The sequence below is a fragment of the Microbacterium sp. 05N427 genome (assembly GCF_056397105.1).
Genome location: NZ_JBFTMT010000006.1, coordinates 169872 through 227083, shown reverse-complemented (window position 1 = coordinate 227083; position 57212 = coordinate 169872). Strand labels below are relative to the sequence as shown.

Sequence of the window (57212 nt, the reverse complement as noted above, 5' to 3'; positions counted from 1 at the left end):
CCCGAAGAATCGGGTGTCGCGATCCCCGTGCGTGCGGGCTTCCTGTGCGGTGCTCATCATTCCAGCGTAAGCCGCGCGGGTGCCGGATGGGGAGCGGGGCGGGGTCAGCTCCGGGGAGGCAGCACGAACGCGCCGGTGTCGTCGGGGTTCATCGCGATCTCCCAGCGGAACCCGTCGGGGTCGGCGAAGTAACCGGAATAACCGCCCCAGTCGCGGCGTACGGCCGGCGTGACGGGGGCGCCCAGCGCGGCCGCCTCGGCGAGGACCGCGTCGACCTCGGCGTCGGTCGCCACGTTGTGCGCCAGCGTGAGCGGGGCGATGCCGGGGGCGGGCGGTGCGCCGATCTCCGCGGTGAACCCTGCCACGCTCCACAGCGACAGGATCATCCGTTCCGCGACGGGGAGCATCAGGACCTCGTCCGCCTCGAAGATCGGCTGCCAGCCGAGACCGTCGACGTAGAAGGTCCTGCTGCGTGCGACGTCCGCGACGGCCAGGGTGATGAAGCTCACTCGTTGTTCCATGGCAGTCATGGTGTCACCGGCCTCCGACGTCGGCGCCAGCCCGGCCGGATCATCGAAGGTACGCGTCGAGCCGGTGTGACTCGATGAAGAGATGAGTGCAGCGCAGTACCCGGCGGAAAGCCCGTATCACGCACGTCTTCCGATCGGCGAGCGGCTCGATGCCACGCCCCTCACGGAGGGGCTGCCGTGGGCGTTCGAGCAGATAACGATGCGCCCGCTCGAGCCCATGCTCGTGCCGGAAGCTCCGCGCAGTGGCGAGAACGATCCGGAGAACTGCGGACCGTGCGAACCCAGTGAGCACACGATCTGGCGGGATGACCTCTGGCAGGTGCGTTCCGGGTGGGAGGTCGGTGGGCTCCCGTTCGTCGGCGCGATCTCGCCACGTGAACACTGGCTCCTCGAGGATGCACCGGTCGACGTGCTCGCAGCCTTCGGCCCTCTGATGCAGCGCGTCTCTGCGGCAGTCAAGAGCATCCCCGGGGTCGCGCGCTGTCACTTCGCCCGATGGAACGACGGATCCGCGCACCTGCATCTGTGGGCGCTGGCTCGTCCGGCGGGGATGATGCAGGGCCGCGGCGCCGGCCTCGCATTCTGGGACGAGATCCTCCCGGCGATGCCGTCGGAGATGGCGGAAGAGAATCTGCGCACGGTGGCCGAATCGCTGGCCTCCGGGGGTGGCGCGGCGTTCCCCGGGCGCTGAACTCGATTCCCGGCGGGTGGGCCGCCAGATCCGCGCCGGTAGGATTGATCCGCGCCTCATCGTGCGCATTCCCCGCATCTCGCGACCATTGGAGCCACCGTGGCCGAACAGTCCCGTCTTGACAAGGTCATCGCCCTCGCCCGCCACCGCGGGTTCGTGTTCCAAGCGGGTGAGATCTACGGCGGTTCCCGCTCGGCCTGGGACTACGGCCCCCTCGGCACCGAGCTCAAGGAGAACATCCGGCGGCAGTGGTGGCAGACCTTCGTGCGCGGCCGTGGCGACATGGTGGGCCTGGACTCGTCGATCATCCTGCCCAAGCGCGTGTGGGAGGCATCCGGTCACGTCGCGACCTTCACGGATCCGCTCGTCGAGTGCCTGCAGTGCCACAAGCGGTTCCGCGCAGACACCCTCATCGAGGACTTCGAGGCCCGAAAGGGCCGCCCGGCCGAGAACGGTCTCGCCGACGTGCCCTGCCCGAACTGCGGCACGAAGGGGCAGTACACCGAGCCCAAGGCGTTCTCCGGCCTGGTGAAGACCTACCTCGGCGTTGTCGATGACGAGTCGGGCGTGTACTTCCTGCGTCCCGAGACCGCGCAGGGCATCTTCGTGAACTTCTCGAACGTGCTCACCGCGAGCCGCAAGAAGCCGCCGTTCGGCATCGGCCAGATCGGCAAGGCGTTCCGCAACGAGATCACGCCCGGCAACTTCATCTTCCGCACGCGCGAGTTCGAGCAGATGGAGATCGAGTACTTCGTGCCCCCCGCTGAGGCGCAGGAGTGGTTCGAGCACTGGGTGCAGGAGTGCTGGGACTGGTTCATCGACCTCGGGATCAACCCGGAGAACATCCGTCAGTTCGACGTGCCAGAGGAGGACCGCGCGCACTACTCCGCCGGCACGATCGACGTCGAGTACCGCTTCGGCTTCGCGGGCAAGGAGTGGGGCGAGCTCATGGGCGTCGCCAACCGCACCGACTTCGACTTGTCCAACCACAGCGAAGCCTCCGGATCCTCGCTCAGCTACTTCGACCAGGCATCGGGCGAGAAGTACACCCCCTATGTGATCGAGCCCTCGTTCGGCCTCACCCGTTCGATGATGGCGTTCCTCGTGGACGCCTACGTCGAGGAGGAGGTGCCGAACGCCAAGGGCGGCACCGACGTGCGCACCGTGCTGAAGCTCGACCCCCGCCTCGCCCCGGTCAAGGTCGCGGTGCTGCCGCTCTCGCGCAATGAGCGCCTCTCGCCGCTCGCCCGCGAGGTCGCCGACAAGCTTCGCGGTCACTGGGCGATCGACTTCGACGACGCCGGCGCGATCGGGCGACGCTACCGCCGCCAGGACGAGATCGGCACCCCGTTCTGCGTCACGATCGACTTCGACTCGCTCGATGACGACGCCGTGACCGTCCGTGACCGCGACACCATGGCGCAGGAGCGCGTGCCGCTCGCCGAGCTCGACGCCTACCTCTCGGAGCGCCTGAAGGGCGCCTGAGTCCACTGTCGGTTTGGGGCGCGCCTCGCCGGTTTGGGGCGCGCTAGGTCGGGAAATCCCGGCAGGCTGCGCCCCAAAACGAGAGAGTGCGCCCCGAAACGAGGGCGCGGCACGGGGCAGGGAAGACGACCGCGCGGCAACCGGCACCGCGGATCCGACGAGTAGCCCGACGGGTCAGCGCCCGACGGGTCAGCGGGCGGCGGGTCAGCGCGCGAGTGACGCCTCGGCGTCGAGCCCCGAGAGCTTGTCCGGATTGGCGACAGAGAACACCCGCGTGATGCGGCCGTCCTCGACGGCGAAGCTCACCGCCGCGAGCAGCTCGCCGCCGACCTGGATGCCGGCGCCGAGCATGCCGTTGACGCGCAGCGGCACCACCGCGAAGGCCGTGTCGAGCTTCGTGATGCTGCCCCGCAGGAACGCCACGACGCGTTCGGCGCCGTGCAGCGGACGCCGTGCGGCGTGCCGGACGAGCCCGCCGCTGTCGGTCACAGACACGACGTCGGGCGCGAGCACGTCCATGAGCGACTGCACGTCGCCCGAGTTCATCACAGCGATGAAGCGCTCCACGACGCGATCGTGCTCGGAGGCGTCGACCGCGACGCGCGGACGGCGGGCGGCGACGTGGTCGCGGGCGCGGTGCGCGATCTGCCGCACCGCGGCGGGCGTCTTGCCCACCGCCTCCGCGATCTCGTCGAACGGGACGTCGAACACCTCGCGCAGCACGAACACGGCGCGCTCGGTCGGCCCGAGCGTCTCGAGCACGGTCAGCATCGCGAGCGAGACGCTCTCGGCGAGCACCACGTCGTCCGCGACGTCCGGCGTGGTGCGCAGGGGTTCCGGCAGCCACGGGCCGACGTACTCCTCGCGCCGGCGCGAGGCCGTCCGCAGCTGATTGAGCGCCTGCCGCGTGACGATCCGCACGAGGTAGGCGCGCGGGTCGAGCACGTCGCCGCGGTCGTCCGCGGACCAGCGCAGCCACGACTCCTGCAGCACGTCCTCGGCGTCTGCCGCGGATCCGAGCATCTCGTACGCGACCGTGAACAACAGGCCGCGGTGCATGACGAACGGATCCTCGGGCGCCGGTCGGCTCACGTCGCTCATGCCGGCGACGTTACGCGGGTCTCGCCCCGCGTCGCCAGGGGCACGAGCCCGCAGGCGTCCGCGAAGCCGTCGGAGTGGATCCCGAGCGCGATGTTGGACCGGGCGGTCGCGTTGAGATAGCCGACCTTCGCGGCGAGCTCGAGCAGCGCAGGGGCGCCCAGCTCGGCGAGCAGCTCATCGGAGAGCTCGTCGGTGACCGTGGGCGGCGTCAGGCTCATCGCCTCGGCATACTCCATCACGAGCCGCTCCCGGTGCGTGAACCGGGTGGATTCGCGCCAGATCGGCACCTCGCGGGCCTTCTCCTCGTCGAGTCCGTGGTCGTGGGCCATGAAGTAGTGCAGGTCGAGGCAGAAGCTGCAGCCGACGGTCGCCGCCGCCGTCATGGTGGCCAGCGTCGACAGGCTCTTGTCGAGCTCGTGCCACTTCTCGGTCTTGCGGCCGAAGTTCATCATGTCGGTGAAGACCGGCCGGTGATGCCAGAGCACCCCGATCGAGTCGGGCACCCGGCCGAACATCTTCTTCGTGGCGAACTTCACCACCGCGCCGTAGAGTCCGGTCACCTCGGTCGCGGGGATGCGGGCCTGAGTCGTCATGATCTGCTCCTTCTGCGGCACGCTTCTCGCGCCTTCGCACATGGAGACACCGGCCGGAGCAGATGTGTGACATCCGGATCCGAATTCCGTCCCGTGGGACGATGGATCCCGTGGAGACGACGACCTTCGCCGCGACTGACGGCTTTCCCCATCCGGCCCTGGTCGGAGTCACCGGCCCCGATGAGACACGCGCGGTGCAGGGGGATCCGCAGGCCGTTCTGCCCCTCGCCTCGGTGACGAAGCCGCTGACCGCGTGGGGCGCACTCGTCGCCGTCGATCGCGGGCTGGTCGATCTGGATGAGCCTGCCGGACCCGCGGGCTCGACCGTGCTGAACCTGCTCGATCACACGAGCGGGCTGCCGATGGAGGGATCCGAGCCGCAGAAGGCCCCTGGCGAGCGTCGCATCTACTCGAACGCGGGATTCGACGCCCTGGCCGCCCACGTCGCCGAAGCCACGGGGATGGACTTCGCGGACTGGATGCTGCGCGAAGTCACGCTTCCGCTCGGCATGGCGCACACCGACGTGACGGGCCGCCCTTCCGCCGGGGCGTTGTCGTCGATTGCGGACCTGCTGATCTTCGGCCGCGAGGTGCTGCGGCCCACCCTCATCCCTGCCGCGCTGCGCGATCTCGCGCTCACCGTCTCCCACCCCGGGCTGCGTGGCATCGTGCCCGGCTACGGCTCGTACCCCGACAACCAGTGGGGACTCGGCTTCGAGCTCAAGGGTGCCAAGAGTCCGCACTGGCTCAGCGACACGTTCCCACCCGAGACGGCCGGCCACTTCGGCGCGCTCGGCAGTTTCCTGTTCGTCGACCGATCGCGCGATGTCGCCGCCGCGTTCCTCTCCGGCGTCCCGTTCAGTGAGGAGCACAAGCGGATCTGGCCCCCGCTCACCGAGGAGATCGTCGCGCGCTACGGCAGCGATTGAGCAGGATCCGGATCCGTCAGGATCCCGCGACGGCGCGGGCGTAGCGCTCGGACAGGAGTTGCAGCCGGGGAACCRGCTCCGGCGGAGACTCCACCGTGAAGTCCATCATCAGCATCCCGATGTACGCGGCGACGGTGTCGAGGCTGTCCGCGCCCGTCACCAGGATGCAATGGTCGGCGTCGAGCGGCTCGACCACGCCGACGGTGGGGTTGATGCGATCGAGCACGCTCTGCGCCGAGGCGTCGACGCGCAGCCGCGCGTGCACCTTCCAGCCGCTCGCCGCGATCGTCCGCATCGCGAAGGCCGTGTAGTCGCCGCCCGGGAGCGGCTCAGGGCGGAACGGTCGTCGCGTCGGCAGCCGCAGCGTCATCCAATCCACCCGGTAGGTGCCCCAGGATCCCTCCTGCGGATCGCGGGCCACGAGATGCCAGCGCCGCTGCCAGCTCAGCAGCCGGTACGGCTCGACCAGCACGGGTGCGCCTTCGTAGTCGAAGCGCAACCATTCGGCGTCGCGGATCGCGGCGGCGACGGTCCTCAGCACGGCAGGATCGACCTCGGGGTCCGGGGCGTCGGTGCCGACGTTCTCCTGTCCGCGGTCGACCGTCGACCCGAGCGCCTCCACGGTGGGCCTCAGATGGGCGGGGAGCACCTGCTCGATCTTCGCGAGCGCCCGTGCGCGCACGTCTTCGATGCCGGCGATGCCCGCGGCGGCCTGCAGGCCGACCGTGACCGCGACGGCCTCCTCGTCGTCGAGCAGCAGGGGAGGAAGGGATCCGCCGGCGCCCAGGCGGTAGCCRCCGACCGCGCCGCGCGTCGCATCCACCGGATACCCGAGCTCGCGCAACCGCTCGATGTCGGCTCTTACCGTGCGACCGCTCACGCCGAGGCGCTCGGCGAGCTCTGTGCCCGTGCGCGCAGATCCGGTCTGCAGCAGCGAGAGCAGTGCGAGCAGTCGCGCGGAAGGGCCGGTCATGAGAGCTCCGATCAGAATGAATCATTAGGAACGAATCCAGCCTAATGGCCACCTAGCGTAGGAGACATGAACACGACCGCAGCCCTCTCCTTCCGCCCGTTCACCGTCTCCGTCACCGACGCCGAGGTCGCCGATCTGCAGGATCGTCTGGCGCGCACCCGCCTCCCGCAGCCGGCCCCCGCCGACGACTGGGCCACCGGCACCCCCAACGCCTATCTCCGCGAGGCGCTCGCCGCCTGGCGTGCTTTCGACTGGCGTGCCGCCGAGGCGCGCATCAACGCCTTTCCGCACTTCGTCGCCGAGATCGACGACCAGGACATCCACTTCATCCACGTGCGCTCGGTGCACGAAGGGGCGACGCCGCTGCTGCTGACGCACACCTACCCCGGATCCTCCGTCGACTACCTCGACGTGATCGACCGCCTGGTCGACCCGGTCGCGTACGGCGGCCGCGCGGAGGATGCCTTCGACGTCGTCGTGCCCGATGCGCCCGGCTACGGCTTCTCGCAGCCGGTGGTCGACTCCGGGTGGACGATGGCGCGAGTCGCCCGGGCCTACGACGCCCTCATGCGGGGCCTCGGCTACGAGAGCTACGGCGTGCACGGATCCGACAATGGCGCGATGGTCGCGCGCGAGCTCGGCCTGTTGAATCCGGAGGGCTTCCTCGGCCTGCACGTGCTGCAGCTGTTCTCGTTCCCCTCGGGCGACCCGTCGGAGTTCGAGCGCCTCGAGCCGGCCGACTACGCCGGCCTCGAGCACATGCAGTGGTTCCAGTCGGTCGGCGGCTACAACACGATGAACGCCTCGCGTCCGCAGACGGTCGCGGTCGGGCTCAGCGACTCCCCGATCGGTCTGCTGGCGTACAGCGAGCTGTTCAACAGCTTCGGCAACGGGACCTCCCTCGTTCCGCTGGAGAAGATCCTGCTCGAGGTCAGCGTGAACTGGTTCGCGAACGCCGCGGCGGGCATGAGCCGCAGCTACTTCGAGAACGCGCAGGCGCAGGCGGAGTCGCAGGTGAACCACGCGCGCACCGGCGTCGCCGTCTTCAAGGACGACTTCCAGACGATCCGCGTCTTCGCCGAGCGCGACAACGACAACATCGTGCACTGGAGCCGCTTCGACGAGGGCGGACACTTCGCCGCCCTGGAGCGCCCCGACCTGCTCGCCGGAGACATCCGGGCGTTCTTCGCGGAGGTGCGCGAGGGCTGAGCGTCCGGTCGCCGCCCGCATCCGTCATCGTGTTGCGGGCGGCGGCCCTCGTACGAGGTGAGCGGGGTAGCCTCGGATCCGGGCCGGATCCCGCCCACCACCCGTCCGTCACCCGAAGGAGATCCGTCATGGCCGAGGTCGAGAGCTTCACCCTGAACCACACCGCCGTCAAGGCGCCCTACGTGCGCCTGATCGGCGTCGAGCAGGGGCCGCGCGGCGACGAGATCTCCAACTTCGATGTGCGATTCGTGCAGCCCAATGAGGGTGAGATCCCGACGGCGGCGCTGCACACGATCGAGCACACCCTCGCCTCGCTGCTGCGCGACCGCGTGGAGGGCGTGATCGACATCTCGCCGTTCGGCTGCCGCACGGGGTTCCACCTGATCACCTGGGGTCGCCCCGAGGTCCCGGCGCTCGTCGAGGCCATCACCGACAGCCTGCGCTTCATCGCGGAGAAGGCCGAGTGGAGCGACGTCCCCGGCGTCAGCGCGATCGAGTGCGGCAATTACCGCGACCACAGCCTGCACGGGGCGCGCGAGTGGTCCGCACGGATCCTGGAGCAGGGCATCAGCCGCGACGCGTTCACCCGCGTCCTGGTCTGAGGAACCCTGCGCTCCCGGACTCCCGGACTCCCGGACTCCCGGACTCCCGGACTCCCGCGCTCGCCGACGCCCCCTCTGCGCACCGACGCCCCCTCCAGGGTGCGTCAGCAGGAGGGGGCGTCGGTGTTGCGAGGGGGCCTCGAGGCGAGGCGGGGGGCGCGTCAGGCCAGGGCGATGCGGAGCGTGCGCACCTCGAAGGGGCGCAACGACAGCGTTTCGCCGGTGCGGGGCGACTCCAGCTCGTCCTCGATGAGTGAGACCTCGCGGATCCCGCCGTGCGCGAAGCCGACCGACAAGGATCCGGATGTGCGTCGACCGAGCGACTCGTAGACGCGCACGATCACATCGCCGGAGCGGTCGTCGGCGAGCTTCACGCTCGAGACGACGATGCCCTCACCGGAGACGGTCACCAGCGGCTCGACCTCGTTCGCACCGCGGACGACGGTCGCCGGGGCGTTCAGCGCGATGCCCTCCGCGGTCGCGATCGCGGCGTCGGCGCCGATCACCAGGCCCACCTGGATCTCGTGACGGCCGTGGTCGGTGTCGGGGTCGGGGAAGCGCGGGGCGCGCAGCAGCGAGAGGCGCACGGTGGTGGTGACGTCGTCGCCGTCCACGTCGCGGGTGGTGTCGAAGCCGTAGATCGAGTCGTTCACGAGCGCGGCGCCGAAGCCGCCGTCCTCCTGCACCAGCACGAAGCGGTGCATCGAGGTCTCGAACTTCGCGGCCTCCCAGCTCGTGTTCACGTGCGTGACACGGCGCTGGAACCCGAACTGCGTCTCGGCGGCGGTCTCGCGGGCGAAGACATCCAGCGGGAAGGCGAGCTTCAGCAGCTTCTCGGTCTCGTGCCAGTCGATCTCGTTGCGCAGCAGGACCGTGCGGGATCCGGGACGCAGGGTGATCGTCTGCCGCAGGTGGGAATCGGAGAACGGCCGCTCGACGATGATCGTCGCGACGCCGTCTTCGACCGACGTCGAGATCGAGGACACCGCGGTGAGGTCGTCCACGCGGTTGCGGTAGTACTTGTCGATGTCCCACGCGTCCCACATGTTCGGGAAGTCCTGGTGCAGCTGGAACAGGTTCGCCGGCTTGCCCGCGGGGATCGTCTCCCGTCCCGACGCCTTGTCCACGGCGGAGACGAGGAGGCCCTCGGGCGAGATCACGATCGTGACGAGGTCGTTCTCGAGGCGGAAGCCGTCCGAGGACTCCGTGAGGGAGACGCCCTTCGTCTCGTCGCTGCGCTCCTCGCTCAGGGACCGGTCTGTGGCGTCGTCCTCGCTCAGGGACCGGTTCATATCCGGTTCCTGAGCGAGCGAAGCGAGACGAAGGACGCTCGGCGACCTGTGCACGGCGGCGCCGAGCCCCTGGGCACCGGTCCCGACGCCGACCGAGGTCGGCGTGAAGACGAGCTCCACATCTCCCGAACCGGCGAGCGCGGCGCGCGCCGCCGCGGACAGCGCGCGGGCCTCGTCGAGCACGCCGGAGAGTACGGAGACCGCCTCGCGGTGCACCCACGCGATCGAGGTGCCGGGGAGGATGTCGTGGAACTCGTGCAGCAGCACGGTCTGCCAGAGCCGGTCGAGCTCGTCGTACGGATACGCCGCGCCGAGGCGCACGGCGGCGGTCGAGGCCCACAGCTCGGCCTCGACGAGCGCCTGCTCGGCCCAGCGGTGCAGCGCCTTCGTGGCGTGCTGGCTGGTGAGCGTTCCGCGGTGCAGTTCGAGGTACAGTTCGCCGACCCACACGGCCGGATCCGGAAGCTCCGCCTTGGCGGCGTCGAAGAACTCGTCGGGGTGGATCCACTCCACCTGGGCGGATCCCTCCAGCGAAGCGAGGCGGGAGGCCTTGCCGGTCATCTCACGGGTCGTGCCGCCGCCGCCGTCGCCCCAGCCCACCGGGGCGATCGAGCGCGTCGCGACGCGGTTCTCCTTGAACTGGCGCGAGGCCTTGGCGACCTCCATGCCGCTCAGCTGCGAGTTGTAGGTGTCCATCGGAGGGAAGTGCGTGAAGATCCGCGATCCGTCGATGCCCTCCCAGTCGAAGCTGTGGTGCGGGAAGACGTTGCGCTGGTTCCACGAGATCTTCTGCGTGAAGAACCACTCGAAGCCGGCCCGGCGCATGAGCTGAGGCAGGGCGGGGGAGTAGCCGAAGCTGTCGGGCAGCCACACGCCCTTCGACCGGATCCCGAACTCGCGCTCGAAGAAGCGCTGCCCGTGCGAGAACTGCCGCACGAGCGACTCGCCGCTCGGCATGACGGTGTCGGATTCGACCCACATGCCGCCGAGCGGCAGGAAGCGACCCTCGGCGACGGCGGACTTGATCCGGGCGTAGACCTCGGGACGGTGCTCCTTCATCCAGGCGTACTGCTGCGCGCTGGACATGCCGTAGCGGAACTGCGGCTGCTCCTCGAGCAGGGTCGTCATCGACGACGTGGTGCGGGCGACCTTGCGCACGGTCTCGCGCAGCGGCCACAGCCAGGCCGAGTCGATGTGGGCATGCCCGATCGCGGCGATGCGGTGCGCGCTCGCGTCGGCGGGCGCCGCCAGCACCTCGGCCAGCTGCGCCCTGGCGTCGCCTGCGGTCTGCACGATTCGCTGCAGGTCGAGCACGTCGAGCGCGTCGTCGAGCGCCTGCAGGATGCGCATGCGCCGCGGGCTGGTCTCGGGGAGCTCGGCCTGCAGGTCGAGCAGCACCTCGAGGTCGAGGGAGAGCTCGAACACCTCGGTCTCGAACACCGCGAGGTCCATGTGCCGCACGCGGTAGAGCGGATCCGGCGCGGAGGTGAGGATGTCGCCCTCCTGCGTCGGCAGGAAGGGGTGGTAGTCCAGCAGCACCGGGTTGGAGGCCCCCTCGAGGTAGAACTCCACTGCGCCGCCGGCCGCGACGTCGACCGGCAGCCACTGGTTGCGCGGGTTCAGACTCTTCACCGGGACCGGCTCGCCGTCGGCGCCGGCGCGGTAGGCGAGCGCCTCGCACTGGAAGCCGGTCATGTTGATGTCGAAGCCGAGGTCGACGAGCGCCTCGACGCGCCGGCCGGCCCATTCAGCCGGCACGGTCCCGCGGACGCGGAACCAGGTGGTGCCCCACGCGGGGCCCCACTGCTGACCGGCCGAGAACGGCGCGTACTCGAGCGCCAGGCCCTCGGCGGCGGGGATCGGCTCGCCCGGTAGGACGTGTGCGGCGATCTCCAGCGGGATGCGGGCGGAGTGGACGGCGGGGCGCACGCGCTCGCCGAGCACGCGGGTCACGCGGCCGACGGTGAGCGAGGTCTCTTCGTGCACGGGGTGCTCCTTCGCGGTGCGAGAATGTGAGGACGCCTGGGGAGTCCGGTTCCACGGGGTCAACTAAAACGATCTAGTACGGTGAGTCTATGTCACAGGCGAAGCGCACCACCATCGCCGATATCGCCCGGCTCGCGGGAGTGTCCCCTGGTGCGGTCTCGTTCGCGCTGAACGGGCGCCCCGGCGTCAGTGAGCAGACGCGTCAGCGCATCCTCGACATCGCGGAGGAGCACCAATGGCAGCCGAGCTCGGCGGCCAGGGCCCTGGTCGGATCCCGCGCCGGCGTCGTCGGCTTCGCGGTCAATCGCCCGGCGCGCACCCTGGGCACGGAGGCGTTCTTCACCGACCTCATCGCCGGTGTGCAGTCGGCGCTCGCGCAGCACGGCGTCGCGCTGCAGCTGGTCGTGGTCTCCTCGATCGAGGAGGAGATGGCGACCTACCGGCGCTGGCGCAGCGCGAATCAGGTCGACGGCGTGATCGTGATCGACCCGCGCGACGACGACCCTCGTCTGGCGCTGCTGCCCTCCCTGCCACTGCCGGCCGTGGTGATCGGCAGCAGGGACGCCGTGGGCGATCCTCCCGCGATCTGGCTCGATGACGAGGCCGCCGCGCATGCGCTGTTCGACTACCTCGCCGCGCTCGGGCACCGCGAGATCGCCTACGTCTCCGGGCCCGCCGAGTTCCAGCACACCCGCATCCGCGCCGACGTGCTCGCAGCCCTCGCGGCCAGGGACGTCACGGGTGAGACCTTCGTCACCGACTTCTCCCCGGCGGCCGCGACCGCCGCCACCCGCACCCTGCTCAGTCGCGCGACGAGGCCGACCGCCGTCGTCTACGACAACGACGTGATGGCGATCGCGGGGCTCAGGGTCGCGCAGGAGATGGGCGTCGGGGTGCCGCAGGCGCTGTCGGTGGCGTCCTTCGACGACTCCGTGGTGACGGGGCTCGTGCATCCGTCGATCACGTGCCTCACGCGCGACACCTTCGCCCTCGGCGAGCAGGCCGCGGCCTTCCTGCTGGAGCGGATCGGATCCGAGGATCCGCTCCCGTCGCGCCGCGGCACCGCCCCGGCGCTGACGATCCGCGAGAGCACCGCCGCCCCCGCGCGCTGAGCGCGGTGACCGCGGGGGGCGCGTCGCGACGGGCGTCGGACACGGCGCCGTGCCGGAAGGCGCGCCCAGGGACTGCTCCGACCCGTTCGATAGAGTGCTCTGGGCCGACGAGAGGAAATTCGATGATGACGCCGGACGCCGTGAACGTGAAGAAGCACCAGGACTACAACCCGGGGCCGCGCGTGGGGATCACCTTCTCCACCTTCGACCTGCTGCACGCCGGTCACATCATGATGCTCGCCGAGGCCAAACGGCAGTGCGACTACCTCATCTGCGGTCTGCAGATGGATCCGACTCTGGACCGCCCGGAGAAGAACGCACCGACGCAGACCGTGGTCGAGCGCTACATCCAGCTGCGCGGCTGCGAGTACGTCGACGAGATCGTCCCGTACTCGACCGAGCAGGACCTCGAGGACATCCTCCGCTCCTTCAAACTCGATGTGCGCATCGTCGGCGACGAATACGAAGACCGCGACTTCACCGGCCGCGCGTACTGCGAGGAGGCCGGCATCGAGCTGTACTTCAACAGCCGCGACCACCGCTTCTCCAGCTCCGGCCTGCGCAAGATCGTCGCGGCCAAGGAGGCCGAGCGGGTCAACGGCCAGGGCTGAGCCGCTCGCCGCTCACTGCGGCGTCGCACCGGTCACGCGAGGATCTCCGCGGCCGGGCCGTCGACGACGGTGTTGTTGGAGGAGTAGGTCCCGGATCCGGTGCGCAGATCGGGACGGAGCAGGTCGGTGATCCCGCGAGACGCGAGATCGACCGGATCCGCCGCCGTGCGCGAGGTGACGAAGGTCACGTCCAGATCGGCGTCGCACGCGTCGACCCACGCCTGGAAGATGGCGCCGCCCGGGCTCATCGCAGCACGGCTGACGGGGATCTCGTGCGCATCGACCTCGATCACGATCGCCGTCGTGCGGACCGGCGCCTGCGGCCGCGCGCGCAGCTCGGGGATGATCTCCGCGAAGCGGCGCCCGATGGGCTTGGCCGCGCCCGTCTGGTCGATCAGGCCGAGGGAGTACTCCAGCTCGGGGTAGTCGGCGAGCCCGCGGCCCACGTCGTGGGAGCACCACCAGGTGACGCCCCAGAGGTTTTCGGTGCGCACCGCGGCGCGCACCGTCGCCTCGAGGAAGTCGGGGGTCTGCTCGGGCGTCAGGCAGTTCGACGGAGCGCCGACCTCCTGCAGCCAGATCGAGCGCTGCGGGTCCGTGGCGAAGGCGCGGGACAGCTCGATCATGTACTCGGCGTGCCGGTCGCTCGCTGCGCTCCGCCCGCCGTAGCGCTGGGCGGTGCCGTTGAAGATCCACGAGTGCACCGTCGTCATGGCGCCGATCCTGCTGGCATGCGTCGGGACGAAGCCGTGGCCGTCCATGTACCAGGCGGCGTCGTACTCGCTGTGCACATGCGGCAGCCCGGGAGCGGAGCGCTCGGCCGCGTCCAGCAACGCGGTCAGCCAGGCCGCCGCCTCATCGGGTGAGACGGGCCACGGGTGCGGGTGCACAGCTGCGGAGAACTGGTTCACCTCGTTGCCGAGCGTGAAGCCGAGGAAGTTCGGGGCGTCGCGCAGCGCGGCGCCGAGGCGCTCCACGAGTGCGACCTGGCCGCTCAGCGCGAGGGGGTGCGTGAACATGTTCTTGTCGTGCCAGGTGAACAGCCACGACGGGATGAAGTCGAAGCTGGAAAGATGCCCCTGGATCACGTCGACGCTCGCGTCCATCCCGAACTCGGCGGCGACATCGACCACCGCCCGCACATCGGCGATCGCCTTCTCCCGGATGAGGGTCCTGTTCGGCTGCAGCACCGGCCAGAGCGGGAAGATCCGCACGTGGTCGAGCCCGAGCGCGGCGAGCCCCGCGAAGTCGCGCCGCACATCGTCGAGGTCGAGGTCGAGCCAGGAGTGCATCCACTCCTTCGACGGGGTGTAGTTCGCGCCGAACCGCAGCGGGGCGGCTCCGTTCGCAGCGGTGGGGTGTGCGGCGTCGGTGCCGAAGGTCATCGAGTACGTCCTTCCGGGACGGGCTGGCGCGGGTGGGGGGAGTCGCCGAGCTCCTGTTGGAGATCCCACAGCTTCAGGGTCAGTTCACGCCGGATGCCGGCGTACGCGGGATCGAGATGCACGCTGGTGAGCTCGTGCGGATCCTTCTCGAGGTCGAAGAGCTCCCACTCCGGAGGATAGGACGAGTCGCCCGTATTGGGCAGCCCCATTCCATCGGCGTAGTAGTAGATCAGCTTGTAGCGGTCGGTGCGCACGCCGTAGTGCGCCCAGACGCGATGCATGTGGTCGTCGTGCTCGTAGAACCGGTAGTAGTGGGCGTCGCGCACGGGTGCCGGATCCTCGGCGGTCAGGATGTCAACGAGACTGTGCCCCTGCATGCCCTCCGGCGCGGCGGCGCCGGCGAAGTCGAGCAGGGTCTGGGCGATGTCGACGTTCGACACGAGCGCCTCGGTGCTCCCTCCTGCCGCGACGCGGGCGGGATAGCGGATGACGAGCGGCATCCGCAGCGACTCCTCGTACATGAACCTCTTGTCGAACCATCCGTGCTCGCCGAGATAGAACCCCTGGTCCGAGGCGTAGATCGTGATCGTGTCGTCGAACCGGTCCCGCTCCTGCAGGAACGCGGTGAGCGCCTGCACGCCCTCGTCGACCGCGGCCACGCAGCGCAGATAGTCCTGCATGTAGCGCTGGTACTTCCACATCGCGCGCTCGTCGTACCCCAGCTCGGCGGGCGGATCCTCCTTGAGGTCGATGTCGGTGAGGTCGTCCGCGATCCGCATCGTGGCGTGATGCGCGGGCGTGCCGCGGCCGTCGTAGTCGTCCTCGAACGTGGGCGGGAGCGGGATGGGGTCCGTGAACAGGCCGGCGTGCCGGGGGTGCGGCTGCCACGGCCGGTGCGGCGCCTTGTGCCAGACCAGCACGCAGTAGGGCTCGTCTCCCTGCGCGGCCATCCACGCCAGCGCATGCTCGGTGATGAGGTCGGTGACGTAGCCCTCGTACCGTACGGGGCCGTCGGGCGTGAAGAACTCCGGGTCGAAGTACTCGCCCTGATCCGGAAGCACCTCCCAGTGGTCGAAGCCCGCCGGGTCGTGCTCCGGTCCGTGGCCGAGGTGCCACTTGCCGAACATCGCGGTGCGGTAGCCCGCGTCCTTGAGTGCCGTGATGAACGTCTCGTGGTCGTTCCTGAGGTGCGTCGCCAGGGTGGTCACGGAGCTGGTGTGGCTGTAGGCGCCGGTGAGGAACGCCGCGCGGCTCGGCGTGCACAGCGCGTTCTCCACCAGGGCGCGGTCGAAGCGCATCCCGGCCGCCGCGATCGCGTCGATGCCGGGTGTGGTGTTCACCACCGATCCGTAGCAGCCGATCGCGTTCGAGGCGTGGTCGTCGGTCAGCACGAACACGATGTTCGGGCGACGGGGACTGCTCATCGCGTTCCTCCTTGAGTCGCTGAAGGGATTTGGTCCACCGGATCGGCGTTGTGCAGTGCTGTTGGACGACGCCCGGTCCTTATGGCATGCTAGGCACACTATATCGTTTTAGTGATGGGATGCCAGCGCCGGCCGGCGATGCACCCGGGACACTTCGAAGGAGAACACGTCCATGAAGATCCGATCGACTATCGCCGTCGGCATCGCCGCGGTCGCGGCGCTCGCTCTCACCTCGTGCACCGGGGGAGGGGCGGCCACCGGAGGAGGATCCGCCGACGGCGAGATCACCGGGACGGTCACGTTCCAGACCTGGTCACTGAAGAACGACAAGTTCTCGCCGTACTTCCAGGACATCGTGAAGGGCTTCGAGAAGGCGCACCCCGGCACCACCGTCAAGTGGATCGATCAGCCCGCGGACGGCTACGAGGACAAGGTGCTGCAGCAGGCCGAGTCCGGAGAACTCCCGGACGTCGTGAACCTGCCGCCCGAGTTCGCCTACCAGCTCGCTCAGGCGGGCCAGCTCGTCGACCTGAAGAAGTCCTCGAAGGTCATCGACGACTACGTCTCCGGCGGCGTGGGCGCCTACACATACGACGGCCTGAGCGGCGCGTACGGCTTCCCGTGGTACCTCGGCACCGAGCTGAACTACTGGAACAAGGATCTGCTCGCGAAGGGCGGCGTGACGGCTCCGCCGAAGAACATCGACGAGACGCTGGATGCGGCGGGCAAGCTCGCCCAGGCAGGGGTGCAGACCCTCTCCGACGTGCCGAGCCCCAAGTCGCTGCAGATCATGGTCTCGGACGAGGGCGGGAAGCTCGACGTCTACAAGGACGGCAAGTTCACCTTCAACACCCCCGAGGCGCAGGCGATCGTGCAGCGCTACGCCGACCTGTACAAGGCCGGCGCCGTCACCCCGGAGGCGCTGCAGAACGCGGGCACCGCGAACGCCAACGTGAACAACTTCAACAAGGGCACGGTGGCGTGGACCACGGCCGGCCCGAACTACATCGACAAGGACGTCGCGGTCAACGCGCCGACCCTGCTCCCGAGCGTCGTGCCGACCGCCGGCTTCGGCACCCCGCCGCTTTTCGTGCAGGGCATCAGCGTGTCCTCGAAGTCGAAGAACTCCGCGACCGCGCTCGCCTTCGCCGAGTACGTCACGAACACCGAGAACCAGATCGCGTTCGTGAAGCTCGCCGCCGGCTTCTTCCCCGGCACGAAGAAGGCCAACGAGGATCCCGCGAAGTTCGCCGACACCGCGCAGAACGAGCAGCAGGCCGTCGCGACCACCCTCGCGGCCGCGCAGATGGACAAGGCGAAGCAGACCGGTGCGCCCGCGTACACCGAGGCGATGGAGAACTACGCGAAGCAGCAGATCGCGCTCGCCGTGAAGGGGGACATCACCCCGAAGGAAGCGCTGGACAAGGCCGTGAAGTTCTGCGAGCAGAACGTCGCCAAGTGATCCGATGACGCGGAGACGGAGGGGATGAAATCATGAGACGACAGCGCTGGTACACGCCGTACCTGCTCGTGCTGCCCGGCGTGATCTGGGTGTTCGTGTTCGCGCTCTGGCCGTTCCTGAACACGGTCGTGCTCGCGTTCACGGACGCCCGCCCCCTCCGTCCCGTGTCGTTCGTGGGGCTGGAGAACTTCGGCAGGCTGTTCCAGGACGAGCGGTTCGGATACGCGCTCACGACGTCGCTCGTCTACGTCGTGGTGTGCGTGCCGCTGCTCACCTTCCTGCCGCTGCTGCTGGCGATGCTGGTGCACCGGAAGATCCCGGCGATCGGCTTCTTCCGCACCACGTTCTACTTCCCGGTGATCGCCTCGGCCGTGGTCGTCGCGATCGTGTGGGAGTTCCTCTTCTCCGGCAACGGCACGATCAACACGGCGCTGAAGTTCTTCGGGCTCGCGGACCGTCCGATCGAGTTCCTCTCCGATCGCTGGCTGCTGATCGGCTGCGCGATCGGGCTGACCGTGTGGAAGGGACTCGGCTACTACATGGTCGTCTACCTCGCCGCGCTCGGGAACGTCGGGCGCGAGTTGCACGAGGCCGCCGCGATGGACGGGGCAGGGGCCTGGCGCCGGTTCTGGGCCGTGACGGTGCCCGGCGTGCGCGGGCCGATGATGCTCGTCTCCGTGCTCATCTGCGTCGGCGCGATGCGGGTGTTCACCGAGCTGTTCATCCTCTCCAGCGGCACCGGCGGACCCGGCGGCCAGGCCATGAGCATGGTCATGCTGATCCAGTCGATGGGCAAGGGCTTGAACGGCCAGATCGGCTACGCCTCGGCGATCTCGCTGATCCTGTTCCTGCTCACGCTGATCCCGCTCACCGTGGTCGGGATCGCCAACAACGGCGAGATGATCCGCGAGGCACTGAGCACCCGTCGCCTGCGCCGCGACCTCAAGGCGCAACAGCGCGCCGAGCGCGCCGAGGCCCTGATGCGCACGGAGGCCACCGCATGACGTACAGCGAGACTCCAGGGACCGCCGGGCTGATCGAGCAGACCGAGGAATCGGTCGGCGGGCGCGTCGGGCGCGTGGGGCGCAGCCTGCGCCCGTCGGAGCCGCGGCGGGAGCGCGCCTATCGCACCCGCGGATCGGCCGACATCATGAAGCCGTCGCTGGCCGGGCTGATCGGCAAGTACGCGCTGCTCGTCGTGATCTTCGGGATCATGGTCTTCCCGTTCCTGTGGCAGCTGTCCACGTCGTTCAAGGGATCCGCGGAGGACATCTACGGCTTCCCGCCGAACCTCATCCCGAGCGCGCCGACGCTCGACCACTACGCCGAGGTGTTCCGCACCATCCCGGTGCTCGACTACGCGCGCAACTCGCTGCTCGTCGGCGTCGGCACGGTGCTCACCAACATCGTCTTCGCCACTCTCGGCGGCTATGCGCTGGGCTGCCTGAGGTTCCGGGGCAAGGGGATCGTGATGGTGATCTTCTTCTCGACGCTGCTGCTGCCGGGCGAGGTCACCCTGACCAGCCAGTACCTGACCGTGAAGTCGCTGGGGCTCGCGAACACCCTGTGGGGCGTGTTCCTGCCCGGTGCGATCGCGGCGATCAACGTGCTCCTGATGGCCGCCGCCTGCCGGATGATCCCCGCCGACACCCTGGATGCCGCCACGATCGACGGTGCCAACACGATGCAGCGCCTGCGTCACATCGTGTGGCCGAACATCCGCGGCATGGTGTCGGTGGTCGCGCTGTTCGCCTTCATCGGCGCCTGGGACGACTTCCTCTGGCCGCTCGTGGTGCTCTCGGATCCGGCGAACTACACGCTCACGGTGGGCATGAACTACCTCAGCTCCAACTTCGGATCGAACCCCCGTGTGATCGCGGCCGGCACGATGATCGCACTCGTGCCGATCATCATCCTCTTCGCCGTCCTGCAGAAGCAGTTCTTCAAGGGCGTCGAGGAGGGGAGCGTCAAGGGATGAGTCTCTCCGGCCGCCCGGTCCCTGAGGCGTTCAGCCCGGGCCCTGAGGCTGTCAGACCGGTCCCTGAGCTTGTCGGCCCGGTCCCTGAGGTTGTCGAAGGGCACTGGGCCGCGATCCCGCAGCCGACGGCGTTCGAGCCGGCGGCCGGGGCGTGGGCGCCGACGCGGGTGCGGGTGATCGCGGCGAGCCGGGGGCTGCGCCGGGAGGCCGAACGGCTCGAGTCGGAGCTGCGGGCGTGCGGGATCTCGGCGGCGGGCAGCGTCTCGGATCCGGTGATCCGGCTGCGGCTGAGTCCCCTCGCGACCCGGGACCCCACCGACGAGTCGTTCACGATCGACGTGGCCGAGGACATCGTGGTGTCCGCGGCCTCCGCGGCCGGGGTGTTCCGCGCCACCCGGCAGCTGCTGCACAACCTGCGCGCGCACGGCGCCGTCCCCCGGGGCAGCGCGCGGTCCGCGCCGGCGGTCGTCGAGCGCGGCCTTCACCTCGATGCGGGGCGCAAGCACTATCCGGCGGAGTGGATCCTGGGTCAGTTGCACGCGGCGGCGGACGTCGGGATCAACGTCGTGCAGTGGCACTTCTCGGAGAACGAGGGATTCCGCCTCGAGTCCGCGGCCTTTCCGGAGATCGTCTCGGAGGAGCGGATCACCCGCGGCGAGGCCGCCGAGATCGTCGCGACGGCGCACGATCTGCACATCGATCTGATCCCGTCTCTCGACATGCCGGGGCATCTGCGGCACGTGCTGGCGGCGCACCCCGAGCTGCGGCTGCCAGGGATCCCTGGGCTCGCGACCGATCACGCGCTCGACATCACCCGCGAGGACCCCGTCCGCTTCGCCCTCGCCCTGATCGACGACATGATCCCGGTGTTCCCGCACAGCACGCGCTGGAATCTCGGCGGCGACGAGTTCGTCGACTTCGACCGCATCGCCGAGTTCCCCGCGCTCGCGACGGCGGCCGTGCAGCGCTACGGCGCGCAGGGAACCGGTTTCGATCTGCTCACCGGGTTCGTGAACCGCGTCGCCGCGCATCTGCGGGAGCGGGGTATCGAGGCGCGCGCCTGGAACGACGGCCTGCTGCGCAGCGCGAGGGAGCACCTGGATCCCGACGTGGTGCTGACCTGGTGGACGAACTGGAACGCCGGGATGCGCCCGGTCGCCGCCGCCCTCGCCGCCGGGCACCGGCTGGTCAACGTCAACGACGCGATGTTCTACTACGTGCTCGGCGAGAACGCGGGTTACCGCTATCCGACCGCGGAGCGGATCTGGGGGGCCGACTGGCATCCGGGGCTGTTCCCCGCTCTGTGGGGGCCCGAGGGGCAGAGCACCGTGCGGCAGGAGCTGATGCGGCCCTACCCGGCGCTCCTGCTCGGGGCGTCTTTCGCGGTGTGGTCGGACCGGCCGGAGGCGCAGACGCCGGCCGAGGTCGCGGAGGGCATCCGCAGACCGCTGCGCGCGATGGCGGAGCGGGCCTGGAACGCCGGATCCGCCCTGTCGCTTGCGGACTTCGCGGCGCTAGACGCCGCAATCGGGGAAGTCGCCGGCTGACGCGCCGCACCGTTCTCAGGATGAATTCGCCGAAAGGGCCAGGAAACGCCGATTTCGTGCGGATCGTCGAATTCGATCCTGAGTTGCGTACTCCCAGGCCGTCCGCCCCGCCCTCGCTGCGCCGCGGTGCGCCGTATATCCTCGATCCCCGTGACCACCATCTCCGCGCAGACCGCCGCTCTGCACCCCACACCCGCCCAGCTGAAGTGGCAGCGGGACGGCGTCGGCGTGTTCCTGCACTTCGGTCTCAACACGTTCTTCGGCGTGGAGTGGAGCGACGGATCGCTGCCCGCGTCCGGATTCGACCCGGCGAAGCTCGACGCCCGGCAGTGGGTGGCCACCGCACGCACGGCCGGAGCGGCGTACGTGGTGCTCACGGCGAAGCACCACGACGGGTTCTGCCTGTGGCCGACGGCGACGACGGACTACTCGGTCGCGTCGAGCCCCTGGCGGGGAGGCCGCGGCGACGTCGTCCGCGAACTCGCCGATGCCTGCGTCGAGGCGGGGATGGGTCTTGGGCTGTACCTCTCGCCCTGGGACCGCCATGAGTCCCGCTACCCTGATCCGGCCGCGTACGACGACGTCTACTGCGCGCAGCTCACCGAGCTCTGCACGCAGTACGGCGACCTCGTCGAGGTGTGGTTCGACGGTGCCGGATCCGCGGGCCGTGTCTACGACTGGGTGCGGATCACCGGTATCGTGCGGGAGCATCAGCCGGGCGCCGTGATCTTCAACATGGGCGATCCCGACATCCGGTGGRTCGGCAACGAGGACGGCCTCGCGGCAGACCCTGTGGAGTACGTCGTCGATGTCACCCCGAATGATGTGCACACCGATGCGATGCTCGGTCTCGGCGGGCCCCGCTACCTGCCCCCGGAGTGCGATGTGTCGCTGCGGCACGGCTGGTTCTGGCAGCCGGGGGACGAGCCCAAGAACCTCGAGCACCTGCTCGGGATCCATTACCGCTCGCTCGGGCTCGGCGCGAACCTGCTGCTCAACGTGCCGCCGAACAGGGACGGGCTCATCGACGCCGCTGACCTCGCGCGACTTGCCGAGTACGCGGCCGAGGTCCGGCGACGGTTCGGCGCTCCGCGCGAAGCGGAGCTCACCGCGCTCGGTGACGGGCGCTGGCGCGCCGACTTCGGCGCGGACGTCGCGATCGATCACCTCGAGCTCGTGGAGGAGCTCGTCGGCGGGCAGCGCATCGCGGGACACCGCGTGACGGATGGACGGGAGTCTGTCTGTGTCGGAGGGACCGTCGGGGTGCGCCGGCTGCATGCGTTTCCCGACCGCACGGCGCGGTCCCTGGAGATCGCTCTCGATGGGCCGTCGCCCGTGCTCGCCGCCGTGCGCGGCTATCGCACCGGCGTCGAGTCGGAACCCGTCGTGCTGTCGACCGAGGACTACCGTGCGGGTGACGCCGACATGATCATGATGTGAGTCACCGCTCCCCGAGCGGGCGGGGCGAGACGAAGGGTTCGGTCAGCTCTTCGCGGCGGCCTTCATGGCGCGCTTGTGCTCGCGGACCCTGGTGAGCGACTCGGGCGAGACGATATCCGCGACCGAGCGGAAGGATCCGTCCTCGCCATAGGGGGCCGAGGCCTCCCGCCAGCCGTCGCCGGTGAAGCCGTACTGCTTGCCGAGCAGCGCCAGGAAGATCTTCGCCTTCTGCTCGCCGAATCCGGGAAGGGTCTTCAGCCGCCGCAGCACCTCGGCGCCATCCGGTCTGGTCCCTGAGCCTGTCGAAGGGCGTGTCCACAGGTTGGCCGCGTCGCCGTCCCAGTCGTCGACGAGCTTCTGGCACAGCGTCTGCACGCGCGCGGCCATGGATCCGGGGAAGCGGTGCACCGACGGCGACTGCTTGAACGCGGCGAGGAACTCGTCGGGATCGTAGGCGGCGATCGTGGCGGCATCGGTCGCGCCCGTGCGCTGCTCGATCTTGAGGGGGCCGGCGAAGGCGATCTCCATCGCGACCTGCTGATCCAGCAGCATGCCCACGAGCAGGGCGAGCGGGTTTTCGCTGAGGAGGGTATCGGCGGCGGTGTCTCCGGTGATGTGAAGGGCCATGGAACCAGTCTCGCACCGCGTCGGGACTCTCATCGAGGAAACCCTTGACATATTCGTCTAGACGAATGCATCATGAATCCATGACCGAGATCATCGAACGAACCGTATCCGCCTCGCCCCGCCGCGTCTGGGAGCTCTGGACCACTCCGACGGGCATCTCGCGGTGGTGGGCGCCGGATGGCTTCCGCACCGACGTGACCGCTCTCGATCTTCGACCCGGGGGCGCGCTCGAGTACACGATGACGGCTGTCGCGCCGGAGCAGGTCGCGTTCATGGAGCAGAACGGGATGCCGCTGACCACGGCGTCGCGCAAACGCTTCACCGAGATCGACGAGCCAGCGCGCCTTGCGTACGTCTCGATCATCGACTTCGTACCGGGGCACGACGAGTACGAGCAGCTCACCGAGGTCGAGCTGCACCCTGCCGCGGACGGCGGCACCCGGGTCGTCATGCGCGTCGCGCCTCTGCATGACGAGGTCTGGACAGAGCGCCTGCTCGCCGGACGGGCGAACGAGCTGGACAACCTGGCCGCGCTCGTCGCCGCCGGATGAGCGACGACCGGGAAGGGCCGGCGCCCGCCGACCGCACGGGCGAGCGGGCCGGATCCCCCGACCCTCAGCGCGCCTTCGCCGCGATGGGCGAGCCCACGAGGTTCCGGATCCTGGAACTGCTCGCCGCGTCGGCCCGCACCGTCGGCGGCGTGGCGGAGGCGATCGGCGCCCTGCAGCCGCAGACCACGAAGCACCTGCAGGTCCTCGAAGCGGCCGGGCTGATCACGATCCACAAGCTGGGCCGCCGCCGGGTCGCCAGCCTCGACCGGGCCGCGTTCGCGAACCTGGCGACGTGGCTGGAAAACCGGGCGCAGCCGGACCGGGACGACGAGACGCTGCAGGCGTACGGACGAGCGATCGCGCAGGAGGAGGCGAGCGCCGGCGGTGCGCGCGCGTTCTCGCTCCGCGCCCAGGTCGATGCATCCGTCGAAGCGGTGTGGCGCGCGTGGACGGACCCGCAGCTCGCCGCGCGGTGGTGGGCTCCGCCGCACTTCGACGTGCGCGAGTTCGAGATCCGCCCGACAGCCGGTGCTGTCATCCGTTTCGCGCTCGGCGAGCCCGGTGGGGCGACGTACCGCTCGGAGGGGCGCGTGATCGAGGCGGATCAGGGGCGGCGGCTGGTGTTCGCGCTCGCACCGCTCGACGCGACCGGGGAAGCGCTGTTCGACGCGGTGCACACGGTCGAGTTGCGGGCGGTCGGCGACGCCACGATCGTCGAGTTGCGGATCGAGGCGGACGGCGTGCGGCCGGGTGGCGTCGAGGCGGTCGCGGGGCTCGAACCGGGATGGAACCAGCTGTTGCAGGGGCTCGCCGCGTTGTGGGGCGGCGCAGCAGGTGAGGTATCGCCGGGGCCGGGATCGCCTAGTTGATGATCTCGCCGCGCTCGTCGGCGAGGAGCGACGCCAGGCGGTCCCGCCAGTCCTGCAGCGCCTCCGGGGCCAGCCGCGTCCAGTCCTCGAGCTCGGCGACCACGCGGAGCGGATCCGTGCTGCGATACGAGCGGGTCGGGTTGCCGGGAAACTTCTTGTCGGTGACGTTCGGATCGTCCTCGAAGGCGCCGGTCGGCTCGACGAGGTACACCCGGGGCTCGCCGTCGCCCGCCGCGAGCTCGGCGGCCAGGCCCGCCCCGTCGCGCAGAGCGGTGAAGTAGATGTGGTTCATCACGACCTCCGGCCGGTAGTTCGACCGGAACCCCGCCGTGAGGAGGTCGCCGGGCTGCAGGTCCGCCTTGGTGCCGTGGAAGAACGGTCCTTCGTCTGTCACGTCGCTCACCCTGACAGGCTAATCGCGGAGCGTCCGGGAGGGCATGGCCGGACGTGGCGCGGCGGGTGGTGGGGCGGTCTTGTCCGTTCGCGTTGCCGAATGCAGGACCGCGCCCCCGTGTGCAGGACTGACCGGGCGGACGAGCGCGTGCTTGTCCGAAGACCTGCGGAAACCCGAGCCCTTGCCGACAGCGCGCGGCCACCTCGTCCTGCAGATGGAGCCAGGATCCTGCATTCGGTCGCGGATCGGGACAGCACCGTTCCAGGCCTGCCCAGGGCGGGGTCAGGCCGTGGCAGCGTCGTCCTGTCGCGCCTCGGCCTCGGCGCTGAGTCCGTACAGCGTCTCGACCGCGGCGATGAACTCGGATCCGCGTCCCTGCGCGGCGAGTTCGTGCGCGCGGCTGGTCGGGGTGTGCAGCAGTACGCCCGCGAGGTGGCGCATGGCCTGCTCGACCTGTCCGCCGTCGTCGCCGCGCTTCCTGGCGCGGTCGATCTCGGCCTCGAGCAGCCCGAAGATGTGCGCGCGCAGGGCGACGACCGCCGGAGTCACGCTCTCACGAGCACCGACCTCGTGGAAGGTCGCGGCGGCGGCGCGCACGATCGAGCGTGCCGCATCGGTCGCCTGCAGTTCCTCGAGCGGTGCGTGCAAGCGGATCGTCTCGAGGTCCAGAAGCGCGACGCCCTCGATCTCGGCGACGTCGGGCGCCACGTTGCGCGGCATGCCCAGGTCGACGATCAGCTGCGACGGGGTCGCCCCCGCGGAGAAGCCATGACCGGGGATCGGGCAGTCGACGGCCGCGCCGTCCGGCGACGGCAGCGCGGACAGCGCCGGTCCCCGTCCCTGGCGCAGGATCGCGGCGTCGAGCACGGGCTGCTCGGCGCTCGTGCAGGTGATCACGATCGAGGCGTGCGCGGCGGCGCGGGCGTACTCCGACTTGGGCAGCGCGCGGATGCCGTGCTTCGCGGCGAATGCGGCGCCGCGGCCGGAGGGCGAGTGCACGCTGATGTCGTGGGCGCCGCGCTCGCGCAGCGTCGCCAGAGTCACCGCGGCGTAGGCGCCGGTACCGACGAGCAGCACGCGGGCGGTGCCCCAGTCGGCGATGCGGCTGTCGGCCAGCTCGAGGGCGAGGCGCACGAGCGAGCGGCCGGCGCGCCCCAGGGCGGTGTCGTTCTTGACCTTGCGCTGCGCCTCGCTCGCGCGCTGGAAGAGGCGCTCCAGCTCGGGAGAGGTCGTGCCGTGCGTGCGGGCCATGGTGAGCGCGCGTCGCACCTGGCCGGCGATCTCGCCCTCACCGGAGACCACGGACTCGAGTCCGGATGCGACGGCGAAGAGGTGCTCCACGACCCTGGCGCCGGAGTGCACGGCGGAGGAGGCGTTGAGGGTGTCGGCGGGGATGCCGCTGCGCTCCGAGACGGTGCTCAGGATCCTGGCGACGTCGCTCTCATCGGCCGCGCCGTCGACGTCGACATAGGCCTCGAAGCGGTTGCAGGTCGCGAGCACGACGGCGCCCTTGGATCCTTCGGAGAGGGATCCGGCCAGGTCATCCGGGGTGCGACTGAGTCGTTCGAGGAGGTCGAAGGGGGCGGTCTTGTGATTCGCCGTGACGCAGAGCAGCACCCTGAGAGTTTACGCCCCGCGCCCTTTGCGGATCCTGGAAGGCGTCGCGGGGCGACACGGATCCGGCCGGTCTCGGTCTGTTCGTGTCGCTGATTCGGGGCGTGCCGCGTCGTTTTGGGGCGCGCCACGGCCGGGAAACTCGGCGTGCTGCGCCCCAAAACGGGAGAGCGCGCCCCGAATCGGCTGGCCGACGGATCGGTGCCGGGCACCGGATCCTCACTCACCGCAAAGCAGAGGTCGGGGAGAATGGTTCCATGCCCCTCAACGACGCCCCCCTGCTGCGCGCCCTCGCCGGCGACCGCCCCGAGACCACACCCGTGTGGTTCATGCGCCAGGCCGGCCGCTCGCTGCCCGAGTACCGCGACCTGCGGGTCGGCACCCGGATGCTCGACGCGTGCCTCACCCCCGACCTCGCGGCGGAGATCACGCTGCAGCCGGTGCGCCGGCACAAGGTCGACGCAGGCATCTTCTTCAGCGACATCGTCGTGCCTCTGCGCCTCGCCAGCGTCGAGGTCGAGATCGAGCCCGGTCGCGGCCCGGTCTTCGCCGACCCCGTGCGGACGGCCGCCGACGTCGACCGCATCACGGCGATCGATCCGGCCTCCCTCGACACGACCCAGATCGCCGAGGCGGTGCGGCTCGTCGTCGCCGAGCTCGGCGACACCATCCCGCTGATCGGCTTCGCGGGAGCGCCGTTCACGCTCGCCGCCTACCTCGTCGAGGGCGGGCCCTCGAAGGAGCACCTGCGCGCCAGGGCGATGATGCACACGGATCCGGACTCGTGGAATCGGCTCGCGGGCTGGCTGGCGCGGATCTCGCGCACCTTCCTCGACGCGCAGCGCGCGGCCGGGGCGAGCGCCGTGCAGCTCTTCGACTCCTGGGCGGGATCCCTCAGCTCCTCCGACTACCGGGCTTTCGTCGCCCCGCACTCGGCCGCCGCGGTCGACGGCATCGACGCCCCCGTCATCCACTTCGGCGTCGGCACGGGGCCGTTCCTCTCGGACATGCGCCTGGGCGGGCGCGCCGACGCGGTCGGGGTCGACTGGCGCCTGCCGCTCGACGAGGCCGTCGCCGTGCTCGGCGACGACGTGACCGTGCAGGGCAATATCGACCCCGCCCTGCTCACCGCGCCCTGGCCCGTGCTCGAGGCGCACGTCCGCGACGTGCTGCACCGCGGCCGGGCCGCCCGTGCGCACATCCTGAACCTCGGCCACGGCGTGCCGCCCGAGACCGACCCCTCGGTGCTGACCCGCATCGTCGAGCTCGTGCACGAGGTCAGTGCAGAGTCGGCCGCCTCCGGGGCGTCGCGATGAGCATGCCGGATCCGGGGCACGCCCCCGACCCGGCCCCCACCTCCGACCCGGCGCGCACGCCTGAACTCGCCGCGAAGGCGGCGCACCTGCGCGTCGCAGTGATCGGCGGCGGCGTCGCGGGGCTCGTCGCGGCGGAGTCGATCGCCGCGATCGGCGCGCACGCGACCGTATTCGAGGCGCAGGAGCGGGCTGGCGGTGCCGTGCAGCAGGGCGAGGCCGACGGACTCGCCTTCGACGCCGGAGCCGAGAGCTTCGCCGTGCGCGGCGGACATGTGCGGGCGCTTCTGTCCGACCTCGGCCTCGACGACCGCGTCGTCTCGCCGGAGCCGGGCGGAGCCTGGGTGGCGGGGATCCCCGGCGGCGCGGCTCCGCTGCCGAAGGGCGGGCTGCTCGGCATCCCGGCGAATCCCTTCGCTGAGGACGTGCGTCGTGTGATCGGCTGGAACGGCACCTGGCGCGCCTGGCTGGATCGCCTGCTGCCCCCGCTCACGATCGGCCAGGACCACAGCCTGGGCCGTCTCGTGCGCAAGCGCATGGGCGCCCGTGTGCTCGACCGCCTCGTGGCCCCGGTCAGCACGGGCGTGTACTCCGCGCATCCCGACGACATCGACGTCGACGTCGCCGCGCCCACCCTGAATGCGGCCCTGACCCGCGCCGGATCGCTCTCCGGCGCCGTCGCCGAGATCACCGGCGGATCCGGACGCGCTCCCGGCGCAGCGGTGCAGGGACTCGAGGGCGGCATGTCGGGCCTGGTCGATGCGCTGGTCGCCCGCATCGAGCTGCTCGGATCCGAGGTACGCACCGGCGCTCCGGTCGAAGGGCTCTCGCGCGACGACGACGGCTGGACCGTCCGGGTCGCGGAACAGGAACAGGAGCCGGGCCCGGATCCGGCTCCGGAGTCCGAACGTCCCGAGGACGGGGGCACGGATCCCGCCGAGCCGGCGGTGCGTTTCGACGCCGTGATCGTCGCCGCCGATGAGGCGACGGCGCGGCGACTGCTCGCTCCGCACGTGCCGGAGCTCGCCGCGGTCGCCGCCGGGTCCTCCCCGCGCATCGAGATCGTCACGCTCGTCCTCGACGCCCCCGAGCTGGACGCGGCCCCTCGGGGCTCCGGCGTACTCACCGTGCCCGGATCGCACATCGCGAAGGCCCTCACGCACAGCAGCGCGAAGTGGGCCTGGCTGCGCGAGCGGGCGGGATCCCGGCACGTCGTGCGGGTGTCCTTCGGCTCAGCGGGTGAAGATCCGGCGACCGGGGCCCTCGACGACGAGGCCGCCGCAGCCCTCGCGCTGACCGAGGCCTCGGCGCTCCTCGGCGTCGCACTGCGCCCAGCGCAGTTGCGCGGCAGCCACAGGGCGCGGTTCGTGCAGGCGCAGCCCTCCGCGGTGCGCGGCGCGGCCGAGCGCCGCAGCGCTGCGGCAGCCGCGATCGCCGCCGTGCCCCGCGTCGCGGCGACCGGGGCGTGGCTGAGCGGCACGGGGCTGGCGCAGGTCGTCCCGCACGCCAAGGCTGAGGCGGAGCGCGTCCGGCACGCACTTCTCTGGGACTGACGACTCCGAGATCGCCGTCGTTCCGCGGCCCTCCGGCCGATAGATGCCGAAATCGGCATACAGGGTTACGCTGGAGGTCCGCAGAGACCGCAATCGTGAGGAGACCCCATGAAGGGGAAGATCGGACTCGTCGTCGGACTCGGCGTCGGTTACGTGCTGGGCACCCGGGCAGGGCGCGAGCGCTATGAGCAGATCAAGAAGCAGTGGCTCAAGGTCTGGCACCTCGACCCGGTGCAAGCGCAGGTGCACAAGGTGCAGGACTTCGCGAAGACGCAGGCCGCCGCCGTTCCTCAGGCGCTGTGGACCGGTGCGGTGAAGATCGTCAAGGCCGCCACGTCCGACGGAACGCCGGGCCAGCGTGTGGATTCGACTCTCGCGAGCGGCAAGACGGTCGCGGCCGAGGTCAAGCAGGCCGCGGAGGAGACCGTCGCGGCAGCCGAGGCGACCGTCGCCGCAGCCGAGGGCAAGACGAAGCCCCGCACGGCGTCTGGCGCGAAGAGCGCGCCGAAGAAGCCGACCGCAGGCGCCTGACATGGCCCGCAATTTCCGGGATCGCGCCGACGACAGCCTGCTGACGCTGCTCGGCGACCTCCCCGACCTCGTCAGCAACCTCGTCAAGGCCGAGATCGACGCGGCCAAGACCTGGATCTCGCGAACCGCGAAGGACGCGGGAATCGGCAGCGTCTGGTTCCTGGTCGCGCTGTTCTTCCTGTTCTGGACCGTGCCGGTCGTCCTCGTGTTCGCGATCGCCGGACTCTCGTCGTGGTTCCCGGTCTGGCTCTCCGCGATCATCACGTTCGGAATCCTGCTGCTCGCCGTGCTCGTGTTCGCGCTGCTCGGGATCCTGAAGTTCCGCAAGGTCCTGCGCCGGGAGAACCCCGCACAGGCCGTCGCCACCGACATCCGCATCGTGAAGGAGGCCGGCGATGGCCGTTGACCCGGTGAACATCCCACGCACCGCCGTTCCGAACGGGATCGTCGATCCTGTCGCTTCGGCCCGTGCCGAGCTGAAGGCGGCGCTGCTCGCGATCGAGGAGAGGGGCAACGTCCCCCGCCGCCTCGAGAAGGCGACCGTGGAGGGCAAGGTCAAGCTGCGCTCGTTCGCGCGGCGCAATCCGGTCGGTGCCTTCGCGGCGGCCGTCGGCGTCGCGGCGGTCGTCGGTGGCATCGTCTGGGCGGTCGCTCGCAGCATCTCGCGCTGATCCGGATCCGGCTCGGCACCGGATCGGATCCGGCCGAGTCCGGGATCGGTCATGCGTCTGCGCCTCATAGCCGGAGGGGGCAGACTGGACCCATGGCTGAAGCTGCTGAAACGCCCGTGCTCGCCGCCGACTCCGACGCCTCGCCCCAGGGTTTCACCCTGTGGGCCGTGTGGCGCCGCGACCCCTCCGCGCCCGTGGTCGAGTCCGACGCCACCGAACTGGAGGACATCGTCCGTCTCATCGAGGACGGGGGGATCTCCGTCCGGGGCTTCTACGACGTCTCCGGGCTCAAGGCTGACGCCGACCTCATGGTGTGGCTGCACGGGCCCAGCCCCGAGGAGCTGCAGAAGGCCCTGCGGCGACTGCGTCGCACCGAGCTCCTTCGCACCCTGCTGCCGACCTGGAACGTCATGGGCGTGCACCGCGACGCGGAGTTCAATCGCGCGCATGTGCCCGGGTTCCTGCGCGGCGTCGAGGCGAAGGACTGGCTCTGCCTGTACCCGTTCGTGCGCACACCGGAGTGGTACCTGATCGAGGAGGACGAGCGCCGCCGCATGCTCGCCGAGCACGGCCGCAAGGGCGCCGCCTTCCGCGGCGTGATCGCCAACACCGTCGCCGCCTTCGCGCTGGGCGACTACGAGTGGCTGCTGCCGCTCGAGGCGGACGACCCGACCGAGCTCGTCGACCTCATGCGCGACCTGCGCTACACGGACGCGCGTCGTTACGTGAAGGAGGAGGTGCCCTTCTACACCGGGCGCCGCCTGCGCCTCGAGGAGATCCCCGAGGTGCTGCAGTGACCGCTGCCGGCGACGTCATCCGGCTCGGCACTCGTCGCAGCGCCCTGGCCCAGGCCCAGTCCGGCCACGTGGCGAAGGCGCTCGAGGTGGTCTCGGGACGCCGGGTCGAGCTCGTCCCGATCACGAGCGAGGGCGACACCAACCGCGCGTCGCTCAGCGAGATCGGCGGGCAGGGCGTGTTCGCCACGGCGCTGCGCGATGCCCTGCGCCGCGGCGAGTGCGACATCCTCGTGCACTCCCTGAAGGATCTGCCCACGCAGGTGCCGGACGACCTCGTGATCGCCGCGATCCCGGCGCGCGCCGATGCCCGTGACGTGGCCGTCACCCGCGACGGCACGCCCCTCCACAAGCTGAAGGCCGGATCCGCGATCGGCACGGGATCCCCGCGCCGCGTCGCGCAGGTGCACGTCCGCAACCCGCGCCTGCACACGTCGGATCTGCGCGGCAACGTCGACTCCCGGCTGCAGCGCGTCGCGTCGGGTGAGCTCGACGCCGTGATCCTCGCCGCCGCCGGGCTCAGCAGGCTCGACGGCGACCCGCTCGGAGAGCTGAGGGCCGAGCCGCTCGGGCTCGCCGAGTGGCCGACCGCCCCCGGGCAGGGCGCGCTCGCCGTGGAGACGACGGCCGATGCTCCTGCCGAGCTGCTCGCCGCCCTGTCCGCCCTCGACGACGAGGCCACCCGCATCGCCGTCACGGCCGAGCGGGCGGTGCTGGAGGGACTGGACTCCGGCTGTCAGGCGCCGATGGCGGCGCACGCGGAGATCGTGGACGGCGACCTGCGCGTCCGGGCCGTGGTCTACGCCCCGCGCGACGGCTGGCGGATCGGGATCGATGTCACGGAGCCCCTGCATCCAGACTCCGTGAAGGCGGCGGCACCGGGCGAGGAGTATATTCATCCCAACGGCAGTGGCAACGGTGCGGACTCTGCCGATGGTGCAGACCCGATCAGCGCATCACGCGCGATCGGGTTGTCTGTTGCCCATCGGCTGCTCGAACGTGGGGCGGCTGACCTCCTCCCGCGCCCCTGAATCCGATGATGATGACTGAATCGAAGCAAGAGGCCAAGCCGTTGACCGGTTGGCGCGTGCTCGTGCCGCGCGGAGGACCGTGGGGCGACGGCGTCGCCGCGAGCCTGCGTGCGCAGGGAGCGGTGCCCGTGGTGGCCCCCCTGATCAACTTCGCGCCGACGAACGACCAGGCCGCCCTCGACGACGCGCTCGCGAAGCTCTCGGCCGGTGAGTTCGACTGGCTCACGATCACGAGCGCGACCACGGTCGACGTGCTCTTCGCGCATCGCGCCGAGATCCCCGCCTCCACGAAGATCGCCGCCGTGGGCGAGACCACCGCCACGGCGCTCACCGCCGTCGGCTATCACGTCGACCTCGTCCCGGAGGACGACAACTCCGCCGAGGGCATGGCGGGGCAGCTCATCGCGCTGGAGCCGGAGCCGAAGCGGATCCTGACCCTGCGCAGCGAGATCGCCAAGCCGCTGCTGACCAGATCGCTGATCAAGGCCGGCCACGACGTTTCCAGCGTCGTCGCCTACCGCACGGTCGGCGTGCCGGTGACCGAGCGGATCATGCGCGACGTGCAGAACGGCCGGATCAACGCGATCCTCGTCACGAGCGGATCCGTCGCGGAGCAGGTGCGCGAGCAGTTCCCCGACATCCCCGACTCCACGCTGCTCGCAGCGATCGGCCCACGCACCGCGAAGGACGCCAAGAGGGCGGGCCTTCCGATCACCGTGGTCGCCGACAAGCAGACCGTCGACGCGCTCATCGACGCGGTCTCGCAGTTCACCCTTCCGCACGCGGCCGACGAGTTCGCCCCGTGACCGGGGGACTCGGCGCGTCGGCCGGCTTCCCGGACGTCCGGCCGCGCCGGCTGAGGCAGTCCGCGGCCGTGCGCTCCCTGGCGCGCGAGACGGACCTGCTTCCGCGCCACCTGGTGCTCCCGGCGTTCGTGCGCGAGGGACTGACGGATCCGGTGCCGATCGGATCCATGCCCGGTGTCGTGCAGCACTCGCTCGACTCCCTCCGTCGTGCCGCCGTCGAGGCGGCCGAGGCGGGCGTCACCGGCATCATGCTCTTCGGCGTGCCCGCCGTGCGCGACGCCGTCGGATCCGGCGCCGATGATCCGGACGGGATCCTCAACGTCGCCACCGCCGCGCTGGCCGCCGAGGTCGGCGACGCACTCGTCGTGCAGACCGATCTGTGCCTGGACGAGTTCACCGACCACGGCCACTGCGGCGTGCTCGCGGCGGACGGATCCGTGGACAACGACGCGACCCTCGAGCGCTATGTCGCGATGGCGCTCGCGCAGGCGCGCGCCGGGTCGCAGCTGCTGGGCCTGAGCGGAATGATGGACGGCCAGGTCGCGGCCGTGCGTCATGCTCTGGACGCGGAGGGCTTCCAGGACGTGCTGCTGCTCGGCTACGCGGCGAAGTACGCGAGCGCGTTCTACGGCCCCTTCCGCGAGGCCGTCGATTCGCAGCTGCAGGGCGACCGCCGCACGTACCAGCTCGATCCGGGCAACCGGCGAGAGGGAGTGCGCGAAGCACTGCTGGACGAGGCCGAGGGGGCCGACATCGTCATGGTGAAGCCGGCGATGGCGTTCCTCGACGTGATGCGCGAGGTCCGCGACGCCGTGCGCGTGCCGGTGTGGGCGTATCAGGTGTCGGGCGAGTACGCGATGATCGAGGCCGCCGCGCAGAACGGCTGGCTCGACCGCGAGCGCACGATCCTGGAGTCGCTGCTGTCGATCCGCCGTGCCGGCGCCGACACCGTGCTGACCTACTGGGCGACCGAGGCCGCCCGCTGGCTATCCCGCGGCTGATCCGCCTCCAGATCCGCTCCCGTCGCAAACGTTGCCGGAATATCCGCCGGAAAGCGGCACCATTCGCGACGGGAGCGGATCTGGCCGGCGAGCGAAGCGAGACGAAGGACGGGAGAATGGATCCATGACCGATCGCAATGACGACCTGTTCGATGCCGCCCGCGCCGTGATCCCCGGTGGGGTGAACTCGCCGGTGCGCGCCTACGGGTCGGTCGGCGGCACGCCGCGGTTCCTCGCGAGCGCTTCCGGCGCGACGGTCACCGATGTCGCGGGCACGACCTACGTCGACCTCGTCGCGTCCTGGGGGCCTGCGCTGCTCGGGCACGCGCATCCCGAGGTCGTCGCGGCCGTGCAGGAGTCGGCGACGCGCGGCCTGTCGTTCGGAGCTCCGACCGAGGGAGAAGTCGAACTCGCCGACCTCATCGCCGACCGGGTGCGGCACGGCGACGCCCGCCCCGTCGAGCGCGTGCGGCTGGTCTCCACGGGCACCGAGGCGACGATGACCGCGATCCGGCTCGCTCGCGGCGTGACCGGACGCGACCTCCTGGTGAAGTTCGCCGGGCACTACCACGGGCACTCGGACGGCCTGCTGGCCGCGGCCGGTTCCGGCGTCGCGACCCTCGCCCTGCCCGGATCCGCGGGCGTCCCCGCGCCGATCGCCGCGCAGACGCTCGTCATCGACTACAACTCCACGGAGGCGCTCGCGGCGGTGTTCGCCGAGCACGGCGACAGGATCGCGGCCGTCATCGTGGAGGCGTCCGCCGCGAACATGGGCGTGGTCGCTCCACAGCCCGGGTTCAACCGGCTCATCGCCGAGACCGCGCACGCGCACGGCGCCCTCATGATCCTCGACGAGGTGCTCACCGGCTTCCGCGTGCACGCGGCCGGCTTCTGGGGTCTGCAGCAGGCCGCGGGCGAGGAGTACCTGCCCGACATCATCACGTTCGGCAAGGTCGTCGGCGGCGGCATGCCGCTCGCCGCGCTCAGCGGCCGCGCGGAGGTCATGGACCGGCTGGCGCCGACCGGCCCGGTCTACCAGGCCGGCACCCTGAGCGGGAATCCGCTCTCGGTCGCCGCAGGCCTGGCGACCCTGCGCCTCGCGACCCCGGAGGTGTACGCACGGATCGACGCCTCCGCGGAGCGTCTGTCGGGCGCGCTCGACCGCGCTCTGACCGATGCCGGCGTCGTGCACGCGGTGCCGCACGCGGGCAACCTGTTCGGCGTGGCCTTCGCCGGGGCCGCACCGCGCGATTACGCCGAGGCCCAGGCGCAGCAGGGCTTCCGATACGCCCCGTTCTTCCACGCGATGCGCGAGCAGGGCGTGGCGCTGCCGCCGAGCGTTTTCGAGGCCTGGTTCCTCACGGCCGCCCACGGAGACGCCGAGCTCGCGGCGATCGAGGCGGCGCTGCCCGTCGCTGCCGAGGCCGCAGCTCGCGCGACCGCCTGAGATCGCGGACCGGGCCGGGAGCGCTGTACGACCGGTCAGGCGGGCCGCTGGCCCGCTGGCCTGCTGGGCCGCTGTTGGCTGCGCCCGACGCCGAACCGTTCTCAGGATGAATTTGCGGGATCCGCGATTTCGGGGGCATGAACAAGCCCAGGTGCCCCATCCGTCCTGAGAACGGTCATGGGCGGTGGCGAGCCGGTGGCGGGATCCGGATTTGTGGATCCTCGCCAGCGGGATCGTTGCCGTCCTGTGAGGTGCCTCGCGGGCGGATCCGGGGCTGCGCTGGCAGACTGGGGGGATGGTGACGCTGCTGCTGGATCGGACCCGCCTCGAGGTGGAGCTCTCTCCTCTCGAGCGCGCCGTCTCGTTCCGCCGCGACAACCTGCACATCGCCCGCGAGGCGATCGTCAAGGTGCAGCTCACGGATGATGCCTGGACGTGGCTGCGCGGAGTCGGGAGCCCCGGCACCCATGTGCCTCTCGTGCTCGCGGCCGGCACCTGGAAGTCGGCCAACGGCGACGACTTCGTACTCATCCGCCGGCACAAGCCCAGCGTCGTGATCGACCTGGAGGGTGCGGAGTTCCAGCGGCTCGTCCTCACCACGCGGCACGGGCTGGCGCTCGCTCAGGCGCTGCGACTCGACGTGAGCTCCGAACTCGCGGAGGTGACCGACATCGCTGCGACCGGCGCGATCCCGATCGCCGAGCCCGCCAAGTCCCCCCGACGCAAGCGCAGGCCCTCGCCCCGTCCCGCCTGACCACTCGGAGCAGCCGTAGGCAGCTCCGAGGAGGCGGAGTGCATGCGCCTCGCGACGCCCGAACGCCGAAGCGGCGACCGTCCTCAGACGATCGCCGCTTCGTTCGGATGCGCTTCCGGGTCAGTGCCCGTGGTGCTCCCCGTGGTCGTCACCCTCGCGGTGCTCGCCGTCCTGGCCGTGCTCGTGCGGGGGCTCCTCGCCGTGCTGCTCCTCGGACGAGGACGAGGACGACTCGTCCTGCGCGGCGTCCTCGTCGCCATTCTCCTCGCGGGGGCCGGGCGTGTATGACGGGGCGTCGTCCGTGAAGAACGCGCGTGCGGCTGCGGCGAGCGACGCGCTGACGGCGGCGGCGCGGGGATCGTCGTCCTGGTGGATCTCACCCTGCGTCACGTCCTCGAGGTCATCGTCCTCATCGGGCGTCTCGTCGAGGATGACCTGGATCTCCTGGGTGCGTCCATCGGCGAGAGCCGCGAAGATCTCGATGCCGGCGATCTCGGTGGTCTCGGTGCTCGGCTCGGGGGTGGCGAACTCGCCGTCGGCGACCGGCGTCGTGATGACGGTCGTCGCCGCGGTGGGGGCGTCGTCGATGTCGTCGTCGCCGTGCTCGGCGCCCTCGTCCTGCGGGGCAGCGCCGTCGCCCTCGTCATTCGCGTCGCCTTCGTCGTCCGAGGCGCCCGCGGTCGACGGCACGCCGGTGATCAGGTCGTCGAACGACACCGGCGCCGCATCAGGGATGGTCAGGGCCGCGGTCTCGAAGGATCCGAGCGCGGCGCCGTCCTCATCCGTCTCGCCATCGGCGGCGTGCGTGAGCGGGGCATCCTGCTCGGCGGCGGCGGCGGCGGCGGCGGTGTCGGCGGGGAGCTCGGAGTCCTCTGCGCCCTCGTGATGCGCTTCGCCCGGCGTGTAGTCGGCGACCACGGGGGCGGTCAGCGCGACCCCCGCAGCGATCGCGCCCTCGTCATGCGCGTCCTCGGGCTCCTCAGCCGAATCCTCCGCGGCGTCGTCGGCGTCTGCGTGAGCTTCTGCCGGCTCCGCATCCTCGGGCGCGTCTGCGGGGGACTGGTCGGACCCGGACTGCTCCGGCTCGGCGTCCTCCGCCGCAGCTTCTGCATCGGTGCCCTCGTCGATCCCGGCGTCGGGCTCCACGGATCCTTCCTCGTCGGCGTCGGCGTCGGCGTCGGCGTCGGCATCGGCGTCGGACGACTCGGCGTCCTCGGACCCGTCCTCGCCCTCTGCGCCCGCATCCTCGTCGACGGAAGCATCCTCATCGACGGAAGCATTCTCGTCGACGGAAGCGCCCTCAGCGCCCCCGGCCTCGGCATCGGGACCCTCGGAATCTTCGGCAGCACCCTCGGAATCCTCGGCAGCACCCTCGGCATCCTCCGCCTCAGGAACGTCCGCGGAACCGGATCCGTCGGTCGGCGCATCCTCCGCCGTCTCGTCCTCGCCGGTGGCCGACTGTGCCGCGGCGAACTCGGCGGCCTCGCGGCGCGTGGTCGGAATCGCGACCGTGCCCTCTGCCGGGGCTGCTTCGGCCGCGGCGCCGAAGAGTCCGGCCACGCCGGCGCCCGCGGCGGCCACGACGGGCACCGCGGCTGCGGCGCCGAAGAGGCCTGCGGTCGGAACGTGTTCGGCGTCGGCCGGTGCGTCGTCGCCCGAAGCGTCCGGCGCCTCGCTCTCGCCCGCCGTCGCACCCGACGCAGTGTCGGATCCCGGCTCCTCGGCGGCGGCGACCGCGGGTGCCCCGACGACCGGGATCGAGCCCGTGAGCGGGTCGCGACGGCCGTGCACGAGGTCGAGGAAGACCTCCTCGAGGCTGGGTCCGCGCTGCAGCAGCGTCGTGAGCGCGAGACCCGCGGTGGCGGCGATGGCGCCGACCGCCGCGGCGTCGGTGTTGTGCACGGTCAGGCCCGACCGCAGCACGTCGAAGGTCAGGCCTGCGTTCTGCAGGGTGGTGGCGAGAGCCGTACGGTCATCGGCGTCGACGACGACCGATCCCGTGGTCGGATCCGAGAGCTTGCCGATGCTGTCGGCATAGACCAGGCGGCCCTTCGACAGCACGAGCACGTTGTCGGCGATCTGCTCGATCTCGCTCAGCACGTGCGACGAGACCAGCACCGTGCGGCCCTCGTCGGCGAGGCGGCGCATGAGCAGGCGCATCCAGCGGATGCCTTCAGGATCGAGGCCGTTCGCGGGCTCGTCGAGCACGAGCGCTCCGGGGTCGCCGAGCAGGGCGCCGGCGACGCTGAGGCGCTGCCGCATGCCGAGGGAGTAGGCACCGATGCGCGTCTCGGTCTCGTTCTGCAGGCCCACGAGGGAGAGCACCTCGTCCACGCGGGAGAGTGGGATCCCGTTCGCCTTCGCGGCGATCGACAGCTGGCGCGGGGCCGTGCGACGGGGCCGGTACACGGCCTCCTCGAGGACGGATCCGACGGTGCGCAGCGGGTGGCGCAGTTCGGCGTGCGCGACGCCACCGATGGTCGCGGTGCCCGAAGTCGGGCGGATCTGGCCGAGCATCATCCGCAGCGAAGTCGTCTTGCCGGCGCCGTTCGGCCCGAGGAACGCGGTCACCGCCCCCGGCTCGATACGGGCGGAGAGGTCGTCGACAGCGGTGAGAACGCCGAAGCGCTTCGTCGCATGCGAGAACTCGAGCACTTGTCCGTCGGTCATCCGCGGCCTCTCATAGATACAGCAGTACTCCTCTATCTTGTCGGATGCGACATGAAAACGCTCGTTGATCCGGGGCATTCCGCGCAATGCGGAGGCCGTCGCGCTCTCGGTGCGAAGCCGGATGCGCGCTCCGTCCGTCCCGTCGCCGACGGCTCGGGCAGGGCACGGTGCGGGGTAACGTGGCATCCGTGAGCATCGTCGAAGACGCCCAGGGATCCGCCGCCGCAGACGCCGAGGTGCTCGTGCGCACCGAAGGGGCGCTGGGCTGGATCACGCTGAACCGCCCGAGGGCGCTCAACGCGCTGAACGTCGGGATGATCCGCGCGGTGCACGCGGCGCTCGACGCCTGGCGCGACGACAGCGACATCGAGATCGTCTACATCGACGGCGCGGGAGGCCGTGGCCTCTGCGCGGGCGGCGACGTGCGCGAGCTGCACCGGCAGATCACCGCGGGACGCAGTGCGGACACCGTGGAGTTCTTCCGCGAGGAGTACGCGATGAACGCCGCGATCGCGGAGTACCCCAAGACGATCGTCGCGATCGCCGACGGCATCACGATGGGCGGCGGCATCGGTGTCGCGGGACATGCCGCGATCCGCGTGGTCACGGAGCGCTCTCAGCTCGCGATGCCCGAGGTGAAGATCGGCTTCACGCCCGACGTGGGCGGCACCTGGCTGCTGAGCCACGCGCCCGGTCGTCTCGGAGAGTTCCTGGCCCTCACCGCGGGGACGATGAACGGATCCGATGCGCTCTACGCGGGGTTCGCCGACTTCTACCTCCCGTCGGAGCGGCTCGACGCGCTCCGCGACGCACTCGCGCACCGGGCGGATCCGACCGGGCCGAGCGAGATCGTCATGCTCTTCGACGAGACGCCGGATCCTTCGCCGCTGTCCGCGCAGCAGGGGTGGATCGACGAGGTCTTCTCCGCCGACACGGTGCCGGAGATCGTGGCGCGCCTGCGATCGGTCCCTGAGGGAGCGCAGCGGGACGAAGGGCCCGCCGCGACCGCCGACCTGCTCGAGTCCCTGGCCCCGACGGCGCTCGTGGTCACGCTCGACGCCGTGCGCGAAGCCAGGGGGATGGACTCGGTGCGAGACGCCCTGGCGGGCGAGTACCGCCGGGTGCTGTGGTTCGTGCACAACCACCCCGATCTCGTGGAGGGGATCCGCGCTCAGCTCGTGGACAAGGACCGCGATCCGCACTGGGATCCGCAGACCCTCGCCGACCTGGCGCCGGACGCCGCCGCAGAGGCGCGCGACTACGTGCCGCCGGTTCCGCTCTGGGCCTAGGGGACGCTTCTCCGGGCGCGCTGATTTCTTAACCGGATCCGTAAATCTCGGCGCGAGCAGGGATTCGTTTCGCCCTCAGCGAAGATCTGAGTCGATCCTCCTCAAGGGGGATGTGAATGTCGGTGCCGCGTGGCAGGGTGATTCGTGGTCGGTTCTCGACTTCTTCTGCTTCCCCTCGGGAAGTCCGCTCCCACAAGGAAAGTCCGCCTGTGCTCGGAAAGATCCTCTTCCGCTATCTGAAGCGTTACAAATGGCTGCTGCTCGGCGTGCTGGTGTTCCAGTTCGGCAGCGCCTTCGCCTCGCTGTACCTGCCGCGCCTCAACGCGGACATCATCGACAAGGGCGTCGCCAACGCCGACACCGCCTACATCTGGTCGCACGGCGGGCTCATGCTCGCGGTCTCGCTCGGCCAGATCATCGCCTCGGTCATCGCGACCTTCTTCGCCGCGCGTGCGGCGATGAGCCTCGGCCGCGACATCCGCGCGGACGTGTTCGCCCGCGTGAGCGGCTTCTCCGAGCGCGAGGTGTCGCAGTTCGGCGCCGGCTCGCTGATCACCCGTAACACGAACGACGTGCAGCAGCTGCAGATGCTGGCGATGATGGGCTCGACGATGTTCATCACCGCGCCGTTGCTCGCCATCGGCGGCATCATCATGGCGTTGCAGACCAACTTCGGGCTGAGCTGGCTGATCGCCGTCTCGGTTCCGGTGCTGCTGATCGTGGCCGGCCTCATCATCGGCCGGATGGTCCCGCTGTTCCGCCTCAACCAGAGCAAGCTCGACAACGTCAACCGGATCATGCGCGAGCAGCTCACCGGCGTCCGCGTGGTGCGTGCGTTCGTGCGCGAGGGCATCGAGGAGGAGCGCTTCCGCGGCGCGAACACCGACATCATGGTGATCGGTCGCAAGATCGGTTCGCTTTTCGTGCTGCTCTTCCCGCTGTTCATGCTGATCCTGAACATCACCATCGTGGGCGTGATCTGGTTCGGCGGTATCGAGGTGAACAACGGATCCGTCGAGGTGGGCACGCTGTTCGCGTTCATGCAGTACATCGGTCAGATCATGATGGGCATCATCATGTCCAGCTTCATGGCCATGATGATCCCGCGCGCCGCGGTCTCCGCCGAGCGCGTCGGCGAGGTGCTCGATGCCGAGCAGGGCATGACCCGCCCGGAGAACGGCGTGAAGAGCTTCCCGGTCCCGGGATCCGTGGCCTTCGACGACGTCTCCTTCACCTACCCCGGCGCCGAGTCGCCGGTGCTGCACGGGATCAGYTTCGCGGCGGAGCCCGGCGAGACCGTCGCGATCGTCGGATCCACCGGCGCAGGCAAGACCACGCTGATCTCGCTCATCCCGCGGCTGTTCGACGTGACCGGCGGCGCGGCGTACGTCGGCGGCACGGACGTGCGCCAGGCCGATGTCGACGTGCTGTGGAAGAGCATCGGACTCGTGCCGCAGCGCCCGTTCCTGTTCACCGGAACGATCGCCTCCAACCTGCGCTACGGGCGTGAGGAGGCGACCGACGAGGAGCTGTGGGYCGCGCTCGACATCGCTCAGGCGCGGGACTTCGTCTCGGAGATGCCCGAAGGCCTCGACTCGAACATCGCCCAGGGCGGAACGAACGTGTCCGGCGGCCAGCGCCAGAGGCTCGCGATCGCCCGCGCGATCATCCACCAGCCCGAGATCCTCGTCTTCGACGACTCGTTCTCGGCGCTCGACCTCACCACCGACGCCCGGCTGCGCCAGGCGCTGTGGCGGGAGCTGCCGCACGTGACCAAGATCGTCGTCGCGCAGCGCGTCTCGACCATCACCGACGCCGACCGCATCGTCGTCCTCGAGGGCGGCACCATGGTGGCCGTCGGCACGCACGAGCAGCTGCTCGAGACCAGCGACACCTATAGAGAGATCGTCGAGTCGCAGCTGGGGGTGGACGCATGAGCTCTTCGACCCCTTCGACAGGCTCAGGGACCGGAAGGACCGAGGGCGTGGACAAGAAGGCCGTCCGCGCAGAGCGCATGGCCGCACGCCGCGGGAAGTACGCCGGCGGATCGGCGGCGACGGTCGAGATGACCGACGCCGAGAAGGAAGAGGCCGAGCAGGCCGAGAAGGCCCGCCAGCAGGGCGGCAGCATGTTCGACGGCCCCGCACCGGGCAAGGCGAACCAGTTCGGTCCGAGCTTCAAGCGGATGATCGGGCTGCTCAAGCCCAGCGCCGTGTGGTTCGTGCTGGTCTCGATCTTCGGGGCGCTCGGCGTCGTGCTCGCCGTGGCCGCGCCGAAGGTGCTCGGCAACGCGACGAACATCATCTACGAGGGATTCACCTCTCTCGCGCTGGGCAAGGGGCAGAACGGCTTCCCCGGGTTCCCGAAGGGCACGGACCAGGCGCAGGTCGTCGAGGCGCTGCGCGCCGCGAAGCAGAACCAGTTCGCCGACATGGTCGCGGCGTTCGGGCCGTTCAAGGTCGGCGACGGGATCGACTTCGAGCAGCTGCGCTGGGTGATCACCGCGGTGCTCGCGATCTACGTCGGATCCGCGCTGCTGAGCTGGATCCAGGGCTACGTCATCAACGTCATCATGGTGCGCACGATGTGGCGCCTGCGTGAGGACGTCGAGGCGAAGATCAACCGTCTGCCGCTGTCGTACTTCGACAAGGTGCAGCGCGGAGAGCTGATCTCCCGTGTCACGAACGACATCGACAACATCACGCAGACCATGCAGCAATCGCTGTCGGGCGCGCTCACCTCGGTGCTCACCGTGGTCGGCGTGCTGGTCATGATGTTCTCGATCTCGTGGCAGCTGGYGCTCGTCGCCCTCGTGGCGCTGCCGCTCATGGCGGTGATCTTCGGCGTCATCGGACCGCGTTCGCAGAAGGCGTTCGGGATCCAGTGGAAGAAGGTCGGCCGCCTGAATGCACGCGTCGAGGAGGCCTTCTCCGGCCACGCGCTGGTCAAGGTCTTCGGTCGCGAGAAGGACGCCCTGGACAAGTTCCAGGTCGAGAACGAGGAGCTGTACCAGGCCGCGTTCAAGGCCCAGTTCCTATCCGGGCTGATGATGCCGGCCATGACCTTCATCGGCAGCCTGACCTACGTCGGCCTCGCGGTGCTCGGCGGCCTCATGGTCGCGAGCGGCCAGCTCCGTCTCGGTGACGTGCAGGCGTTCATCCAGTACTCGCAGCAGTTCACCCAGCCGCTCAGCGAGCTGGGCGGCATGGCGGCGGTCGTGCAGTCCGGCACCGCCTCGGCAGAGCGCGTGTTCGAGCTGCTGGACGCGGAGGAGCAGGACCCCGACGCCGAGGACGCACCCACCGTCACCGACGGGAAGGGCGTCATCGAGTTCGAGCACGTCGCGTTCTCCTACACCGAGGATCGCCCGCTCATCACGGATCTGTCGTTCCGCGTGGAGCCCGGCCAGACGGTCGCGATCGTCGGCCCGACCGGTGCGGGCAAGACCACGCTGGTGAACCTCATCATGCGGTTCTACGAACTGAGCGGCGGGCGGATCCTTCTCGACGGGCAGGACATCGCGCAGATGGAGCGCTCCGACCTGCGTTCGCGCACGGGCATGGTGCTGCAGGATCCGTGGCTGTTCGCGGGCACGATCCGGGAGAACATCCGCTACGGCCGTTCCACGGCGACGGATGACGAGGTCATCGACGCCGCGAAGGCGACGTACGTCGACCGCTTCGTGCACGCGCTGCCCGAGGGCTACGAGACGACGCTCGACGAGGACGCCTCGAACGTGTCGGCCGGCGAGCGCCAGCTGATCACGATCGCGCGCGCCTTCGTCGCTCAGCCGTCGATCCTCATCCTGGATGAGGCGACGTCGGCGGTCGACACCCGCACCGAGCTGCTGCTGCAGCACGCGATGGCGGCGCTACGCAACGGCCGCACGTCGTTCGTCATCGCGCACCGCCTGTCCACGATCCGTGATGCCGACCTCATCCTCGTGATGGAGCACGGCGACATCGTGGAGAAGGGCAACCACGAGGAGCTCATCGCGGCGCAGGGCGCGTACTGGCGGCTGTACCAGTCGCAGTTCGAGCAGGCCGCGAGCGACACCGACGCCGACGAGGCGCTCGTCACCGGCACCGTCACGGTTCCGGTGGACGGATCCGTCGCGTCCGAGGTCGAGGCCGGTGCCGCCGCCGTGATCGGTGCGGGGACCGCCCCGGTCGCCGTCGCCGAGCGCGTCATCGAGTCGGCCGAGTCGCCGGAGAACTCGTCGTGGGAGATCGAGGACGACAGAGTCTGACCTCGTCCGCACCGACGTGAGCGCCGTCGTCCTGTTAGCAGGGCGGCGGCGCTTTCTCGTGGCGTGACGGCTCACGTCAGAGGTCGTGTTGTCGCTCAGGTCGCGATTTGTGCCGTTCTGCGCCTGCTTTAGCGGCAGAAAGTGCGACCTGAGCGGAGAAAGTGCGACCTGAACCGAGAAAGCGGGCGGCAGTCCGGATCCGTCGGCCTACTTCGTCAGGCCGAACAGTTCGAGCGGGTGGGTGAGACGCCACCAGAAGCTCGGGCCGTGCAGGGCGGTACGCAGCTCCAGCGGCACCGAGGCGGAGTCCAGCGGGCCCTTGAGGCTGAGCGTGCCCGCCTTTTCGCCGGCCTTCCAGCCGTCCCCGAGCGAGAACTTCGTGGTCGCCGTTGCGGAGGCGCCATTCCACAGCACCACGCGGGCGCTCTCGGCGGCCACCACCTGGGTGGTCTCGCCCCACGCCGTGTCGACCGTGCCCAGCGTCGCGCCCTTGTCCACCGTCTGCGGCTGGTCCTTCAGCGCCGCCTCGAGACCGGCGTAGAGCGCACGCGAGGCGTCGACCCGACCCGCATCGCTGTCCTGCCCGAGGGCGGCCACGTAGATCCGTACGACGGCGTCCCCGTCCGTGACGTCCTTGGCCGAGAGCAGGTTGTAGCGGGTATCGGCGCCGTCGCCGATCGTGCCGGTCTTGATGCCCACGATGCCGGCATCGTCGATGAGTCCGTTGGTGTTCTTCACGACACCCGCGCCGGGCAGCTCGACGCTCTTCTGCTTCACGATCCCGGCGACCACCGGGTTCTTCTCGGCGATCTGACCGAGCTGGATGAGCGCGCGCGGGGTCGAGACGTTGCCGAAGTCGAAGCCTGAAGGGGTCACGACCGTGATGTCGGCGAGGTCGTGCTGGCTCAGCCATTGATTCGCGGCGGCCGCATAGTTCTCATCCGAGCCCCACACCTCGCGGGCGAGGCGGTCGGCGTAGTTGTTCGCCGACCCGAGCAGGATCCCCTCGTACAGCTGGTACTGCGTGAGGGATCCGCCGACCGGGACGTCGAGCGCGGACTGGTCCTGGCGGAGGTAGCTCCAGTAGTCGTCGCTGTCGGCCTGCGTGAACGCGAAGGACGGGCCCTGCTCACCGGCCTTGAGGGGCATCTTGTCGAGCGAGGCGAGCACCGTCACGAGCTTCGTGATGCTCGCCATCGGAGCGTGCTGCTCGGCCGAGGCGATCGTGCCGATGCCGGCGACGCCCACCGCGGCGCTGCCCGTGGCAGGCCAGGCTGCGGCGGCCGCGGGAGCGGCGGGGGGCTGGAACGCGACGGGGGCCGCGACGGGTTGCACGGCGTTGAGCGGCCAGAGCGCGGTCGTGGCGCCGTACGCGATGATCACGGCGAGCACCCCGCCCAACGGCAGCAGCACTCCCGGTCGGGCCAGGCTGCGGTGCGGGACATCGTCCAGCAATGCACGGGACGGAGCCGCGGCTGCGGCGTTGCCTGCGCCGACCCGAGTCACGTCGACCCAGGAGAGCGCGGCGGCCGGCGGGCGGTCGGGGCCGCGGACGAGCGATGCCGAGGGCAGCGGCCGTGCGGCGCGGGTCGGGGCGGTGGGAGCGACGGCCGGAGATCCGGCTGCCGGGGATGCGGCGGCGGCGGGGGCGGTGGCGACGGCGGGGGCCGTTTCTGCCGGCGCAGCCGACGGTTCGACCGAGGCCGGATCCGTCGTGGCGGGCGTCACCGCCGCGTCCGTGGCGGGCGTCTCGGACATCGTCGCGACCCCGCCCGCGGCAGGCGACTCAGCAGGAGCCTCTGGCATCGGCGCGCTCTCGATCGCCGGATCCTTCTGGGCGACCGTTGATGCCGACGGCGCCGGATCCGCGGTGCCTCCGAACAGCGGCGCAGAAGAGGGGAAGTCCGGCGCGGGGAACAGCGGTTCCGGAGCGGGGGTCTCCCGCGGAGGGAACAGCGAGGCAGGCTCGGGCCGCTCCGGTGCGGCAGGGAACAGGGCTGCCGGTTCCGGCGCGAGCGCGTCGACGGCCGCGCGGGAGGCGTCGACAGCGGGTGCGTCGGCGTCGGCGATCTTCGGATCGACCTGGGCGGCCCCCGGACCGTCGTCATTGTTCACCCCCCTACCGTATCTGGCAGCCCTGTCAACGGCAGGTATCGCGGGCGTTCTCGCGTCACGCCGTGTGACGAGAAGGTCGCCGGTGCGCCCCGGCGGGGATAGGATGGGCGGATCACCACGGGAGTCCGGCGAGCCGGGCTGAGAGGGAGCGAATCGCGCTTCGACCGTCGAACCTGATCCGGATCATGCCGGCGCAGGGAGGAGCATTTCACATGCATGCATCTGCAACCGCACAGAACGTGAACAGCAGCGGGGCGGTCGCACGCCGCCTGAACTGGCGCGTCGTCGACATCGTCGTGGCCGCCGTGCTCGGCGTCGCCATCGGCCTGATCTTCTGGGTCTGGAACACGATCGGCTATGCCTGGTTCACCGCGGCCGACGGCCTCACCCCTGGCCTCGGCGGCATCGCGGTCGGGATCTGGCTGCTCGGCGGCGTGGTCGGCGGGCTCGTGATCCGCAAGCCAGGAGCCGCCCTCGTCGTCGAGGTCGTCGCGGCGATCGTGTCGATGCTGATCGGCAACATCTGGGGCGTCTCCACGGTGCTCGAAGGCATCGCGCAGGGCCTCGGGGCCGAGCTGATCTTCGCGATCTTCCTGTACCGCCGGTTCTCGCTGCCCGTCGCCGCGCTCGCCGGCGTGGCCGCCGCTGCGGGCGCCTGGCTGTTCGAGCTGTTCTACGGCAGCTCCCCGAACATCCTGAAGTCGGCCGAGTTCAACGCGATCTACCTCGGCGCCCTCGTCGTCTCGGGCGCGCTGCTGACCGGTGTCCTCGGATGGCTGCTCGTGCGCGCTCTCGCCGCGACCGGCGCCCTGAGCCGTTTCGCCGCGGGACGCGAGCTCCGCCGCGAGGTCTGACATGACCGCGGGTGCCGCTCGCGTCGTCGCGGACGGGTGGGGCTGGCGTTACGCCGGCCGCCGCCTGCCCGCGGTCAGCGACGTGACCTTCACGATCGAGCCGGGGGAGAGGGTGCTCCTGCTCGGTGCGTCGGGTGCCGGCAAGTCGACGCTCCTGACCGGCATGGCGGGGCTGCTCGGCGATGCCGATGAGGGTGAGAGCCGCGGATCCCTGCACGTCGACGGATCCGATCCGGAGGGCCAGCGGGGCAGGATCGGGCTGGTCCTGCAGGATCCTGATGCCGGTGTCGTGCTGAGCAAGGTCGGCGACGACGTCGCTTTCGGCTGCGAGAACCTCGGTGTGCCCGCGGAGGACATCCCCGCTCGCGTCGTGGAGGCGCTGGACGCGGTCGGTCTCGACGTGCCGCTGGACCGGTCCACGGCGGCGCTCTCTGGCGGACAGAAGCAGCGGCTCGCGCTCGCCGGGGCCCTCGCGATGCGGCCGGGGCTGCTGCTGCTCGATGAGCCGACGGCCAACCTCGACCCCGACGRCGTGCAGGAGATCCGAGCGAGCGTCGAGCACGTCGTGGCGGCGACCGGCGCCACGCTCGTGGTGATCGAGCACCGCACCGCGGTCTGGGCGGATCTGATGACCCGCGTGATCGTGGTCGGCGCGGACGGCGGGCTCCTCGCCGACGGGGCCCCGGACGACGTGTTCCGGGTGCACGGCGACGCCCTCGCGGACGCGGGCGTGTGGGTGCCGGGGCATCCGGTGGGCCTGCCGGTACTGCCGGTGGCGGATCCCGTCCCGGATGCCGCCGTCCTCAGGGCCCGTGCCCTCGCGATCACGCGTGACCGCCGGCATGCCGTGCAGCGCGGGCTCGACCTCGTGGTGCCGGATGGCGCGGCGACCGTGATCGTCGGTCCGAACGGGGCGGGCAAGTCCACGCTCGCCCTCACGCTCGCCGGACTCCTCGATGCGCTCGACGGCACCGTCGAGGCGGCGGAGAGGCTCCGGGGGCGGCGGGGGCTGGATCCCATCCGCTGGACGTCGCGCGAGCTGCTCACTCGCATCGGGACGGTGTTCCAGGATCCCGAGCATCAGTTCCTCACCCAGACCGTGCGCGACGAGCTCGCGGTCGGACCGCGCGCGCTCGGCTGGGACAAGGCTCGGATCGACGCGGTCGTCGACGCCCTGCTGGAGCGGCTCGGACTGACCGCTCTCGCCGCTGCGAACCCGTTCACGCTGTCGGGCGGGCAGAAGCGCCGGCTCTCGGTCGCGACGGTGCTGGCCGCCGCGCCCGCGGTGATCGTGCTCGATGAGCCGACGTTCGGGCAGGATCGCCGGGGCTGGATCGGCATCGTGAGCCTGCTGCAGGAGGAGATCGCCCGCGGCACGACCGTCATCGCAGTCACCCACGACGCCGACGTGATCCGCCATCTCGGCGGCCACCGGATCGAGCTGGCCGCATGAGCACGGGTTTCGAAGCGCGCAAGACGCTCGATATCTCGGCCGAAGGCAGCCCAGTGCGCGCTTCGAAACCGGATCGGGCCTGGATCGACGGAGTCAACCCCGTCAGCCGGATACTGCTGGCGCTGCTGCTTTCGGTGCCGCTGTTCGCGTCGATCGATGTCGTGAGCGGACTCGTCGCGATCGCGCTGCAGCTGCTGTGCATCCCGCTCACCGGACTGCGGATCGGCACCGTGCTGCGCCGGCTCGCGTTGCTGTTGGTGATCGCGCCTGTCGCCGGAGTGAGCATGCTGCTCTACGCCGCCCCGGGCGGGCACGTGTTCTTCAGCTTCGGCTTCGCGCACATCAGCGAGGCGTCGATCCAGCTCGCGATCGCCGTATCGATCCGCGTCGTGGCCCTGGGGCTGCCGACGATCCTGCTGTTCGCCCGCACGGATCCGACCGAGCTCGCCGATGCCCTCGCCCAGGTCGCGCATCTGCCCAGCCGCTTCGTGCTGGGCGTGCTCGCGGGCACGCGGATGCTCGGCCTTTTCCTGGACGACTGGCGCACCATGTCGCTCGTCCGCCGGGCGCGCGGGGTGGGGGACCGCGGTGCGCTGCGGCGCTTCTTCACGATGTCGTTCGTGCTGCTCGTGTTCGCGGTGCGACGGGGCACCAAGCTCGCCCTCGCGATGGAGGCGCGCGGATTCGGATCCGACATCCCGCGCACCTGGTCGCGGCCGTCCCGCCTTTCCGGACGCGATGCGGTCGCGCTCGCCGGAGGCGCGGCGATCATGGCGCTGTCGATCACCGCCGCGGTGCTGCTCGGAACGTTCCGGTTCGTCTGGAGCTGAGGCTCAGGCCGTCGCCCGCGCGGCGTCCGCTGCTGGCGCGGCACCCGCTGTCGGCGCGGTGTCGAGGGGCACCACGAGCAGCTCCTCGATGCGGCGGCGCACGGTCTCGGCCATGTCGACCGAGGCGGGATCCAGCAGCCACTGCAGCTGCAGGCCGTCCATGAGCGCGGTGAGCTCGGCGGCGGCGCGATCCTCGTCGACGTGCGGAGCGAGGTGGCCCGCCGCCCGGGCGTCGCGGAGCGCCTTCGCCGTGCCGGAGCGGATCCGCTGGTAGCGGCGGACGAAGTACTCGTGCGCCGGGTGCGAGGGGTCGGCGGCCTCGGCGGACAGCACGGCGTACAGCGCGATGATGCCGCCCACCTCGGTGTTGTGCMGGGCGAGATCGACCATGCCGCGCAGAACCCCGATGCCGTCCTGGCCCTGCGAGCCGTTACGCCGGAACCGCTCCCGGTCCTCGAGGTCCCTCGTCTCCAGCACCGCCTCCATGAGCGATTCCTTCGTGGGGAAGTGATGCGCGAGGCCCGCGCGGGAGATCTCGCAGACCTGCGCGATCTCGAGCATCGTCGCGCTGTTGAAGCCGACGCGTCCGAAGAGCGCGGTCGCAGCCGCGATGATCCGCTCCCGCCGGGCGCGGCCCGTCGTGTATCCGCGTTCGGTCGTCATCGGTGTCCCATCGTAGGCGTCGCCAGGCCTCGGCGGGGTCGCAACGAGGCCGGATCGGCGGCAGGAGAGGCCTGCGGGATAAAAACCTACACTTGTGCCGGTATTCATGCTAGCTTTCCCTCAGTCGGATCCGAGGACGCGTCGAGTGCCCCGCCCGGCCGCCCCGATCCCACCGCCACCGCAAGGACTGACAATGTCGTCGACTTCATCTGACGCAGCGGAGCTGCGTCCGCCCATCACCGAGACCACCTTCGTCGCGACCGCCTCCGGCGAGGACGACCCGCCCACGCCCCGCAAGGGCGTCAGGCGCCTGCTGTGGTGGATCATCCCCGCGAACTTCGCGATCTTCGTGATCTGGGGTGCTGTGCCCRGCATCCTCCTGCAGGCGCAGATCATCGGGATGTTCCCCGATGAGAAGACCCAGGTCGCCAACATCGCGATCGTGTCGACGATCGGCGCGCTCGGCGCCATGATCGCCCAGCCCGCCGCCGGACAGCTCTCCGACCGCACCCGTTCGAAGTTCGGTCGCCGCGCACCCTGGATCATCGCCGGCGCGATCCTGGGTGGCATCGCCCTCATCGCTCTCGGCTTCATGAACAACCTCGTGGGCATCATCGTCGCGTGGACGCTCATCCAGATCGCGTACAACTTCGCACAGGGTCCGCTGTCGGCGATCCTGCCGGACCGGGTTCCCGTCGCCCGTCGTGGCACGTTCGCGGCACTGTCCGGGATCGGCCTCATGCTCGGCGCGCTCGGTGGCCAGATCATCGGATCGCAGCTCGCGCACTCGATCACCCTCGGATACATCATCTTCGCCGTCTTCGCGGTCGTCGTGCTGTTCGGATTCGTCGTCGCGAACCCCGACCACCCCAGCCTCAACTTCCGAAACGAACCGTTCAGCTTCGGCGAGTTCCTTCGTACGTTCTGGGTCAGCCCGATCAAGCACCCCGACTTCTTCTGGGCGTTCACCGGCCGCCTACTGCTGTACACCGGGTACTTCGCCGTCACCGGGTTCCAGCTGTTGATCCTGAAGAACTACCTCGGCGTGAAGGACCCGTTCGCGGTCATCCCGATCCTCGGAATGCTCAGTCTCGTCGGCATCCTCATCGCGACGGTGGTCTCCGGCCCGCTCTCCGACAAGGTCGGCCGGCGCAAGCCGTTCGTCTTCGGATCCTCGCTGCTCATGGCGGTCGCACTGGTGTTCCCCTTGGTCTCCCCGTCCTACACGTCATGGATGATCATGACCGTGATCAGCGGGTTCGGGTTCGGCATGTTCCAGGCCGTCGACACGGCCCTGATGAGCCAGGTGCTGCCCTCCGCCAAGAACTTCGCCAAAGACCTGGGTGTCGTCAACATCGCGGCGACTCTGCCCCAGACGTTCGCCCCCGGCGTCGCCGGCGCGATCGTGCTGGCGTTCGGATACGGAGCGCTCTTCCCGATCGCGATCGTGCTGAGCGTGCTCGGCGCGGTCAGCGTCTGGTTCATCAAGTCGGTCAAGTAACTGAGGAGAACATCGATATGACGGACACCGTGAACGAGGCCGTGCTGCCCTACCGCGACGCCTCCCTGCCGATCGACGAGCGCGTCGAGGATCTGCTCGACCGGATGGAGCTCGCCGACAAGGTCGGGATGCTGTTCCACACCATGGCGGCCTTCGCCGAACTCGACGAGGGCAACCCGACCTTCGGGCTCCCCTCGATCGCCTCAATGGTGCGCAAGCGCCGGATGAGCCACTTCAACCTGCTCGGCGCCGCGCCTGGCGGTCGCAAGTTCGCGGCCTGGCACAACGCCCTGCAGCGGATGGCGCTGGACACCCCGCTCGGCATCCCGATCACGCTCTCGACCGATCCGAGGCACTCGTTCAGCGACAACCCGCTCACCTCGCTCATGGCGGGTCCGTTCTCGCAGTGGCCGGAGACCCTCGGCTTCGCGGCCCTCGGATCCCCGGAGCGGCTCGAGCGCTTCGCGGACATCGCGCGGCAGGAGTACCTCGCGGTGGGTCTGCGGGTCGCGCTGCATCCGCAGATCGACCTCGCCACGGAGCCGCGCTGGTCGCGGATCGGGGGCACCTTCGGCGAGGACGCCGACCTCACCTCTCGACTCGTGGTCGGCTACATCCGCGGGTTCCAGGGCGAGGAACTCGGGCCGGACTCGGTCGCGACGATGGTCAAGCACTTCCCGGGCGGCGGTCCGCAGCTCGACGGTGAAGACCCGCACTTCGCCTGGGGCAAGGAGCAGGTCTACCCGGGCGGCGCGCGGGACTACCACCTGCGTCCGTTCATCGCGGCGATCGGCGCCGGCGCCACCCAGATGATGCCGTACTACGGCCAGCCCGTCGGCACCGACTGGGAAGAGGTCGGCTTCGGCTTCAACAAGGGTGTGCTCACGGATCTGCTGCGCGACGAGCTCGGCTTCGAGGGCATCGTGTGCACCGACTGGGGCCTGCTCACCGACGTCGTCGTGTTCGGCGCCGAGATGCCGGCCCGCGCCTGGGGCGTCGAGGACCTCACTCGGCCGCAGCGCATGGTCAAGGCGCTCGACGCCGGGATCGACCAGTTCGGCGGCGAGCTCTGCACCGAAGAGCTACTCGGTCTCGTCGAGCGCGGCGAGGTGTCAGAGGCCCGCCTGGACGTGTCGGTGCGGCGGCTGCTGCGCGAGAAGTTCCGGCTCGGGCTGTTCGAGAACCCGTTCGTCGACGAGGAGACTGCGGAGTCCGTCGTGGGCCGTCCCGACTTCGTCGCCGAGGGGCTGGACGCGCAGAGCGACTCGCTCACGCTGCTCACGAACAACGCCGTCGACGGGGAATCCCCGATCCTCCCGCTCACGCGCGGCGTGAAGGTGTACGCCGAGGGGGTGGCCGCCGATGCGTTCGCCGCGTTTGCGAACGTCGTCGAGAGCCCCGAGGAGGCGGACGTCGCGATCCTGCGCATCAAGGCCCCCTTCGAGGACCGGGATCGCGGCGGGTTCAGCGACCTCTTCCACTCGGGATCCCTGGAGTTCCCGGCCGAGGAACACGCCCGCCTGGCCGCGATCGCCGCGTCCGTGCCGACCGTGATCGACATCTACCTCGACCGTCCTGCCGTGCTCGGCGGTCTCGAGGAGGCCGCCGCCGCCGTGCTGGCGGATTACGGCGCCTCGGACGAGGCCGTGCTGCGGGTGCTGTTCGGCGAGCGCGGTCCGCAAGGCGCGCTGCCCTTCGACCTGCCCCGCTCCGACGCGGCGGTCGCCGCGAGCCGCACCGACGTGGCGTTCGACACCGAGAACCCCACGTTCCGGTTCGGCCACGGGCTGCGGTACTGATCGGCCCTCCTGCCCCGGGCGCTCCGAGATCTCGGGGCGCCCGGCACCACGAACGCGGTCCCCTCCGGGAGGCCGCGTTCGGCGTTCCGCTCGCTGAGGATTCTGTCTCGTCCCTTCGATCGATCTTTCGATCAACCTTGTGCACGATGGCACGAGGCGCGCGCACCGCTGGACTGGAAACATGGCAGATTCCGTCGCGCGCACGCGCCTCTCCGATGCTCTGACCTCGCGCCGCGGCGCGTGGATCTCGCTCGGACTCGTCCTTCTCCTCATGGTGCTGCTGTTCGGCGCCTTCGGCTCGGCCAAGGCCCCAGGGGGCAACGCGCAGGCCCCGGCAGGATCCGAGTCGACCAGGGTCTCCGAGCTCCTGAAGACCTTCCCGAACGCAGACCGGCAGTCGGTGCTCGTCGTGGCGTCACGGGAGGACGGTGCGGCACTGTCCGAGGCGGACCTCGCCGGGCTGAAGGACCTGGTCCCCGTGCTGGGCGCTCGCGCGGCGGCGGATCCGTCAGGGCCCGTGGTCAGCGATGACAAGAAGGCCGCCGCGATCATCACGCCGATCACGACCTCGGACGCGAACGCCGAGAATGCGAAGGCGATCGCCGCGCTGCGCTCCGACGTCGCCGCGCACGCACCGGACGGTCTCGCCCTGCAGGTGACCGGAGGCCCCGCGTTCGGCGCCGACGTCGCATCCGCGTTCGAGGGTGCCGACTTCACCCTGCTGATCGTCACGATCCTCATCGTCGCGATCCTGCTCATCCTGACCTACCGCTCGCCGATCCTGTGGCTGATCCCGCTCGTGGTCGTCGCGCTCGCGGACGGGCTCGCGGGTCGGATGACCGCGGCGGCCGGATCCGCGTGGGGCCTGCAGTTCGACGCGGGCATCATCAGCGTGCTGGTGTTCGGCGCCGGCACGAACTACGCGCTGCTGCTGATCTCGCGCTATCGCGAGGAGCTCCCGAGGCATGCAGATCACCGCCGCGCCCTCAGTACGGCCTGGCGGAAGACGGCGCCCGCGATCGTCGCCTCGAACGTCACGGTGGTGCTCGCGCTCCTCACGCTCGTGCTGGCCGTGATCCCCGGGACGCACGGGCTCGGTGTCTCCTCGGCCATCGGGCTGCTGATCGCGCTCGCCTCGGTGCTGTTCCTGCTGCCGCCGCTGCTCGCGGTGTGCGGGCCGAAGGTGTTCTGGCCGTTCGTGCCGCGCCCCGGTGAAGAGCGCCGGCAGGGCCGGGCCTGGCGCGGGATCGCCGGCGGCGTCGTGAAGCGCCCTGTCGTGGCTCTGCTCGCGGGCGGCGCGCTGCTGGCGGTGATGGCTGCGGGCCTGTTCGGCACGTCGGTCGGGCTCGACCAGGTGCAGAAGTTCCGGGTGCCGTCGGAGTCGGCGGCGGGACTCGAGGTGTTCTCGGCGCACTTCCCTGCGGGCGAGGCGCAGCCGATCCTCGTGGTCACCGAATCGGCGCAGGCCAGGGACGTCGTCGCGGCGGCGAAGGACGTCGAAGGCGTCGTGCGCGTGCAGCCGGTCGGCACCACCGAGGACGGTGACCTCACCAAGATCATGGTGACCAGCGAGTACGCCCCGAGCACCGAGAAGAGCCTGGGCCAGATCACCGAGCTGCGCGACGCGGTGCACGCCGTGCCCGACGCGCACGCGATCGTCGGCGGGGCGGTCGCGACCGACCTCGACGCCCGCACCGGCAATCAGCAGGATCTGCTGCTCATCGCGCCCCTCGTGCTGCTCGTCAGCTTCCTCGTGCTGCTGATCCTGCTGCGCTCGGTGGTGGCGCCCGTGCTCCTGCTGCTGGTGAACCTCGCCAGCGCGCTCGCCGCGATCGGCGCGGGGGCGTGGCTGAGCCGGGTGCTGTTCGGTCAGCACGCGCTCGATCTGCAGGTGCCGCTGCTCGCATTCCTGTTCCTCGTCGCCCTGGGCATCGACTACACGATCTTCCTCGTGCACCGCGCTCGCGCCGAAGCCGCCGACCTCGGCACTCGGCAGGGCATGGTCGAGGCGATCGCGCACACCGGCGGCGTGATCACGAGTGCGGGCATCGTGCTGGCCGCGGTGTTCGCCGCGCTCGGAGTGCTGCCGCTGGTGACTCTCGGTCAGCTCGGCCTGATCGTCGGCGTCGGCGTGATCGTGGACACGCTCGTCGTACGCACCGTGATCGTGCCCGCGATCTTCGCCCTCCTCGGCGACCGGATCTGGTGGCCCGGCCGGCTGCGCCGCACGTCCAGGGCGACGGGATCCGCGGAGGCGGACATCGCGGATCCGGACGTCTCGGATCCGGATCCGGTCCCGGTCTCGGGCTAGCCGGCGAGCGGGGCGGATGACGTCAGACGGCGGGCAGCCAGAGCGTCATCCGCACCCCGTCCTCCGGCAGGTGCAGCACCTCGTAGCGGCGGGCGGTGACTGCGCCGTCGGCGGAGCGGACGTGCGTGATGTCGCCGCGCCGGCGCTGCACGAGGTGACCGCTCCACCAGGTCCGGAACAGCGGGCTCTGGGCACTCAGCTCCTCGACGAGGGCGGAGAGCTGCGGATCCTGCAGGTCGTCCACGTTGGCGGCGCGGAGGTGCGCGACGGCGCCGCGGGCCAGCTCCTCCCACTCCACGAACGTCTCGCGGGCGCGCGGATCGAGCAGCAGCGACCGGCACGTGTTGCGCTGGGCGGGTGGGAGGTCGGCAAGTCCCTCGTGCAGCGCGAGCCCCTCCGGGTTGGCCGCCACGACCGTGCTGAGCCGGTCGAGCACATAGGCCGGGTTGGGACGCACGGCGTCGACCAGCATCGTCATGCGGGCCACCAGGGCGTCATCGACGGCGGGAGGGTTCGCGGGCTCGGGGCGCGCGGCGGCGGGGTGGGCGTCGCGCAGCCGGTGCAGGTGGTGGGTGGCGTCCTGGTCGAGCTGCAGCGCGCGGGCGAGGGCATCGAGCACGGCGTCGCTGGGGTGGGTCTCGCGTCCCTGTTCGAGGCGCGTGTAATAGTCGGCGCTGATGCCGGCGGAGGTCGCGACCTCTTCGCGACGCAGACCGGTGGTGCGGCGGCGGGCCCCGGGCCTCGGCGTCTCGGTCTGCAGCCGGGCGTCGGTGCGCCGGGCGCGGAGGAAGTCTCCGAGTGCGTTCGACATCGCCGCCTCCGTGCTGTTCGGGAAATCCGGATCCTCCGCGTCGCGGGACGCCGCCGAGGAGAACAGGGGTGCGGCGCTCCTAGGAAGACTACGGTCTTCCGCACGGTGCGCCGAAACGGAACGCTGGGACGAACGACCCCTGAAGCGGAGGAGACCCGATGGCCGCCTACACACATGGACACCACGATTCGGTGCTGCGATCGCACCGCTGGCGCACGGCGGAGAACTCGGCGGCGCACCTGCTGCCGCATCTGCGCCCGACGGATCGCCTGCTCGACGTCGGCGCGGGGCCCGGCACGATCACCGCGGATCTTGCGGGACTGGTCGCCGAGGTCGTCGCCACCGAGGTCGGTGCCGAGGA

Annotated in this window: 50 protein-coding genes and 1 riboswitch (2 of these 51 cut by a window edge); of the genes, 35 read left to right on the top strand and 15 right to left on the bottom strand. The window is 70.4% G+C overall.

Annotated elements, in window-relative coordinates; all coding sequences use genetic code 11:
- Both AC1DG4_RS07765 and AC1DG4_RS07760 read right to left on the bottom strand, forming a co-directional pair.
- Window positions 1-57, bottom strand: partial view of a peptide MFS transporter gene (locus AC1DG4_RS07765; RefSeq protein ID WP_477375610.1) — the 5' end (the start) only. The gene continues 1413 nt to the left of window position 1, outside the view; 57 of the gene's 1470 nt are visible here — the first part of the coding sequence; its start codon is at window positions 55-57; its stop codon lies off the left edge, out of view.
- Between the two features lie 47 nt (window positions 58-104).
- Window positions 105-521, bottom strand: coding sequence for a VOC family protein (locus tag AC1DG4_RS07760; RefSeq protein ID WP_477375612.1), 417 nt, complete (start codon window positions 519-521; stop codon window positions 105-107).
- 91 nt (window positions 522-612) lie between these two features.
- Between AC1DG4_RS07760 and AC1DG4_RS07755 the strand changes: the two genes are divergently transcribed.
- Together AC1DG4_RS07755 and AC1DG4_RS07750 are read left to right on the top strand one after the other, a co-directional pair.
- Window positions 613-1221, top strand: a complete 609-nt coding sequence (locus AC1DG4_RS07755; RefSeq protein WP_477375614.1) for a hypothetical protein — start codon at window positions 613-615, stop codon at window positions 1219-1221.
- 99 nt (window positions 1222-1320) lie between these two features.
- Window positions 1321-2706: a glycine--tRNA ligase gene (locus AC1DG4_RS07750; RefSeq protein WP_477375616.1), complete on the top strand. Its 1386-nt coding sequence runs from the start codon at window positions 1321-1323 to the stop codon at window positions 2704-2706.
- 204 nt (window positions 2707-2910) lie between these two features.
- Here the strand turns inward: AC1DG4_RS07750 and AC1DG4_RS07745 are convergent, their stop codons facing one another.
- Complete coding sequence (locus AC1DG4_RS07745) at window positions 2911-3807, bottom strand: RNA polymerase sigma-70 factor (RefSeq protein WP_477375618.1); 897 nt, start codon at window positions 3805-3807, stop codon at window positions 2911-2913.
- On the bottom strand, window positions 3804-4400 hold the full coding sequence (locus AC1DG4_RS07740; protein ID WP_477375619.1) for a carboxymuconolactone decarboxylase family protein: 597 nt from the start codon (window positions 4398-4400) through the stop codon (window positions 3804-3806). Before AC1DG4_RS07740 ends, AC1DG4_RS07745 begins: the two co-directional genes overlap by 4 nt.
- Before the next feature lie 110 nt (window positions 4401-4510).
- Here AC1DG4_RS07740 and AC1DG4_RS07735 point away from each other — a divergent pair, with 110 nt between their 5' ends.
- Window positions 4511-5329 carry a serine hydrolase domain-containing protein gene (locus tag AC1DG4_RS07735; RefSeq protein ID WP_477375621.1) on the top strand — a complete coding sequence of 273 codons (819 nt, stop codon included), beginning with the start codon at window positions 4511-4513 and terminating at the stop codon, window positions 5327-5329.
- A 16-nt stretch (window positions 5330-5345) separates the two neighbouring features.
- Here the strand turns inward: AC1DG4_RS07735 and AC1DG4_RS07730 are convergent, their stop codons facing one another.
- A complete protein-coding gene (locus AC1DG4_RS07730; protein WP_477421166.1) occupies window positions 5346-6302 on the bottom strand; it encodes a helix-turn-helix transcriptional regulator in 957 nt (318 codons plus the stop codon).
- Window positions 6303-6368: 66 nt separating this feature from the next.
- Between AC1DG4_RS07730 and AC1DG4_RS07725 the strand changes: the two genes are divergently transcribed.
- Complete coding sequence (locus AC1DG4_RS07725) at window positions 6369-7511, top strand: epoxide hydrolase family protein (RefSeq protein ID WP_477375625.1); 1143 nt, start codon at window positions 6369-6371, stop codon at window positions 7509-7511.
- A gap of 128 nt (window positions 7512-7639) precedes the next feature.
- Entirely contained in the window at window positions 7640-8113 is a 474-nt protein-coding gene (locus AC1DG4_RS07720; RefSeq protein WP_477375627.1) for an S-ribosylhomocysteine lyase, read from the top strand.
- A 161-nt stretch (window positions 8114-8274) separates the two neighbouring features.
- Here AC1DG4_RS07720 and AC1DG4_RS07715 read toward each other — a convergent pair whose 3' ends face one another.
- Window positions 8275-11391 carry an alpha-mannosidase gene (locus tag AC1DG4_RS07715; protein WP_477375629.1) on the bottom strand — a complete coding sequence of 1039 codons (3117 nt, stop codon included), beginning with the start codon at window positions 11389-11391 and terminating at the stop codon, window positions 8275-8277.
- Between the two features lie 89 nt (window positions 11392-11480).
- On the opposite strand from AC1DG4_RS07715, the gene AC1DG4_RS07710 reads away from it, so the two are divergent.
- Both AC1DG4_RS07710 and AC1DG4_RS07705 read left to right on the top strand, forming a co-directional pair.
- Window positions 11481-12503, top strand: a complete 1023-nt coding sequence (locus AC1DG4_RS07710) for a LacI family DNA-binding transcriptional regulator (RefSeq protein ID WP_477375631.1) — start codon at window positions 11481-11483, stop codon at window positions 12501-12503.
- A 122-nt stretch (window positions 12504-12625) separates the two neighbouring features.
- Window positions 12626-13114, top strand: coding sequence for an adenylyltransferase/cytidyltransferase family protein (locus tag AC1DG4_RS07705; RefSeq protein WP_477375633.1), 489 nt, complete (start codon window positions 12626-12628; stop codon window positions 13112-13114).
- 32 nt (window positions 13115-13146) lie between these two features.
- Here AC1DG4_RS07705 and AC1DG4_RS07700 read toward each other — a convergent pair whose 3' ends face one another.
- Together AC1DG4_RS07700 and AC1DG4_RS07695 are read right to left on the bottom strand one after the other, a co-directional pair.
- A complete protein-coding gene (locus AC1DG4_RS07700) occupies window positions 13147-14499 on the bottom strand; it encodes a glycoside hydrolase 5 family protein (RefSeq protein ID WP_477375635.1) in 1353 nt (450 codons plus the stop codon).
- A complete protein-coding gene (locus tag AC1DG4_RS07695; protein WP_477375637.1) occupies window positions 14496-15923 on the bottom strand; it encodes a sulfatase family protein in 1428 nt (475 codons plus the stop codon). The genes AC1DG4_RS07700 and AC1DG4_RS07695 overlap by 4 nt, the downstream gene beginning before the upstream one ends.
- A 172-nt stretch (window positions 15924-16095) precedes the next feature.
- Between AC1DG4_RS07695 and AC1DG4_RS07690 the strand changes: the two genes are divergently transcribed.
- From AC1DG4_RS07690 to AC1DG4_RS07670, 5 genes are all read left to right on the top strand, one after another.
- Window positions 16096-17385, top strand: coding sequence for an ABC transporter substrate-binding protein (locus AC1DG4_RS07690; protein ID WP_477375639.1), 1290 nt, complete (start codon window positions 16096-16098; stop codon window positions 17383-17385).
- A gap of 32 nt (window positions 17386-17417) precedes the next feature.
- The gene (locus tag AC1DG4_RS07685) at window positions 17418-18389 is read left to right on the top strand and encodes a carbohydrate ABC transporter permease (RefSeq protein WP_477375641.1); all 972 of its coding nucleotides are present in this window, start codon (window positions 17418-17420) and stop codon (window positions 18387-18389) included.
- Entirely contained in the window at window positions 18386-19363 is a 978-nt protein-coding gene (locus tag AC1DG4_RS07680; protein ID WP_477375643.1) for a carbohydrate ABC transporter permease, read from the top strand. Before AC1DG4_RS07685 ends, AC1DG4_RS07680 begins: the two co-directional genes overlap by 4 nt.
- Window positions 19360-20910 carry a family 20 glycosylhydrolase gene (locus AC1DG4_RS07675; protein WP_477375645.1) on the top strand — a complete coding sequence of 517 codons (1551 nt, stop codon included), beginning with the start codon at window positions 19360-19362 and terminating at the stop codon, window positions 20908-20910. The genes AC1DG4_RS07680 and AC1DG4_RS07675 overlap by 4 nt, the downstream gene beginning before the upstream one ends.
- A 150-nt stretch (window positions 20911-21060) precedes the next feature.
- On the top strand, window positions 21061-22350 hold the full coding sequence (locus AC1DG4_RS07670; protein WP_477421165.1) for an alpha-L-fucosidase: 1290 nt from the start codon (window positions 21061-21063) through the stop codon (window positions 22348-22350).
- Window positions 22351-22392: 42 nt separating this feature from the next.
- Here the strand turns inward: AC1DG4_RS07670 and AC1DG4_RS07665 are convergent, their stop codons facing one another.
- Window positions 22393-22977: an HhH-GPD-type base excision DNA repair protein gene (locus AC1DG4_RS07665; RefSeq protein ID WP_477375648.1), complete on the bottom strand. Its 585-nt coding sequence runs from the start codon at window positions 22975-22977 to the stop codon at window positions 22393-22395.
- Between the two features lie 80 nt (window positions 22978-23057).
- Here AC1DG4_RS07665 and AC1DG4_RS07660 point away from each other — a divergent pair, with 80 nt between their 5' ends.
- Together AC1DG4_RS07660 and AC1DG4_RS07655 are read left to right on the top strand one after the other, a co-directional pair.
- Window positions 23058-23528 carry an SRPBCC family protein gene (locus AC1DG4_RS07660; protein ID WP_477375650.1) on the top strand — a complete coding sequence of 157 codons (471 nt, stop codon included), beginning with the start codon at window positions 23058-23060 and terminating at the stop codon, window positions 23526-23528.
- The gene (locus tag AC1DG4_RS07655; RefSeq protein ID WP_477375652.1) at window positions 23525-24397 is read left to right on the top strand and encodes a metalloregulator ArsR/SmtB family transcription factor; all 873 of its coding nucleotides are present in this window, start codon (window positions 23525-23527) and stop codon (window positions 24395-24397) included. The genes AC1DG4_RS07660 and AC1DG4_RS07655 overlap by 4 nt, the downstream gene beginning before the upstream one ends.
- Here AC1DG4_RS07655 and arr read toward each other — a convergent pair.
- Together arr and AC1DG4_RS07645 are read right to left on the bottom strand one after the other, a co-directional pair.
- On the bottom strand, window positions 24390-24800 hold the full coding sequence (gene arr, locus AC1DG4_RS07650) for an NAD(+)--rifampin ADP-ribosyltransferase (protein WP_477375654.1): 411 nt from the start codon (window positions 24798-24800) through the stop codon (window positions 24390-24392). The two genes, AC1DG4_RS07655 and arr, sit on opposite strands and share 8 nt — an antisense overlap.
- 273 nt (window positions 24801-25073) lie before the next feature.
- Window positions 25074-26408, bottom strand: coding sequence for a glutamyl-tRNA reductase (locus AC1DG4_RS07645; protein ID WP_477375656.1), 1335 nt, complete (start codon window positions 26406-26408; stop codon window positions 25074-25076).
- 254 nt (window positions 26409-26662) lie between these two features.
- On the opposite strand from AC1DG4_RS07645, the gene hemE reads away from it, so the two are divergent.
- From hemE to AC1DG4_RS07590, 11 genes are all read left to right on the top strand, one after another.
- Complete coding sequence (gene hemE, locus AC1DG4_RS07640; protein ID WP_477375658.1) at window positions 26663-27721, top strand: uroporphyrinogen decarboxylase; 1059 nt, start codon at window positions 26663-26665, stop codon at window positions 27719-27721.
- Complete coding sequence (locus tag AC1DG4_RS07635; RefSeq protein ID WP_477375660.1) at window positions 27718-29271, top strand: protoporphyrinogen/coproporphyrinogen oxidase; 1554 nt, start codon at window positions 27718-27720, stop codon at window positions 29269-29271. The genes hemE and AC1DG4_RS07635 overlap by 4 nt, the downstream gene beginning before the upstream one ends.
- Window positions 29272-29379: 108 nt before the next feature.
- Window positions 29380-29802 (top strand): hypothetical protein, encoded by a 423-nt coding sequence (locus AC1DG4_RS07630; RefSeq protein ID WP_477375662.1) that lies wholly within the window; start codon window positions 29380-29382, stop codon window positions 29800-29802.
- Window position 29803: 1 nt separating this feature from the next.
- Entirely contained in the window at window positions 29804-30208 is a 405-nt protein-coding gene (locus AC1DG4_RS07625; RefSeq protein WP_477375664.1) for a phage holin family protein, read from the top strand.
- Window positions 30198-30473 carry a hypothetical protein gene (locus AC1DG4_RS07620; protein ID WP_477375666.1) on the top strand — a complete coding sequence of 92 codons (276 nt, stop codon included), beginning with the start codon at window positions 30198-30200 and terminating at the stop codon, window positions 30471-30473. Before AC1DG4_RS07625 ends, AC1DG4_RS07620 begins: the two co-directional genes overlap by 11 nt.
- A gap of 92 nt (window positions 30474-30565) precedes the next feature.
- On the top strand, window positions 30566-31270 hold the full coding sequence (gene hemQ, locus AC1DG4_RS07615; protein ID WP_477375668.1) for a hydrogen peroxide-dependent heme synthase: 705 nt from the start codon (window positions 30566-30568) through the stop codon (window positions 31268-31270).
- On the top strand, window positions 31267-32298 hold the full coding sequence (gene hemC / locus AC1DG4_RS07610) for a hydroxymethylbilane synthase (protein WP_477375670.1): 1032 nt from the start codon (window positions 31267-31269) through the stop codon (window positions 32296-32298). The genes hemQ and hemC overlap by 4 nt, the downstream gene beginning before the upstream one ends.
- A gap of 11 nt (window positions 32299-32309) precedes the next feature.
- Window positions 32310-33104 carry a uroporphyrinogen-III synthase gene (locus AC1DG4_RS07605; RefSeq protein ID WP_477377314.1) on the top strand — a complete coding sequence of 265 codons (795 nt, stop codon included), beginning with the start codon at window positions 32310-32312 and terminating at the stop codon, window positions 33102-33104.
- On the top strand, window positions 33101-34105 hold the full coding sequence (hemB, locus tag AC1DG4_RS07600) for a porphobilinogen synthase (RefSeq protein WP_477375672.1): 1005 nt from the start codon (window positions 33101-33103) through the stop codon (window positions 34103-34105). The genes AC1DG4_RS07605 and hemB overlap by 4 nt, the downstream gene beginning before the upstream one ends.
- A gap of 124 nt (window positions 34106-34229) precedes the next feature.
- Window positions 34230-35552 (top strand): glutamate-1-semialdehyde 2,1-aminomutase, encoded by a 1323-nt coding sequence (hemL, locus tag AC1DG4_RS07595; protein ID WP_477375674.1) that lies wholly within the window; start codon window positions 34230-34232, stop codon window positions 35550-35552.
- A 295-nt stretch (window positions 35553-35847) separates the two neighbouring features.
- Window positions 35848-36306, top strand: coding sequence for a hypothetical protein (locus AC1DG4_RS07590; RefSeq protein WP_477375676.1), 459 nt, complete (start codon window positions 35848-35850; stop codon window positions 36304-36306).
- Between the two features lie 120 nt (window positions 36307-36426).
- Here the strand turns inward: AC1DG4_RS07590 and AC1DG4_RS07585 are convergent, their stop codons facing one another.
- Window positions 36427-38976, bottom strand: coding sequence for an ATP-binding cassette domain-containing protein (locus tag AC1DG4_RS07585; RefSeq protein ID WP_477420172.1), 2550 nt, complete (start codon window positions 38974-38976; stop codon window positions 36427-36429).
- 188 nt (window positions 38977-39164) lie between these two features.
- Between AC1DG4_RS07585 and AC1DG4_RS07580 the strand changes: the two genes are divergently transcribed.
- The 3 genes from AC1DG4_RS07580 (at window position 39165) to AC1DG4_RS07570 (ending at window position 44514) form a co-directional block, all read left to right on the top strand.
- Complete coding sequence (locus tag AC1DG4_RS07580) at window positions 39165-40265, top strand: enoyl-CoA hydratase/isomerase family protein (RefSeq protein WP_477375680.1); 1101 nt, start codon at window positions 39165-39167, stop codon at window positions 40263-40265.
- A gap of 209 nt (window positions 40266-40474) precedes the next feature.
- Window positions 40475-42202 carry an ABC transporter ATP-binding protein gene (locus AC1DG4_RS07575; protein WP_477421164.1) on the top strand — a complete coding sequence of 576 codons (1728 nt, stop codon included), beginning with the start codon at window positions 40475-40477 and terminating at the stop codon, window positions 42200-42202.
- Between the two features lie 77 nt (window positions 42203-42279).
- Window positions 42280-44514, top strand: coding sequence for an ABC transporter ATP-binding protein (locus tag AC1DG4_RS07570; protein WP_477421170.1), 2235 nt, complete (start codon window positions 42280-42282; stop codon window positions 44512-44514).
- Between the two features lie 207 nt (window positions 44515-44721).
- Here AC1DG4_RS07570 and AC1DG4_RS07565 read toward each other — a convergent pair whose 3' ends face one another.
- The gene (locus AC1DG4_RS07565) at window positions 44722-46629 is read right to left on the bottom strand and encodes a D-alanyl-D-alanine carboxypeptidase family protein (protein WP_477375684.1); all 1908 of its coding nucleotides are present in this window, start codon (window positions 46627-46629) and stop codon (window positions 44722-44724) included.
- A 107-nt stretch (window positions 46630-46736) separates the two neighbouring features.
- A riboswitch (TPP riboswitch) is annotated at window positions 46737-46846 on the top strand.
- Here AC1DG4_RS07565 and AC1DG4_RS07560 point away from each other — a divergent pair.
- From AC1DG4_RS07560 to AC1DG4_RS07550, 3 genes are all read left to right on the top strand, one after another.
- Complete coding sequence (locus AC1DG4_RS07560) at window positions 46842-47483, top strand: ECF transporter S component (protein ID WP_477375686.1); 642 nt, start codon at window positions 46842-46844, stop codon at window positions 47481-47483. (Overlaps the previous riboswitch by 5 nt.)
- A gap of 1 nt (window position 47484) precedes the next feature.
- A complete protein-coding gene (locus AC1DG4_RS07555; protein WP_477421163.1) occupies window positions 47485-48936 on the top strand; it encodes an ABC transporter ATP-binding protein in 1452 nt (483 codons plus the stop codon).
- On the top strand, window positions 48933-49766 hold the full coding sequence (locus AC1DG4_RS07550; RefSeq protein WP_477375690.1) for an energy-coupling factor transporter transmembrane component T family protein: 834 nt from the start codon (window positions 48933-48935) through the stop codon (window positions 49764-49766). Before AC1DG4_RS07555 ends, AC1DG4_RS07550 begins: the two co-directional genes overlap by 4 nt.
- 3 nt (window positions 49767-49769) lie before the next feature.
- On the opposite strand, the gene AC1DG4_RS07545 is transcribed toward AC1DG4_RS07550, so the two are convergent.
- Window positions 49770-50429: a TetR/AcrR family transcriptional regulator gene (locus tag AC1DG4_RS07545; protein WP_477421162.1), complete on the bottom strand. Its 660-nt coding sequence runs from the start codon at window positions 50427-50429 to the stop codon at window positions 49770-49772.
- A gap of 193 nt (window positions 50430-50622) precedes the next feature.
- Between AC1DG4_RS07545 and AC1DG4_RS07540 the strand changes: the two genes are divergently transcribed.
- The 3 genes from AC1DG4_RS07540 (at window position 50623) to AC1DG4_RS07530 (ending at window position 56040) form a co-directional block, all read left to right on the top strand.
- A complete protein-coding gene (locus AC1DG4_RS07540; RefSeq protein WP_477421161.1) occupies window positions 50623-51930 on the top strand; it encodes an MFS transporter in 1308 nt (435 codons plus the stop codon).
- Window positions 51931-51947: 17 nt separating this feature from the next.
- Window positions 51948-53729 carry a glycoside hydrolase family 3 protein gene (locus AC1DG4_RS07535; RefSeq protein WP_477375696.1) on the top strand — a complete coding sequence of 594 codons (1782 nt, stop codon included), beginning with the start codon at window positions 51948-51950 and terminating at the stop codon, window positions 53727-53729.
- Between the two features lie 181 nt (window positions 53730-53910).
- Window positions 53911-56040, top strand: a complete 2130-nt coding sequence (locus AC1DG4_RS07530) for an MMPL family transporter (RefSeq protein WP_477375698.1) — start codon at window positions 53911-53913, stop codon at window positions 56038-56040.
- Between the two features lie 22 nt (window positions 56041-56062).
- Here the strand turns inward: AC1DG4_RS07530 and AC1DG4_RS07525 are convergent, their stop codons facing one another.
- Window positions 56063-56851: a helix-turn-helix transcriptional regulator gene (locus AC1DG4_RS07525; RefSeq protein ID WP_477375700.1), complete on the bottom strand. Its 789-nt coding sequence runs from the start codon at window positions 56849-56851 to the stop codon at window positions 56063-56065.
- A gap of 158 nt (window positions 56852-57009) precedes the next feature.
- Here AC1DG4_RS07525 and AC1DG4_RS07520 point away from each other — a divergent pair, with 158 nt between their 5' ends.
- Window positions 57010-57212, top strand: the 5' portion of a protein-coding gene (locus tag AC1DG4_RS07520) for a class I SAM-dependent methyltransferase (protein ID WP_477375702.1). Its footprint extends 589 nt past the window's final position; the window shows 203 of its 792 coding nt (coding positions 1-203); the start codon lies at window positions 57010-57012; its stop codon lies beyond the right edge, outside the window.

Excerpts from the sequence above, each read along its gene's own strand:
- AC1DG4_RS07625 (WP_477375664.1), top strand. The coding sequence starts at position 29,804 with ATGGCCCGCAATTTCCGGGATCGCGCCGACGACAGCCTGCTGACGCTG.
- AC1DG4_RS07630 (WP_477375662.1), top strand. The coding sequence starts at position 29,380 with ATGAAGGGGAAGATCGGACTCGTCGTCGGACTCGGCGTCGGTTACGTG.
- AC1DG4_RS07760 (WP_477375612.1), bottom strand. The coding sequence starts at position 521 with ATGGAACAACGAGTGAGCTTCATCACCCTGGCCGTCGCGGACGTCGCA.
- AC1DG4_RS07705 (WP_477375633.1), top strand. The coding sequence starts at position 12,626 with ATGATGACGCCGGACGCCGTGAACGTGAAGAAGCACCAGGACTACAAC.
- AC1DG4_RS07635 (WP_477375660.1), top strand. The coding sequence starts at position 27,718 with ATGAGCATGCCGGATCCGGGGCACGCCCCCGACCCGGCCCCCACCTCC.
- AC1DG4_RS07665 (WP_477375648.1), bottom strand. The coding sequence starts at position 22,977 with ATGGCCCTTCACATCACCGGAGACACCGCCGCCGATACCCTCCTCAGC.
- AC1DG4_RS07675 (WP_477375645.1), top strand. The coding sequence starts at position 19,360 with ATGAGTCTCTCCGGCCGCCCGGTCCCTGAGGCGTTCAGCCCGGGCCCT.
- hemQ (WP_477375668.1), top strand. The coding sequence starts at position 30,566 with ATGGCTGAAGCTGCTGAAACGCCCGTGCTCGCCGCCGACTCCGACGCC.
- AC1DG4_RS07725 (WP_477375625.1), top strand. The coding sequence starts at position 6,369 with ATGAACACGACCGCAGCCCTCTCCTTCCGCCCGTTCACCGTCTCCGTC.
- AC1DG4_RS07590 (WP_477375676.1), top strand. The coding sequence starts at position 35,848 with ATGGTGACGCTGCTGCTGGATCGGACCCGCCTCGAGGTGGAGCTCTCT.
- AC1DG4_RS07525 (WP_477375700.1), bottom strand. The coding sequence starts at position 56,851 with ATGTCGAACGCACTCGGAGACTTCCTCCGCGCCCGGCGCACCGACGCC.
- AC1DG4_RS07680 (WP_477375643.1), top strand. The coding sequence starts at position 18,386 with ATGACGTACAGCGAGACTCCAGGGACCGCCGGGCTGATCGAGCAGACC.
- AC1DG4_RS07700 (WP_477375635.1), bottom strand. The coding sequence starts at position 14,499 with ATGACCTTCGGCACCGACGCCGCACACCCCACCGCTGCGAACGGAGCC.
- AC1DG4_RS07685 (WP_477375641.1), top strand. The coding sequence starts at position 17,418 with ATGAGACGACAGCGCTGGTACACGCCGTACCTGCTCGTGCTGCCCGGC.
- AC1DG4_RS07535 (WP_477375696.1), top strand. The coding sequence starts at position 51,948 with ATGACGGACACCGTGAACGAGGCCGTGCTGCCCTACCGCGACGCCTCC.
- hemL (WP_477375674.1), top strand. The coding sequence starts at position 34,230 with ATGACCGATCGCAATGACGACCTGTTCGATGCCGCCCGCGCCGTGATC.
- AC1DG4_RS07740 (WP_477375619.1), bottom strand. The coding sequence starts at position 4,400 with ATGACGACTCAGGCCCGCATCCCCGCGACCGAGGTGACCGGACTCTAC.
- AC1DG4_RS07655 (WP_477375652.1), top strand. The coding sequence starts at position 23,525 with ATGAGCGACGACCGGGAAGGGCCGGCGCCCGCCGACCGCACGGGCGAG.
- AC1DG4_RS07720 (WP_477375627.1), top strand. The coding sequence starts at position 7,640 with ATGGCCGAGGTCGAGAGCTTCACCCTGAACCACACCGCCGTCAAGGCG.
- AC1DG4_RS07605 (WP_477377314.1), top strand. The coding sequence starts at position 32,310 with ATGACTGAATCGAAGCAAGAGGCCAAGCCGTTGACCGGTTGGCGCGTG.
- hemE (WP_477375658.1), top strand. The coding sequence starts at position 26,663 with ATGCCCCTCAACGACGCCCCCCTGCTGCGCGCCCTCGCCGGCGACCGC.
- AC1DG4_RS07695 (WP_477375637.1), bottom strand. The coding sequence starts at position 15,923 with ATGAGCAGTCCCCGTCGCCCGAACATCGTGTTCGTGCTGACCGACGAC.
- AC1DG4_RS07530 (WP_477375698.1), top strand. The coding sequence starts at position 53,911 with ATGGCAGATTCCGTCGCGCGCACGCGCCTCTCCGATGCTCTGACCTCG.
- AC1DG4_RS07560 (WP_477375686.1), top strand. The coding sequence starts at position 46,842 with ATGCATGCATCTGCAACCGCACAGAACGTGAACAGCAGCGGGGCGGTC.
- AC1DG4_RS07550 (WP_477375690.1), top strand. The coding sequence starts at position 48,933 with ATGAGCACGGGTTTCGAAGCGCGCAAGACGCTCGATATCTCGGCCGAA.
- AC1DG4_RS07710 (WP_477375631.1), top strand. The coding sequence starts at position 11,481 with ATGTCACAGGCGAAGCGCACCACCATCGCCGATATCGCCCGGCTCGCG.
- AC1DG4_RS07745 (WP_477375618.1), bottom strand. The coding sequence starts at position 3,807 with ATGAGCGACGTGAGCCGACCGGCGCCCGAGGATCCGTTCGTCATGCAC.
- AC1DG4_RS07620 (WP_477375666.1), top strand. The coding sequence starts at position 30,198 with ATGGCCGTTGACCCGGTGAACATCCCACGCACCGCCGTTCCGAACGGG.
- AC1DG4_RS07585 (WP_477420172.1), bottom strand. The coding sequence starts at position 38,976 with ATGACCGACGGACAAGTGCTCGAGTTCTCGCATGCGACGAAGCGCTTC.
- AC1DG4_RS07660 (WP_477375650.1), top strand. The coding sequence starts at position 23,058 with ATGACCGAGATCATCGAACGAACCGTATCCGCCTCGCCCCGCCGCGTC.
- AC1DG4_RS07690 (WP_477375639.1), top strand. The coding sequence starts at position 16,096 with ATGAAGATCCGATCGACTATCGCCGTCGGCATCGCCGCGGTCGCGGCG.
- AC1DG4_RS07755 (WP_477375614.1), top strand. The coding sequence starts at position 613 with ATGAGTGCAGCGCAGTACCCGGCGGAAAGCCCGTATCACGCACGTCTT.